57 protein-coding genes and 1 tRNA gene (1 of these 58 only partly in view) are annotated in these 55191 nt (G+C 65.1%); 31 read left to right on the top strand and 27 right to left on the bottom strand.

Annotated elements, in window-relative coordinates:
- Window positions 1–78: 78 nt before the first annotated feature.
- The 5 genes from JKL45_RS14290 to JKL45_RS14310 form a co-directional block, all read right to left on the bottom strand.
- Window positions 79–957 carry a sigma-70 family RNA polymerase sigma factor gene (locus tag JKL45_RS14290; protein ID WP_312896964.1) on the bottom strand — a complete coding sequence of 293 codons (879 nt, stop codon included), beginning with the start codon at window positions 955–957 and terminating at the stop codon, window positions 79–81.
- A complete protein-coding gene (locus tag JKL45_RS14295; RefSeq protein WP_201861935.1) occupies window positions 944–1405 on the bottom strand; it encodes a carboxymuconolactone decarboxylase family protein in 462 nt (153 codons plus the stop codon). Before JKL45_RS14295 ends, JKL45_RS14290 begins: the two co-directional genes overlap by 14 nt.
- 125 nt (window positions 1406–1530) lie before the next feature.
- Window positions 1531–1830 (bottom strand): CcdB family protein, encoded by a 300-nt coding sequence (locus tag JKL45_RS14300; RefSeq protein ID WP_201861936.1) that lies wholly within the window; start codon window positions 1828–1830, stop codon window positions 1531–1533.
- A complete protein-coding gene (locus JKL45_RS14305) occupies window positions 1830–2075 on the bottom strand; it encodes a type II toxin-antitoxin system CcdA family antitoxin (RefSeq protein WP_201861937.1) in 246 nt (81 codons plus the stop codon). Before JKL45_RS14305 ends, JKL45_RS14300 begins: the two co-directional genes overlap by 1 nt.
- A gap of 71 nt (window positions 2076–2146) precedes the next feature.
- Window positions 2147–2377: a DUF1674 domain-containing protein gene (locus JKL45_RS14310; protein ID WP_201861938.1), complete on the bottom strand. Its 231-nt coding sequence runs from the start codon at window positions 2375–2377 to the stop codon at window positions 2147–2149.
- Between the two features lie 104 nt (window positions 2378–2481).
- Here JKL45_RS14310 and htpX point away from each other — a divergent pair, with 104 nt between their 5' ends.
- The 3 genes from htpX (at window position 2482) to JKL45_RS14325 (ending at window position 6585) form a co-directional block, all read left to right on the top strand.
- Window positions 2482–3417, top strand: coding sequence for a zinc metalloprotease HtpX (gene htpX / locus JKL45_RS14315; protein ID WP_201861939.1), 936 nt, complete (start codon window positions 2482–2484; stop codon window positions 3415–3417).
- Between the two features lie 55 nt (window positions 3418–3472).
- Window positions 3473–4735 (top strand): RsmB/NOP family class I SAM-dependent RNA methyltransferase, encoded by a 1263-nt coding sequence (locus JKL45_RS14320; protein ID WP_201862180.1) that lies wholly within the window; start codon window positions 3473–3475, stop codon window positions 4733–4735.
- Window positions 4736–4830: 95 nt separating this feature from the next.
- A complete protein-coding gene (locus JKL45_RS14325) occupies window positions 4831–6585 on the top strand; it encodes a heparinase II/III family protein (protein WP_201861944.1) in 1755 nt (584 codons plus the stop codon).
- 236 nt (window positions 6586–6821) lie between these two features.
- On the opposite strand, the gene JKL45_RS14330 is transcribed toward JKL45_RS14325, so the two are convergent.
- Window positions 6822–7058, bottom strand: coding sequence for a hypothetical protein (locus JKL45_RS14330; RefSeq protein WP_201861945.1), 237 nt, complete (start codon window positions 7056–7058; stop codon window positions 6822–6824).
- A gap of 250 nt (window positions 7059–7308) precedes the next feature.
- Here JKL45_RS14330 and JKL45_RS14335 point away from each other — a divergent pair, with 250 nt between their 5' ends.
- The 3 genes from JKL45_RS14335 (at window position 7309) to JKL45_RS14345 (ending at window position 10159) form a co-directional block, all read left to right on the top strand.
- Window positions 7309–7842 carry an AAA family ATPase gene (locus JKL45_RS14335; protein ID WP_201861946.1) on the top strand — a complete coding sequence of 178 codons (534 nt, stop codon included), beginning with the start codon at window positions 7309–7311 and terminating at the stop codon, window positions 7840–7842.
- A 155-nt stretch (window positions 7843–7997) separates the two neighbouring features.
- Entirely contained in the window at window positions 7998–9590 is a 1593-nt protein-coding gene (gene purH / locus JKL45_RS14340; RefSeq protein ID WP_201861948.1) for a bifunctional phosphoribosylaminoimidazolecarboxamide formyltransferase/IMP cyclohydrolase, read from the top strand.
- Between the two features lie 248 nt (window positions 9591–9838).
- Complete coding sequence (locus JKL45_RS14345; protein WP_027316776.1) at window positions 9839–10159, top strand: heavy metal-binding domain-containing protein; 321 nt, start codon at window positions 9839–9841, stop codon at window positions 10157–10159.
- A 166-nt stretch (window positions 10160–10325) separates the two neighbouring features.
- Here JKL45_RS14345 and JKL45_RS14350 read toward each other — a convergent pair whose 3' ends face one another.
- From JKL45_RS14350 to JKL45_RS14360, 3 genes are all read right to left on the bottom strand, one after another.
- A complete protein-coding gene (locus JKL45_RS14350; protein WP_201861950.1) occupies window positions 10326–11705 on the bottom strand; it encodes an MFS transporter in 1380 nt (459 codons plus the stop codon).
- Window positions 11706–11746: 41 nt separating this feature from the next.
- Window positions 11747–16570, bottom strand: a complete 4824-nt coding sequence (locus tag JKL45_RS14355; protein WP_201861953.1) for an NAD-glutamate dehydrogenase — start codon at window positions 16568–16570, stop codon at window positions 11747–11749.
- 117 nt (window positions 16571–16687) lie between these two features.
- Window positions 16688–17038, bottom strand: coding sequence for a winged helix-turn-helix transcriptional regulator (locus tag JKL45_RS14360; protein ID WP_201861954.1), 351 nt, complete (start codon window positions 17036–17038; stop codon window positions 16688–16690).
- Between the two features lie 95 nt (window positions 17039–17133).
- Between JKL45_RS14360 and JKL45_RS14365 the strand changes: the two genes are divergently transcribed.
- Both JKL45_RS14365 and JKL45_RS14370 read left to right on the top strand, forming a co-directional pair.
- The gene (locus tag JKL45_RS14365; RefSeq protein WP_201861955.1) at window positions 17134–18150 is read left to right on the top strand and encodes a zinc-binding alcohol dehydrogenase family protein; all 1017 of its coding nucleotides are present in this window, start codon (window positions 17134–17136) and stop codon (window positions 18148–18150) included.
- Window positions 18151–18430: 280 nt separating this feature from the next.
- A complete protein-coding gene (locus JKL45_RS14370) occupies window positions 18431–18811 on the top strand; it encodes a DUF2794 domain-containing protein (RefSeq protein ID WP_201861956.1) in 381 nt (126 codons plus the stop codon).
- Window positions 18812–18859: 48 nt separating this feature from the next.
- On the opposite strand, the gene JKL45_RS14375 is transcribed toward JKL45_RS14370, so the two are convergent.
- Both JKL45_RS14375 and JKL45_RS14380 read right to left on the bottom strand, forming a co-directional pair.
- Window positions 18860–20119, bottom strand: a complete 1260-nt coding sequence (locus tag JKL45_RS14375; protein WP_201861957.1) for an MFS transporter — start codon at window positions 20117–20119, stop codon at window positions 18860–18862.
- Window positions 20120–20126: 7 nt separating this feature from the next.
- A complete protein-coding gene (locus JKL45_RS14380; RefSeq protein ID WP_201861958.1) occupies window positions 20127–20663 on the bottom strand; it encodes a GNAT family N-acetyltransferase in 537 nt (178 codons plus the stop codon).
- 111 nt (window positions 20664–20774) lie between these two features.
- On the opposite strand from JKL45_RS14380, the gene JKL45_RS14385 reads away from it, so the two are divergent.
- Window positions 20775–22271, top strand: coding sequence for an MFS transporter (locus tag JKL45_RS14385; RefSeq protein WP_312896965.1), 1497 nt, complete (start codon window positions 20775–20777; stop codon window positions 22269–22271).
- A 62-nt stretch (window positions 22272–22333) separates the two neighbouring features.
- Here JKL45_RS14385 and JKL45_RS14390 read toward each other — a convergent pair whose 3' ends face one another.
- The 3 genes from JKL45_RS14390 to JKL45_RS14400 form a co-directional block, all read right to left on the bottom strand.
- Window positions 22334–23116, bottom strand: a complete 783-nt coding sequence (locus JKL45_RS14390) for a Bax inhibitor-1/YccA family protein (RefSeq protein WP_201861961.1) — start codon at window positions 23114–23116, stop codon at window positions 22334–22336.
- A gap of 228 nt (window positions 23117–23344) precedes the next feature.
- Window positions 23345–25930 carry an ABC transporter permease gene (locus tag JKL45_RS14395; RefSeq protein ID WP_201861962.1) on the bottom strand — a complete coding sequence of 862 codons (2586 nt, stop codon included), beginning with the start codon at window positions 25928–25930 and terminating at the stop codon, window positions 23345–23347.
- Between the two features lie 10 nt (window positions 25931–25940).
- Window positions 25941–26633 carry an ABC transporter ATP-binding protein gene (locus tag JKL45_RS14400; protein ID WP_201861963.1) on the bottom strand — a complete coding sequence of 231 codons (693 nt, stop codon included), beginning with the start codon at window positions 26631–26633 and terminating at the stop codon, window positions 25941–25943.
- 72 nt (window positions 26634–26705) lie between these two features.
- On the opposite strand from JKL45_RS14400, the gene JKL45_RS14405 reads away from it, so the two are divergent.
- The 8 genes from JKL45_RS14405 (at window position 26706) to JKL45_RS14440 (ending at window position 32250) form a co-directional block, all read left to right on the top strand.
- A complete protein-coding gene (locus JKL45_RS14405; protein ID WP_201861966.1) occupies window positions 26706–27368 on the top strand; it encodes an arylesterase in 663 nt (220 codons plus the stop codon).
- 65 nt (window positions 27369–27433) lie between these two features.
- Window positions 27434–28477, top strand: a complete 1044-nt coding sequence (locus tag JKL45_RS14410; protein ID WP_201861969.1) for an aldo/keto reductase — start codon at window positions 27434–27436, stop codon at window positions 28475–28477.
- Between the two features lie 116 nt (window positions 28478–28593).
- Window positions 28594–29130, top strand: a complete 537-nt coding sequence (gene thpR, locus JKL45_RS14415; protein ID WP_201861971.1) for an RNA 2',3'-cyclic phosphodiesterase — start codon at window positions 28594–28596, stop codon at window positions 29128–29130.
- 39 nt (window positions 29131–29169) lie between these two features.
- A complete protein-coding gene (locus JKL45_RS14420; RefSeq protein WP_201861972.1) occupies window positions 29170–29760 on the top strand; it encodes a histidine phosphatase family protein in 591 nt (196 codons plus the stop codon).
- A gap of 227 nt (window positions 29761–29987) precedes the next feature.
- The gene (locus tag JKL45_RS14425) at window positions 29988–31007 is read left to right on the top strand and encodes a YeiH family protein (protein ID WP_201861973.1); all 1020 of its coding nucleotides are present in this window, start codon (window positions 29988–29990) and stop codon (window positions 31005–31007) included.
- 66 nt (window positions 31008–31073) lie between these two features.
- The gene (locus JKL45_RS14430) at window positions 31074–31376 is read left to right on the top strand and encodes a 4a-hydroxytetrahydrobiopterin dehydratase (protein WP_201861974.1); all 303 of its coding nucleotides are present in this window, start codon (window positions 31074–31076) and stop codon (window positions 31374–31376) included.
- Between the two features lie 3 nt (window positions 31377–31379).
- Window positions 31380–31775 carry a GFA family protein gene (locus JKL45_RS14435; RefSeq protein ID WP_201861975.1) on the top strand — a complete coding sequence of 132 codons (396 nt, stop codon included), beginning with the start codon at window positions 31380–31382 and terminating at the stop codon, window positions 31773–31775.
- A gap of 4 nt (window positions 31776–31779) precedes the next feature.
- On the top strand, window positions 31780–32250 hold the full coding sequence (locus JKL45_RS14440; RefSeq protein WP_201861976.1) for a GNAT family N-acetyltransferase: 471 nt from the start codon (window positions 31780–31782) through the stop codon (window positions 32248–32250).
- 20 nt (window positions 32251–32270) lie between these two features.
- Here the strand turns inward: JKL45_RS14440 and JKL45_RS14445 are convergent, their stop codons facing one another.
- On the bottom strand, window positions 32271–33056 hold the full coding sequence (locus tag JKL45_RS14445; RefSeq protein ID WP_201861977.1) for an SDR family NAD(P)-dependent oxidoreductase: 786 nt from the start codon (window positions 33054–33056) through the stop codon (window positions 32271–32273).
- An 80-nt stretch (window positions 33057–33136) separates the two neighbouring features.
- Here JKL45_RS14445 and JKL45_RS14450 point away from each other — a divergent pair, with 80 nt between their 5' ends.
- From JKL45_RS14450 to JKL45_RS14465, 4 genes are all read left to right on the top strand, one after another.
- Window positions 33137–33517, top strand: coding sequence for a YkvA family protein (locus JKL45_RS14450; RefSeq protein ID WP_201861982.1), 381 nt, complete (start codon window positions 33137–33139; stop codon window positions 33515–33517).
- Between the two features lie 309 nt (window positions 33518–33826).
- Window positions 33827–34519 (top strand): hypothetical protein, encoded by a 693-nt coding sequence (locus tag JKL45_RS14455; protein ID WP_201861983.1) that lies wholly within the window; start codon window positions 33827–33829, stop codon window positions 34517–34519.
- Between the two features lie 137 nt (window positions 34520–34656).
- Window positions 34657–35970, top strand: a complete 1314-nt coding sequence (rlmN, locus tag JKL45_RS14460) for a dual-specificity RNA methyltransferase RlmN (protein WP_210345773.1) — start codon at window positions 34657–34659, stop codon at window positions 35968–35970.
- An 89-nt stretch (window positions 35971–36059) separates the two neighbouring features.
- Window positions 36060–36554, top strand: coding sequence for a hypothetical protein (locus JKL45_RS14465; protein ID WP_201861984.1), 495 nt, complete (start codon window positions 36060–36062; stop codon window positions 36552–36554).
- Here JKL45_RS14465 and JKL45_RS14470 read toward each other — a convergent pair.
- Complete coding sequence (locus JKL45_RS14470; protein WP_201861986.1) at window positions 36529–37167, bottom strand: LysE family translocator; 639 nt, start codon at window positions 37165–37167, stop codon at window positions 36529–36531. The two genes, JKL45_RS14465 and JKL45_RS14470, sit on opposite strands and share 26 nt — an antisense overlap.
- 145 nt (window positions 37168–37312) lie before the next feature.
- Here JKL45_RS14470 and JKL45_RS14475 point away from each other — a divergent pair, with 145 nt between their 5' ends.
- The 3 genes from JKL45_RS14475 to JKL45_RS14485 are packed head-to-tail and all read left to right on the top strand — an operon-like array spanning window position 37313 to window position 39332.
- Window positions 37313–37918 (top strand): LemA family protein, encoded by a 606-nt coding sequence (locus JKL45_RS14475; protein ID WP_201861988.1) that lies wholly within the window; start codon window positions 37313–37315, stop codon window positions 37916–37918.
- A gap of 13 nt (window positions 37919–37931) precedes the next feature.
- Window positions 37932–38720 carry a TPM domain-containing protein gene (locus JKL45_RS14480; RefSeq protein WP_201861990.1) on the top strand — a complete coding sequence of 263 codons (789 nt, stop codon included), beginning with the start codon at window positions 37932–37934 and terminating at the stop codon, window positions 38718–38720.
- Window positions 38721–39332, top strand: coding sequence for a TPM domain-containing protein (locus JKL45_RS14485; RefSeq protein ID WP_201861994.1), 612 nt, complete (start codon window positions 38721–38723; stop codon window positions 39330–39332). It abuts the gene before it with no gap.
- Here the strand turns inward: JKL45_RS14485 and JKL45_RS14490 are convergent.
- The 3 genes from JKL45_RS14490 to JKL45_RS14500 all read right to left on the bottom strand — a co-directional run bounded on the left by JKL45_RS14490 (window position 39329) and on the right by JKL45_RS14500 (window position 42175).
- The gene (locus JKL45_RS14490) at window positions 39329–40054 is read right to left on the bottom strand and encodes a DUF1223 domain-containing protein (RefSeq protein ID WP_246498550.1); all 726 of its coding nucleotides are present in this window, start codon (window positions 40052–40054) and stop codon (window positions 39329–39331) included. The two genes, JKL45_RS14485 and JKL45_RS14490, sit on opposite strands and share 4 nt — an antisense overlap.
- Window positions 40055–40095: 41 nt before the next feature.
- A complete protein-coding gene (locus JKL45_RS14495) occupies window positions 40096–41043 on the bottom strand; it encodes a lipid A biosynthesis lauroyl acyltransferase (protein ID WP_312896966.1) in 948 nt (315 codons plus the stop codon).
- A gap of 109 nt (window positions 41044–41152) precedes the next feature.
- Window positions 41153–42175 (bottom strand): zinc-binding dehydrogenase, encoded by a 1023-nt coding sequence (locus JKL45_RS14500; RefSeq protein WP_201861998.1) that lies wholly within the window; start codon window positions 42173–42175, stop codon window positions 41153–41155.
- A gap of 201 nt (window positions 42176–42376) precedes the next feature.
- Between JKL45_RS14500 and JKL45_RS14505 the strand changes: the two genes are divergently transcribed.
- The gene (locus JKL45_RS14505) at window positions 42377–42880 is read left to right on the top strand and encodes a DUF6622 family protein (protein WP_201861999.1); all 504 of its coding nucleotides are present in this window, start codon (window positions 42377–42379) and stop codon (window positions 42878–42880) included.
- Between the two features lie 60 nt (window positions 42881–42940).
- On the opposite strand, the gene JKL45_RS14510 is transcribed toward JKL45_RS14505, so the two are convergent.
- From JKL45_RS14510 to JKL45_RS14530, 5 genes are all read right to left on the bottom strand, one after another.
- Entirely contained in the window at window positions 42941–43687 is a 747-nt protein-coding gene (locus tag JKL45_RS14510; protein ID WP_201862000.1) for an SDR family NAD(P)-dependent oxidoreductase, read from the bottom strand.
- 4 nt (window positions 43688–43691) lie between these two features.
- The gene (locus JKL45_RS14515; protein ID WP_201862001.1) at window positions 43692–44972 is read right to left on the bottom strand and encodes a beta-ketoacyl-ACP synthase; all 1281 of its coding nucleotides are present in this window, start codon (window positions 44970–44972) and stop codon (window positions 43692–43694) included.
- 10 nt (window positions 44973–44982) lie between these two features.
- Window positions 44983–46104 (bottom strand): beta-ketoacyl-ACP synthase, encoded by a 1122-nt coding sequence (locus JKL45_RS14520; RefSeq protein ID WP_201862004.1) that lies wholly within the window; start codon window positions 46102–46104, stop codon window positions 44983–44985.
- Window positions 46104–46565: a 3-hydroxyacyl-ACP dehydratase FabZ family protein gene (locus JKL45_RS14525; protein WP_201862007.1), complete on the bottom strand. Its 462-nt coding sequence runs from the start codon at window positions 46563–46565 to the stop codon at window positions 46104–46106. The genes JKL45_RS14520 and JKL45_RS14525 overlap by 1 nt, the downstream gene beginning before the upstream one ends.
- A 121-nt stretch (window positions 46566–46686) precedes the next feature.
- On the bottom strand, window positions 46687–46968 hold the full coding sequence (locus tag JKL45_RS14530) for an acyl carrier protein (protein ID WP_201862010.1): 282 nt from the start codon (window positions 46966–46968) through the stop codon (window positions 46687–46689).
- 309 nt (window positions 46969–47277) lie between these two features.
- Between JKL45_RS14530 and JKL45_RS14535 the strand changes: the two genes are divergently transcribed.
- Window positions 47278–48000, top strand: a complete 723-nt coding sequence (locus JKL45_RS14535) for a fused DSP-PTPase phosphatase/NAD kinase-like protein (protein WP_201862012.1) — start codon at window positions 47278–47280, stop codon at window positions 47998–48000.
- Between the two features lie 15 nt (window positions 48001–48015).
- Here JKL45_RS14535 and JKL45_RS14540 read toward each other — a convergent pair whose 3' ends face one another.
- From JKL45_RS14540 to JKL45_RS14550, 3 genes are all read right to left on the bottom strand, one after another.
- A complete protein-coding gene (locus JKL45_RS14540; protein ID WP_201862013.1) occupies window positions 48016–49797 on the bottom strand; it encodes an ABC transporter ATP-binding protein in 1782 nt (593 codons plus the stop codon).
- Between the two features lie 146 nt (window positions 49798–49943).
- Window positions 49944–52337, bottom strand: a complete 2394-nt coding sequence (locus tag JKL45_RS14545) for a thiamine pyrophosphate-binding protein (protein WP_201862015.1) — start codon at window positions 52335–52337, stop codon at window positions 49944–49946.
- Between the two features lie 144 nt (window positions 52338–52481).
- Window positions 52482–52556: transfer RNA gene (locus tag JKL45_RS14550), tRNA-Gly, on the bottom strand.
- 149 nt (window positions 52557–52705) lie between these two features.
- Here JKL45_RS14550 and JKL45_RS14555 point away from each other — a divergent pair.
- The 5 genes from JKL45_RS14555 to JKL45_RS14575 form a co-directional block, all read left to right on the top strand.
- A complete protein-coding gene (locus tag JKL45_RS14555; protein ID WP_201862018.1) occupies window positions 52706–53233 on the top strand; it encodes a prolyl-tRNA synthetase associated domain-containing protein in 528 nt (175 codons plus the stop codon).
- A 52-nt stretch (window positions 53234–53285) separates the two neighbouring features.
- Window positions 53286–54182 (top strand): thioredoxin, encoded by an 897-nt coding sequence (gene trxA, locus JKL45_RS14560; RefSeq protein ID WP_201862026.1) that lies wholly within the window; start codon window positions 53286–53288, stop codon window positions 54180–54182.
- Window positions 54183–54209: 27 nt separating this feature from the next.
- Window positions 54210–54881 (top strand): LON peptidase substrate-binding domain-containing protein, encoded by a 672-nt coding sequence (locus tag JKL45_RS14565; RefSeq protein WP_201862028.1) that lies wholly within the window; start codon window positions 54210–54212, stop codon window positions 54879–54881.
- A gap of 11 nt (window positions 54882–54892) precedes the next feature.
- Entirely contained in the window at window positions 54893–55108 is a 216-nt protein-coding gene (locus JKL45_RS14570) for a Trm112 family protein (RefSeq protein ID WP_201862029.1), read from the top strand.
- 73 nt (window positions 55109–55181) lie between these two features.
- Window positions 55182–55191 carry the start of a 5-carboxymethyl-2-hydroxymuconate Delta-isomerase gene (locus JKL45_RS14575; RefSeq protein ID WP_201862031.1) on the top strand. It continues 356 nt past the right edge of the window, so only the first 10 of its 366 coding nucleotides appear in the window; its start codon is at window positions 55182–55184; the stop codon falls past the right edge of the window.

Consider the following 55191-nt stretch of genomic DNA (forward strand, 5'->3'; position numbering starts at 1 on the left):
AAAGCCGCCCGATCCAAACGCTTTGCCGCAAGCCCTCCAGGTCGTCGCTCATGCAAAGGAGGTCTCGCATCCAGACAGCTAGTCCGCCAGATCCGCCAGGTGCCGGAGCTTTTCGGGATTGCGGACGATATAGACCCCGACGATGCGGCCATCCTCGATGTCGAGCGCGGTGGTCTGCACCATGCCGTCCTGCTCGAGGGTGACGAAGCCCGGCAGCCCGTTGATCGGGCCCTTGTAGAGGATCGTGGGCAATTGGCCTGCGCTCTTGCGCGCCACGCCCAGGAACAAGCCGGCGACCCTGCGGAAACCGAACAGCGGGTTGAGCGCCGCGTTCCGGATGCCGCCGCCATCGGTGTAGGACACGACGTTCTCGGCGAGGAGATTGCGTAAGCCAGACAGATCGCCGCTGCGCGAGGCGGCGAAGAAGGCATCGGTCATCCGCTCGCCTTCCTCACGGTCGATGGCATAGCGCGGTCTTTCCGCCCGCACGTTCTTGCGGGCCCGCGCCGCAAGCTGGCGGCAGGCGGCCGGATCCCGATCGAGGGTCGCGGCGACCTCGTCGAAGCCGAGACCGAACACGTCGTGCAGGAGAAAGGCCGCGCGCTCCAGGGGCGAGAGCCGCTCCAGCGCCATCATCAGCGTCAGGGACAGGTCCTCGGCCGTATCCTCCTCCCGGTCGGCTTCCAGAACCGGCTCGGGCAGCCAGGGCCCGATATAGGTCTCGCGCTTCACGCGTGCCGATTTCAGAATGTCGAGGCACAGGCGCGTGACGGTCTTGGACAGGAAGGCGCCTGGCTCGCGCACGGCCGAGCGGTCCGTCTGGTGCCAGCGGATATAGGCCTCCTGCACCACATCCTCGGCCTCCGCGATGGAGCCAAGCATGCGGTAGGCGAGGCGGACCAGCCCCGGCCTGAGGGGCTGGAACCGGTCCGCGGCGTCGCCATCAGGCGGCAGCACGGCCAGCCTCGACCGGGTGGATCGACCGGAAGCCGATGGCCAGGCGATTCCAGGCATTGATGGCGCCGATCATCAGGGTCAGGTTGACCTGCTCGGCGGGCGTGAAGTGGCGGCTCAGTTCCGCATAATCCTCATCGGGAGCGTGAGTTTCGGCCACCAGCGTCAGGGCCTCGGTCCAGGCGAGGGCAGCCCGCTCGCGGTCGCTGTAGAGTGGGGATTCCCGCCAGGCGCTCAGGAGGTAGAGCCGCTCTTCGGTCTCGCCGTTGGCGCGGGCATCCTTGGTGTGCATGTGGATGCAATAGGCGCAGCCGTTGATCTGCGAGGCGCGGGTTTTCACCAGCTCCAACAGGCTGTGCTCCAGACCGCTGTTCTTGAGGGTCTTTTCGAGCTCGATCATCGGCTTCAGGGAGCCGGGGGCGACTTCGAAGGGAATCAACCGGGCTTTCATCGTCTTGGTCCTCATTGTCGTGTTGCTGACGATGCTAAGACGAGACGGGACGGCCCGATGTGACATGCGACCCAAAATTTTTTCGGCTTTCCGGGTCGATGTCGAGCGAATGCCCGACCACACGGTCAAAAGCCAAGGAACAGAAGATCGAGCGCCCGCTTGATAGCATCCTGATCGGAGGCGAGCGAACCCACAGGACGCTGCAGTTCACGCGCTGGGATCGATCCCATGAGCGGAATCATGACCACGAGATCTCGTCCATCGATGCTCACCATCGGCGTCAACTCGGTGATGACCTTTGTCTCGCTTTTCAGGAAGAGCGGCGCAACCATGCGGGTGGCGATGGGCTCCAGGATGTTGGATTGCAGATCGACCACAAGGCTGCCGGAGCGGCCGACCCCGGTATAAACGTTGAACTGGCTCATCAGAATTGCCGGAATTCATCCAGGGGCAATCCATCCCGTTCGATCATGTCGTTGTACGCTTCTATGGCGTCTTTGTTATCTTCAAGCCAGCGGGCTCTCCGGGCCTCCACGACCGAGTGAGCCAAACCGCGTTCGCAGGCCTGGGAAACGTTGATGTTGAGGGCTTTCGCCTCAGCCACAAGCTCGACGAGAAGGGTGACGTTGGTGGGACGTCGATCCCTTATTGCTCCAACGGGCTTGGACATCGCGACACCTCCCGAATACGTATGCGCATAATATATGCGCATATAAGCCTGAGTAAACCCGTCGACGCTGTCTAAAAATCGCTTGCCAGGCCCTTCACCTCCCAATCGTCATAGCGGACGGGCTCGAGGCCGCCGCGGCCCTGGAGTTCCTTCTGCTTGGCGATCTCGGCCGCGCGGGCGTCGATGTCGAGGCGGCGCTGGGCCGCTTCCTCGAGCGCCCGCTGGGCCGCGGGTGACAGTGGCTTGCCGGGGGCCGCGCCTTCGACGGGGCGATCCGCGGGGATGTTGTCGTTCGTGCTCATGAGAGGCCTTATACCGATTCCCGCTCCTCTTGGGAGAGAGCTGGACCATTCCCACATAGGGGCTGGAGGATGAATGTCGTGCTGACCACGAGGTGGAGACCCCGATGAACACCGTCAAGACCGGAATGCTGCTGGCCGGCCTCATGGCCCTGTTCGGCGTCGTCGGCTATTTTCTCGGCGGCGGCACCGGCATGATGATTGCGCTCGGCTTTGGCCTGGCCACCAACCTCTTCGCCTACTGGAACTCGGACCGGCTGGCGCTCGCCGCCCATCACGCCGTCGAGGTGGACGAGCGCACCGCGCCGGAACTGGTGCAGATGGTGCGCGATCTCAGCCAGCGCGCAGGCCTGCCCATGCCGCGGGTCTATCTCATCGACAACCCGCAGCCCAATGCGTTCGCCACAGGGCGCAACCCGGAAAATGCGGCGGTCGCCGCCACCACGGGCCTGCTCAACATGCTCTCCCGCGACGAGATCGCCGGCGTGATGGCGCACGAGCTCGCCCACATCAAGAACCGCGACACGCTGATCATGACGGTGAGCGCAACGGTGGCCGGCGCCATCGCGACGCTCGCCCAGTTCGGCTTCCTCTTCGGCGGACGCGGCGACGAGCGGCCGAACCCCATCGTGATGCTGGCCACCGCGCTGCTGGCACCCCTTGCCGCCATGATCATCCAGATGGCGATCAGCCGCTCGCGGGAATACGACGCCGACCGGATGGGCGCGGCGATCTCCGGCCAGCCCCTGGCGCTGGCCTCGGCGCTCGCCCGCATCGCCGGCGGCGTGGCGCATATCCCGAACCCGGATGCGGAGCGGCGGCCTGCCACCGCCTCCCTCTTCATCATCAACCCGCTGTCGGGACAGGGGGTGGACAACCTGTTCTCGACCCATCCCGCGACCGAAAACCGGATTGCGGCGCTCCACGCTTTGGCGCAGGAGATGGGCTCGACGCCGCAAAGCGGCTTCTTCACGCAGAGTTCGGCGGGCCCCTGGGGCTCGGCTGGGGGCTCCAGCGGCACCCGCCGCGGGCCTTGGGGATAAGCTTTTGAGTCAATCGGACGAACAAACGGGCCTCGGCCCCCGCCGCCTCGCCTGGATGGCCGTGACGGAGACCCTCAAGCGGCGCGTGCCGCTCGACGACGTGATGGAGGAACTCGCCCGCGCGGAGAACCTCTCCTCCCGCGACGAGGCGCTGGCCAGGGCCATCGCCATCGTGACCTTCCGGCGCCTCGGCACCCTCGGGCATGCCCTGCGTGAGCGGCTCAACAAGCCGCCGAAGGACGAGCGCCTGATGCATCTCCTCGCCACCGGGGCGGCGCAGATCCTGTACCTCGACGTGCCCGACCACGCAGTCGTCGACAGCGCGGTGCAGCTCGCGCAGAACGATCCCAAGCTCCATCACGCGGGCGGCTTCATCAATGCCGTCCTGCGCCGGGTCGCCCGCGAGCGCGAGGCGATTCTGGCCGAGAACGACCCATGGCTCGACACGCCCACATGGCTGGAGGAGCGCTGGATCGCGCAATACGGCGAGGAGCTCGCCACCAGAATTGCCGAGGCGCACCGTTCGCTTGCCTCCGTCGACCTGACGGTGAAGAGCGATCCGGAATCCTGGGCCGAGCGTCTGGGCGGCGTTCTCCTGCCCACGGGCAGCATCCGCCTGAAGGAACGCACCGCCATCCGCGAGTTGCCCGGTTTCGAGGCCGGTGAATGGTGGGTGCAGGATGCCGCCGCAGCCCTGCCGGCCCGCCTGCTCAACCCGAAGCCCGGCGAGCGCATCGCGGATCTCTGCGCCGCCCCTGGCGGCAAGACCGCCCAATTGGCCGCCGCCGGCGCCGAGGTGCTTGCGGTCGACCGCTCGGCCAAGCGTCTGATTCGGCTGGAGGAAAACCTCGCCCGCCTGAACCTGAAGGCCGAGACCCGCGCGATCGATGCGGAAAAGCTCGACGCCGCGCCCTTCGACGCCATCCTGCTCGATGCCCCGTGCTCCGCCACCGGCACCATTCGCCGCCATCCGGACGCGGCCTGGACCAAGGGCGAGGAGGACATCCGCAAGCTCGCCGGGCTCCAGAGCCGCCTCCTCGACAAGGCGGCCGGCCTGCTCAAACCCGGCGGGCGGCTCGTCTACTGCACCTGTTCCCTGGAAGCCGAGGAAGGCGAGCGGCAGGCGGAAAGCTTCCTGTCGCGTCATCCTGATTTCGCCCGCGTGCCCGTCACCCCTGACGAGATCGGCGGCTTCGACGAGTGCATCACGCGGGACGGGGATCTGCGGACCCTGCCGAGCCAATTGGCGCTGGCGGAGCATGACCGCTCCGGCCTCGACGGCTTCTTTGTCGCACGGTTTGTGCACAAAGGTTCGTAAAGATAGTGAATCGTCTCTTACCGGGTGTTAACCGGTCAGCAGGAACTCCTCACTTAAGTTGGCTTGGATTCAAGCGAACAAGAGGAGCGCCACGGGTGGATTTCGGGCCGGATCGCTGGCGTTTGTACAGGCTTGCCCTTCGCGAGGCAGGCCGCGCCACGCGTGAAAGCATGGTCTGGAGCTTGTCCCGGCTCTCCAGCGCTCCCGTGCCCACGCGGCTGCTCTTCGCCCCGCAGGATCTGCGCACGGCCGATCCCACCATCGCGACCGACATCTATTCCGGCTTCTTCGCCTTTTCGGGCCGCGCCGTCACCACGGGCGGGCGCTCGCCCTTTGCGTTCAATCCCCCGAGCCGCGCCTGGGGCGAGGCGCTCTACGGCTTCGGCTGGCTGCGCCACCTGCGTGCCGCCGGCACCGCGCTGGCCCAGGCCAATGCCCGCTCGCTGGTCGACGAGTTCGTCACCTCCAAGCTCGGCGACAGGCGCATCGCCTGTAGCACCGAGATCACCGCGCGCCGGCTCATGTCCTTCATCAGCCAGTCGCCGCTGATCCTGGAAGGGGCCGACCACGCCTTCTACCAGCGATTCCTGAAGATCATCGGGCAGCATGTGCGGATTCTGGAACGCCAGATCCGCGCCGGCGCCCTGCCCTATCAGCAGCTCATGGCCGGGATCGCGCTCTGCTATGCGGGCCTGTGCTGCGAGGGGCTCGACCGCTCCTTACGCCGCGCGACCCGCCTGCTCGCCCGCGAGCTCGACCGGCAGATCCTGGCCGATGGCGGCCATGCGAGCCGCAATCCGCGCATTGTCGTCGAGCTGCTGTTCGATCTTCTCCCCTTGCGCCAGATGTTCGCCAGCCGCGAGGTCGACACGCCCGAGGCGCTGCTGCACTCTATCGACCGCATGCTGCCGATGGTTCGGCTGTTCCGGCACGGGGACGGCACGCTCTCGCATTTCAACGGCATGGGCGTCACGGCGGCCGATCATCTCGCAACGCTGCTCACTTATGACGACATGCGCAGCCAGCCGATCCACCACGCGCCCCATTCGGGCTATGAGCGGCTGGAGGCCGGGCGCACCCTGGTGGTGGCCGATGTGGGCGCGCCGCCGCCGCGGCCCCTGTCGCAGGAAGCGTCCGCCGGCTGCCTGTCCTTCGAGTTCTCGAGCGCCGCGCAGCGCATCGTGGTCAACTGCGGCATGCCGCAGATCGCCGCCGAGGCAATCATCCAGGCCTCGCGCTCGACCGCCGCGCATTCCACCGCCTCCATCAACGACATCTCCTCCTGCCAGATCGTCGACAAGAAGGGGAGCTGGTTGCAGCGCCGGATGTCCGCCTGGCTTCTGCGCCGGGTCGGTCCGGTCATCCTCAGCGGCCCGGAGCGGGTGACGGCGGAGCGCAGCGAGCGCGAGCACGCGCAGCTTCTCTCCGCCAGCCACGACGGCTACAAGGCGCGCTTCGGGATCACCCACGAGCGGCGCTGGCAGCTCGCCCCCAAGGGCAACGTGCTTGAAGGCGAGGACAATTTCTGGAGCGAAGGCGGCAACGCTGGAACGGCCCAGGCCATCATCCGATTTCATCTCGCGCCCGGCATCAAGGCGAGCCTTGCCCAGGGCGGCCGCGTGGTGATGCTGGTGCTGCCCAACCGCGAGGCCTGGCAGTTCTCGGCGGTCCCCATCGAGGCCGAGATCGACGACAGCGTGTTTCTGGCCACCGCCGACGGCCTGCGCCGCACCGAACAGATCGTGCTGACGGTCCGCCCGAGCGAGACGCCTTCCGTGCGCTGGCGCTTCGAGCGCCTGGCGCGCACGTTCAGCGCCGAGCAGCCTGCGGAGCAGGCGGAGCTGATTTGAGGGCACCTCTACCGAGCTCCACGGAATTCCCATGAGTGCTGATTCATCAGTGCGATGCACCCATCTCCCCTCCCCCTTGTGGGGAGGGGTGGCTGCGAAAGCAGCCGGGGTGGGGGTGTTGGCGCCTGACCTTCATAGGCTATCGCTCACACCCCCACCTCCCACTCCTCCCCACAAGGGGGAGGAGGGTTGCCAGCACTTTGTGAACCACCGTCTGACGGCTCAGAAACCTCGCTTCAGGGCGGCGGATTCATCTTCCACCATTCGTCGACGCGGGGTTCAGGCTCGCGCCACACGCCGATATCGCGCAACGCATGGTCGTTGAGATGCTCCAACCTCTGCAACGCCCGCCGCTCGGTGAAGCGATTCCACGACGCAGCAATACCCGTCACCCAGGACACAACAATCCTGATGGCGCGAATGACCGGGTAGAAGCGGGGCTTGCGTTTTGGCGTATGGAAAAGGGTGTTCATGCTTGCTCCTCACAATCGACATGAGGAGAGCAGAGAACGTCAGGACCCTACCCGCCTCGGGAGGGTCCTCGGGAATGATCACGCACGCATCAGCGCAATACCCATCCCGCGCACCCTTTGAGGTACGTGAATTTATGGGTAAGCCAGGATGCGCGGTTAATCATGACAGGAGTCCTAGCAGAGGTTATATCATCCGCCAAGCTATTTGAACGTTTGAGATCGTCACGGCTCCATAAGCAAAGGAGGGTCAATGAAGCGATTTGTTGTCATTTCCGGCTGTTCGGGCGGTGGCAAATCCACTTTGCTCGCTGAGCTTGGCAGGCGTGGACACCCCATCGTGGAGGAGCCTGGCCGACGGATCGTCAGACAGGAACTGCAAAAAGGAGGGGTGGCGCTTCCCTGGAAGGACGAAAAGGCCTTTTCTCATCGTGCAATCGTTATGGCCCTGGAAGATCGAGCGGCGGCAGCCGCTTGGAATGGGTGGGTATTTTTTGACAGGAGCCTAGTGGACGCTGCGGCTTTCCTACAGCACCTGACACATGAGCCGGTTCTCACCTCACTCGCTCAGTTGCATCGCTACCACCAAACTGTGTTCTTCACGCCGCCGTGGCCGGAAATCTACGCAAATGATCCAGAGCGGCGTCACGATATGGCAGCAGCGGAAGCTGAATACTCTCGCCTGCTGGAGGCTTACCCTATGCTTGGGTACAAGGTTTCTATTCTGCCCAAGATTAGTGTGTCGGAGCGTGCCGATATCATCGAGAAGGCTCTAGCAGATGAATGACGTCGTTCGATTCCATGGAATGCCAATGAACAGCAACAACGGATTTGCCAGCTATTGCGCAAGTGTGCGGCCCGAAACTCGGCCCCTCCCCGGTTCCCATCCTTAGCCTCCCGTGCTATCGCGCCCGCATCTTCTTCCTTGATGGAGCGGCCGTCATGCCTAGCGATCTGAAGCGCGTGTCCTGTGCTCTGCTTTCCGTATCCGACAAGACGGGTCTCGTGGACTTTGCCCGCGCGCTCCATGAGCGCGGCATCGAGCTGGTCTCCACCGGCGGCACGCATAAAAGCTTGAGCGAAGCGGGCCTGCCCGTGAAGGACGTGAGCGAGCTCACGGGATTCCCTGAGATGATGGACGGGCGCGTGAAGACGCTGCACCCGGCGGTTCATGGCGGCCTCCTGGCGATCCGCGCCAACCCGGAGCATCAGGCGGCGATGCTCGCCCACGGGATCCAGGCCATCGACCTGCTGGTGGTAAACCTCTACCCGTTCGAGGCGACGGTCGCGGCCGGCCGCTCTTACGACGACTGCATCGAGAACATCGATATCGGCGGTCCCGCCATGATCCGCGCGGCGGCCAAGAACCACGGCGATGTGGCCGTGGTGGTGGACGGCGCCGATTACGCGGCGGTTCTCGACGATCTCGCGCAATACGACGGCTCGGTCACGCTGACCCTGCGCCGGCGCTTGGCGCAGAAGGCCTATTCGCGCACGGCCGCCTACGATGCCGCGATCTCCAACTGGTTCGCGAACGAGCTTGGCGAGGCCACCCCGCCGTTCCGCGCGCTCGGCGGCTCGATTGCCGAGGTGATGCGCTACGGCGAGAACCCGCACCAGTCTGCCGCCTTCTACCGCACACCGGAAAACCGCCCCGGCGTCGCCACGGCCCGGCAAGTGCAGGGCAAGCAGCTCTCCTACAACAACATCAACGACACGGATGCGGCCTATGAGGCCGTGGCTGAGTTCGATCCAGGCCGTTCGGCCGCCATCGTGATCGTCAAGCACGCCAATCCGTGCGGCGTGGCGGAGGGTACGAGCCTGCGCGAGGCTTACGAGAAGGCCCTGCGCTGCGATCCGGTCTCGGCCTTCGGCGGCATCGTCGCCATGAACCGCATGCTCGATGCGGAGGCCGCCAAGGCCATCACCGAGATCTTCACCGAGGTGATCATCGCGCCCGACGCGAGCGAGGAGGCCATTGCCATCGTGGCCGCCAAGAAGAACCTGCGCCTGCTGCTCGCCAGCTCCCTGCCCGATCCGCGCGCGCCGGGGCTGACGCTGCGCACGGTGGCCGGCGGCTTCCTGGCGCAGAACCGCGACAACGCGGTGGTCGACGCCATGGACCTGAAGGTCGTGACGAAGCGCGCGCCCACGGAGCAGGAGCTCGCGGATCTGCGGTTCGCCTTCCGGGTCGCCAAGCACGTGAAGTCGAACGCCATCGTGTACGCGAAGGACCTCGCCACGGTGGGCATCGGCGCCGGCCAGATGAGCCGCGTCGATTCCTCCCGCATCGCCGCCTGGAAGGCTGCGGAAGCCGCGAAAGCCGCAAACCTGCCTGAGACCCTCGCCAAGGGCTCGGTGGTCGCCTCAGACGCCTTCTTCCCCTTCGCGGACGGCCTGCTTGCCGCGGCAGAAGCCGGAGCCACCGCGGTGATCCAACCCGGCGGCTCCATGCGCGACGACGAAGTCATCAAAGCCGCCGACGAGGCAGGGCTCGCCATGGTGTTCACGGGACACCGGCATTTCAGGCATTGACCATAGCGTCATTCCGGGGCTGCGCAGCAGAACCTGGGATCGCTTCCAAATACTCCTCGTCATGGCCGGGCTCGTCCCGGCCATCCACGTCTTTGAGCGGGTTTGAAACGTGCATGCCCCGAACAAGTCCGGGCATGATGGAAAGAAGCGTCACACCCTGCACCCGATCCCGGATCGTCGCTGCGCTCCGTCCGGGATGACATTTCTCCTCACCCTCCCCATCTGAAGCGGAGCAGAAGGAGACCCTGATGATCATCACCACGACACCCACCATCGAAGGCCGCCGCATCGGTTCCTATCGCGGCATCGTCTCGGGCGAGGCGATTCTCGGCGCCAACGTGTTCCGCGATTTCTTCGCCTCCATCCGCGACGTGGTGGGCGGACGTGCGGGCTCCTACGAGCGGGTTTTGCGCGACGGACGAGACACGGCCCTGCAGGAGATGATCGAGGAGGCGCAGCGCCTCGGCGCGCATGCCATCGTGGGCGTTCACCTGGATTACGGAGCGCTGGGCAAGAACGAAGGCATGATGATGGTGTCAGTCAGCGGCACGGCGGTGACGCTGGAGTGATCCGCTTCGCTGTCATTCCTGCGAAGGCGTGGAGACAGCGTGGTTCAACCTCGGTGTCATTCCCGGCCGTAGCGCAGCGAAGGGGAAGGGAATCCACTCACAGGCGCGGCACTATGGATCCCCTTCCCGGCCTCACGGCCGCCGGGGATGACAAGGGGGTGCGATCTCACACCCGCTTCACACCGCTCAACAGCCAGAAGCCCACGAGCAGGAACAGGATCAGCACAGCCGGTCCGGCTGCTTGCGTCTGAAAGATCGCGGTTGCCACAGCGACTGCGAGTGGCGCGAGGAAGGACGTCACCTTGCCTGAAAGCGCGAGCAGCCCGAAATAGCGCCCGGCTGCCTCGGCCGGCACGAGCCGCGCCAGCAGGCTGCGCGAGGATGCCTGCAACGGACCCGCCACGGCGCCGATGACGAGGCCGAGCAGTACGAACACCTTTTCCGGCGCGGAGCCGTAGAGGCCGTCATCGGGTGCAGGTGGCGCGGTCGGCACCACGAAGAAGATGGAGTCGCGCCCCAGCGACAGAATGCCGACGCAGACGAGCGCCAGGAGGACGATGGCGCCGAGGATTACGGGCTTGGCCCCGATGCGGTCGTCGAGCCGCCCGCCGATCAGCGCCCCGATGGTACCGGTGATGGTGAGCATGATGCCGAAGAGCCCGAGCTCGATGGCCTGCCAGCCGAATACGCCGGCCCCGTAAATGCCCCCGAACGCGAAGAGCGCCACCAGCGCATCCTGATAGACCATGTTGGCCAGGAGGAAGCGCCCGACGCTCGGGTGGCGCCGTGCATCGGCAAGGGTGTTCCTCACCTGCTCCAAGCCCTGTCGCGCGGCCGCGTTCAGGCTTATGCCCGAGCGTCGGATATCCGGGGTGAGCAGAAACAACGGCAGCACGAAGACGAGAAACCACAGGGCCGAGAACGGACCTGTGATGCGGTCGCCCTCGCGTGTTGCCGGATCGAGCCCGAAGAGCGGATCCAGGCCGAACACGGTCTTCATCGAAGTGGGGTCGGCGGCGAGAAAGCCCAGGACGATCACGAGCGACACGAGCCCGCCGAGATAGCCCATCGCCCATCCGGTGCCTGAGAGGCGTCCATAGCGCTCCGGCGGCACGAGATGCGGGATCATGGCGTTGTTGAACACGGCGGCCACTTCCACGGCTACCGTTCCGAAGGCAAAGCCAATTAATGCAATGGGAATGGCATAGGATTGCCCGGGCGCGGCATACCAGAGCGCGAAGGACGCGATGACCAGCACGAGGCCGCAGGCTGCGATCCAGGGCTTCTTCGGCCCCGTGGCATCGGCGATGGAGCCGAGCACCGGCGAGAGAACGGCGAGCACGAGCCCAGCCGCCGCCGTCGCGTAGCCCCAGAGGCTCTGACCGCTTACAGGGTCGGAGGCCAGCACCGATGCGAAATAAGGCGCGAACACGAAGGTGGTGACCAGCGTGAAGAAGGGCTGGCACGCCCAGTCGAACAGGAGCCAGCCCAGGATGGCCGGACGTGAGGCGCTTCGTGAAGGCGCGAGGGGATTGATGTCTCTCACCGATGTCCCTCGCTGTCTTCGTTCAGGTTTGTATCAGCGTCTCACGTCGTCCGCGCCAGATCGCCCAAAAGGCTTGCCGCGACGGTGATCTTCGACAGGGTCAGGCCCGACGACACGATGCCGTCGACCGCGCTCCGTATGCGGTTGACGTCGGCACCGCGCTTCTCGCTCCAGGCGCGCACGGCTTCTGCTCCGGAAGCTTCATGAGCGGACACCTCGGCGGTCAGGCCGCGATGGGCATAGGCGATGCTGTCGATGGCTCGGTCCAGCGCCAGACGGTCGTAGTAATCGCTGACGCTGATGTCCTGCGCGGCCCCGATCAGCGCACCGAGACGGAATGAGGCCTCGAGCGCGAAGTGGGTGCAGGCGATCTCAGCCACCGGTTTGCCGGTCTTCTGCGCCGTCTGCACGATGTCGGGCGCTGCAACGAGGTCGGACAGCGACGCGATGCGCCGCGCCAGGTCCTCGGGAACACCCTCATCAACCAGCGACCGCGTGCGCACGTCCCACACCGTCTTGGCCTCGGGAGAGAGCGCGTCGCCAAGGCTCTTCTCGACTTCCGCGATGCCGGCCTGGTAGGTGCCGATGATCTGGTCGAGGGAGTGATTGACGAAGTCCACGTTGCGGATGAACCAGACGATCCGGTTCATGAGCAGATCCTGCAACTCGCCGTAGAGGCGCAGCTGCACCTGGCCCGGCACGATGCCGTCGAGGGCATCGATGGCAATGTTCATCTCGGTGAGATTGAAGGAATCGCGTGTGGCCGCATAGGCCGCCGCGATGGTCGGCGCATCGGCGCCGGTCTGGTCCACCAGGCGGGCCACCATGGTCGGACCGCCCCGGTTGATGATCGCGTTCGCAAGCTGCGTCGCGATGATCTCGCGCCGCAGGCGATGGCCTGCGATCGCGTCGGGGAAGCGCTCGCGCATCTCGGCCGGGAAGTAGCGGTCGAGCTCCTTGCCGAGATAGGGATCGTCCGGCACCGGGCTCTCCAGCAGCGCGTCGTGCAAGGAGAGCTTGGCATAGGCCAGGAGCACCGCGAGCTCCGGCCGCGTCAGCGCCTCGCCGCGCCGAGCGCGCTCGGCGAGCGTCGAGTCGTCAGGCAGGTATTCCACCGCGCGGTTGAGGCGGCCATCCGCCTCCAGCATGTGCATGAGCCGGCGCGCGAAGCCAAGATCGGCGAAACCGCGCTGCTCGGAGAGCGACAGCGCCAGACTCTGCAGGTAGTTGTTGCGCAGCACCAGCGCGGCAACGTCCTCGGTCATGTCCGCAAGCAGAGCGTTGCGCTGCTCGTCCGAGAGGCGTCCGTCGCGTTCCGGCGTGGTCAGCGCGATCTTGATGTTCACCTCCACGTCGGAGGTGTTCACGCCCGCCGAGTTGTCGATGGCATCCGTGTTGAGGCGCACGCCCTTCTGGGCCGCCTCGATGCGCCCGCGCTGGGTCATGCCCAGATTGGCGCCCTCGCCGATCACCTTGGCGCGCACATCAGGGCCGGCGATGCGGATCGCATCGTTGGCGCGGTCGCCCACCTGTTCGTCCGTCTCGGTCGAGGCGCGGACATAGGTGCCGATGCCGCCGAACCAGAGCAGGTCGACGCGGGCTTTCAGGATTGCGTTCATCACCTCGGCGGGTGTGGCTTCCGGCTTGTCGAGGTCGAGCAACGCACGCACTTCGGCCGAAAGCGGAATCGATTTCGCATTGCGCGGGAAGATACCGCCACCGGCCGAGATCAGCGCCTTGTCGTAATCCTGCCAGCTGGAGCGGGGCAGGTTGAACAGGCGCTCGCGCTCCAGATAAGTCGCCTCCGGATCCGGGTTCGGATCGAGGAAGATGTCGCGATGGTCGAAGGCGGCCACGAGCTTCAGCGCCCGCGACAGCAGCATGCCGTTGCCGAACACGTCACCCGACATATCGCCCACGCCCGCCACCGTGACCGGAGTGGTCTGGATGTCGATGTCGATCTCGCGGAAGTGGCGCTTCACCGCCTCCCAGGCACCACGGGCCGTGATGCCCATCTTCTTGTGGTCGTAGCCCTGGCTGCCGCCGGACGCGAAGGCATCGCCGAGCCAGTGGCCCTTCTCGATGGACAGCGCATTTGCCGTATCGGAGAAGGTGGCCGTGCCCTTGTCGGCCGCGACCACGAGGTAGGGATCGTCGCCATCGTGGCGCACCGTATCCGGCGGCGGGACGATGCTGTCGCCGACGATGTTGTCGGTGATCTGCAGCATCGTGCGCACGAAGATGCGGTAACTCTCGGTGCCCTCGGCGAGCCAGGCCTGCCGGTCGCTCGCGGGCGGCAGGTGCTTGGGCACGAAGCCGCCCTTGGCGCCCACCGGCACGATGACGGCGTTCTTCACCTGCTGCGCCTTCACGAGGCCCAAGACCTCCGTGCGGAAATCCTGCGGCCGGTCGGACCAGCGCAGACCCCCGCGCGCTACCTTGCCGAAGCGCAGGTGCACGCCTTCGACACGAGGCGAGTAGACGAAGATTTCGTAGAGAGGCCGGGGCAGCGGCAGACCTTCCACCTTGGCGCATTCGAACTTGAACGCGATGGTCTGGCGCGGCAGGCCGTTGTCTTCGAGCTGGAAGAAGTTGGTGCGGGTCGCCGCATCGATCAGGTTGATGAAGCGGCGCAGGATCCGGTCGTCGTCCAGGCTCGTGACCTGCTTCAGCTGCCCCTCGATCCGCTCGCGGATCACGGCCTCGGCGCCCTCGCGGCCCTTCTCGTAGCGCGGGTCGAAGCGGGCGTAGAAGAGCTTCACGAGATCGGCCACGATGGCGCCGTGACGCGCCAGCGTTTCGGCGATGTAATCCTGCGCGTAGGTGACCTGGATCTGGCGCAGGTAGCGGCCGAACGCGCGGATCATGGCCACATCGCGCCAGCCGAGACCGGCTTCGAGCACGAGGCGGTTGAAGCCGTCGGATTCCGCAAGGCCCCGGAAGAGCGCAAGCAGCGCCGCCTCAATGAGCGCCTGGATCTCGTCGATCTCGATTGTGCCGCCTGCGGCGCGCTCCAGGGTCATGTCGTGGAGCCACACCCGGTCCGAGCCTGCAAAGGCCACACGATAGGTTCGCTCGTTCACCACCCGGAAGCCGAGATTTTCCAGGAGCGGCACGCGGTCCGACAGGGGCATCGACTGGTTGAGCGAGAACACCTTCAGGTTCACGCGGGTGTCGGGATCGCCTTCGCGGCGATAGAGGTCGACGGCGCGAGGGCGCGCCTCCGAGAGCTGCTCCAGCAGGCTGATGTCCTGGATCACCTGCTCGGCCCCGAAGGCCTCGCGATAGGCGGCGCTGAACGCCTCGCCGTAGCGGGATGCGAGCGCGCGCGCCTTCGCGCCGCCGACGGAAGCGTCGAGCGCATCGCGCAGCGCATCGCTCCAGGTGCGCACGATGGCGGAGATCCCCTTCTCGAGGGTCTCGCGGGCGACCTGCGGAGTCTGCCCCTCGTCACGGCCGATGATGTAGTGGGTGCGCGCGAGCGGACCTTCCGGATAGGACGGATAGGAGGCGGAGACGCGCCCCTCGTAGATGCCGGCGAGGAACTGGCCGATGCGCAGGCGCGCCTGCGTGTCGTATCGATCCTTCGGCACGAACACGAGCACCGACACGAAACGGTCGAACTCGTCGGCCCGTGCCAGCGCCCGCACCCGCGGACGCTCCGACAGATTCATGATGTCGATGGCGAAGTGGTAGAGCGTGTCCTCGTCGATCTGGAACAGCTCGTCGCGCGGATAATTCTCGAGCACGTTGAGAAGCGCGCGGCCGGCATAACTCGCCGGGTCGAAGCCCGCGCGGGCCGTGACCTTCGCCACCTTGAGGCGCAGATATGGCACCTCGCCGGTGGTGTTGGTGTAGGCGCTTGCAGTGAACAGGCCGACGACGCGCAGTTCCCCCTGCAGGTGGCCGTTCCCGTCGAAGAGCTTGATCCCGATATAGTCGAGATGCGCCCGGCGATGGACGCGGGACTTCACGTTCGCCTTGGTGATGATGAGCGCCTGGGGACGCGCAAGGAAGGCGCGGATTTCCGGCGACATGGAAACCAGATCGCGGCCGCGGCGCAGCACGCGCACGTTCGGGTCGCGCAGGAGGCCTAAGCCCGAACCCTCCACCGGATCGGCCGCGGTGTCGCCGGACGGCAGGCGGTATTCCCGCAATCCAAGGAAGGTGAAATTGTCCCGGGCGATCCAGTCGAGGAAGGCGATCGCCTCCTTCACCTCGTCATCCGGCAGCGGCGGAGGGTTGAGGCGGTAATTGTGCACGATCTCGGTCACGCGGGCACGCATGCCCGGCCAGTCGTGCACCGCCAGCGACACATCGCTGTGGACTCGCCGCATGGCCTCAATGATTCCGGCACGGGTCTCAGGATCGTCGATTCGGGGCAGGTGAATATGGATGAAGCTTTCGCGCTTCACGCCGAGCCGCAGGGCGGCGGTCGCCTCACCCACGAGGCGAACCAGCGCGCCGCTGGCGTCGCGCTCCACGGCCAGGATCGGATGGGCCACGAGAAGCGGGTCGTAGCCCTGGTCGACGATCTCAGCGAGGGTCGAGTCGAGCAGGAAGGGCATGTTGTCGTTGACGATCTCGAGCACCGTCACGTCCTGGCGCCGACCGTCGCGCTCGACTTCCACATCGAGGAGGCGGACATCCGCGCCATCAGCGGTGCGGGACGTCTTGAGATGCTCGAAAGCTTCCGCTGCGAGATCCGCCAGGGATTGAGGCGAGTAGAACGCGAGATCCTCGGACGGCACCCGCCCGTACAGATCGCGCACGAAGGTCGGAGGGGTGTCCTTGTGTCCGGCTTCCAGCACGGCGACGGCTTCCGCCGTCAACTCGCCTCCGCTGGTGGGTGTATCCAGCTTCATGCGCGCATCCTCTTATCGTCGTTGTTGCGGGAGCGTTGCCACAGAGCGGCAGGCGGCGCAAGGACAGCCTGCGGAAGCACGCTGTGCAGAGTTAAGTTATGGCTGCGCACGAACACTTTATGCTGCCTGAGCCTCATCAGACGCAAGATTCGTATCACCCCATTCCTTCATGGCCATGAGCACCGGCTCGAGACTCCGCCCGCGAACCGACAGGGCATATTCGACTCGGGGCGGCACCTGGGCATAGACCGTGCGGACGATGAGCCCGTCGGCCTCCAGTTCGCGCAGCTGATGCGTGAGCATGCGCTGCGTGACGTTGGGGATGAGCCGGCGCAGCTCGTTGAAGCGGAGCGTCCCGCGCAGGAGCTTGTAGAGCACGACGATCTTCCACTTGCCGTCGATGAGGCTGAGCGTGCGCTCGACGGCGCAGCCCTGAACTCCCGGAATTTTCGAAGACACCCTCGGCATCACGGTATCCTTTTTGACACTATGGGCTGTTTTTGTGCGTTCTTGCGGCATCCTACGCTATGCTCAACTATGTTTCCATCAACAGGAGACAAGTCATGCGCGCCGTCGGCTACCAGCAATCTCTTCCCATCGACCAGGATGCCTCCCTCATCGACGTCGACCTGCCCCAGCCCGAGCCAGGGCCGCGAGACCTTCTGGTCGAGATCAAGGCAGTATCCCTGAACCCGGTCGACACCAAGGTCCGCATGCGGGCCCAACCCGAGGCGGGCGGCGTGAAGGTGCTGGGGTTTGACGCCGCCGGCATCGTGCGTGGGGTCGGCTCGGAGGTCTCGCTCTTCAAGGAAGGCGACGAGGTGTTCTATGCCGGCGCCATCACCCGGCAGGGCACCAATGCGGAATCCCATGTGGTCGACGAGCGGCTGGTGGGAAGAAAGCCCCAATCCCTCAGCATCGAGGAGGCGGCCGCCCTGCCGCTCACCACGCTGACCGCCTGGGAGACCCTGTTCGACCGGCTGGACGTGAAACGACCGGTCAAGGGTGCGGCCAATGCGATCCTGATCGTCGGCGCCGGCGGCGGCGTGGGCTCGGTGGCCCTTCAGCTGGCGCGCCACCTCACGGACCTCACCGTGATCGCCACCGCTTCACGCCCCGAAACGCGGGCCTGGGTGAAGGAGCTCGGCGCCCATCATGTGATCGATCACAGCAAACCCCTCGCCGCTCAGGTCGAAGCCCTCCGAATCGGCGCACCGGCCTTCGTGTTCTCGATCACCCAAACGGAGACGCATTTTCCAGAGATCGCCAAAGCCATCGCGCCTCAGGGCCGCTTCGCGCTCATCGACGACCCGAAGGCGCCCCTCGACATCAGCCTGCTGAAGGGCAAGAGCGTGTCGATCCACTGGGAATCCATGTTCACCCGCTCGACCTTCCAGACCGCCGACATGGAGCGCCAGCACGAGATCCTGACCGAGGCCTCGCGCCTGGTGGATGCGGGAACGATCAGGACAACGCTGTCCGACGTGATCGGGCCAATCAACGCAGCCAATCTCAAGCGCGCGCATGCGCTCATCGAGAGCGGCCGCACGCGCGGCAAGATCGTGCTATCGGGGTTCTGAAAAAGAAAAAGGCTGCCCCGTAAGGCAGCCTTGTGTCTCGACGTGGCCCGGCTCTCCAAACGACCCGGAGGGCTGGGGGGCTGACGTGTCCAAGCCATTCGATGAGCCGGGCCGTCGAGGCAACTTAAGCATTTACGGGGTTCAGTGCGGCTCCATTTCGGCACGAATGAGGCAGGAATAAGATTTGCAAAGGAAGCGGTGATTCATTGTGTCCTGACGGGTTGATCCGATAGCCACCTAAGCCCATCATCAGACCATGTTAACAGCCATGGGAGGCGTCATGAGCGAAGGTGACATCGCAGAGCCGCTGCGCGGCGGCTCGAGCCAGGGCTCGGCCCATATCGTGCCCTTCCCCGCCGCGCCGAAGCAGGTGTCCTTCGACCGCTCCGAGTTGCAGGCCATTCTCAACCTCTACGGCCGCATGGTGGCTGCCGGCGAATGGCGCGATTACGCCATCGATTTCATGCCGGACAAGGCCGTGTTCTCCATCTTCCGCCGCACATCGGAAATGCCCCTCTACCGCATCGAGAAAGACCCGAAGCTTGCCAAGAAGCAGGGCGCGTATGCCGTGATCGTCTCGACCGGCCTGATCCTCAAGCGCGGACACGAGCTTGATCGTGTGCTGCGCGTGCTCGACAAGCCAAAGGTAGTGTCGAATTAAAGCATCGGATCTAAAAGCGGACATGCGCTTTTGGGATTGATCTGTTGCTCAATCCCCTGAGTAACGCTGATCCACATTTCGCGGCAGAGCCAGAAGCCACAGGCTCGACGCGAAGACCCCTAAGGCTCCCGCCCAGAGCACGATCCGGATGCCGATCCGATCCGCCACGAATCCGGCCGTGAGAGCCGCGATGAGTCCGAGGCCGCCGGTCAGGAGATGCACCATGCCGGCTTCGCGCCCGCGTAAGGAATCCGGCGTCACCGTCTGACGCAGGACGGTCGCGTTGGTGGAGAACGCCACCCAGAGCCCGTCTCCGAACAGCTGGCTGATGCAGAGCGCTCCGGCCGCCACCCACAAGGGACCCTGTGCCAGGGGAATGAAGCAGATCACAACGCCGTAGGCCAGCAGCGCGCCGATGAGAATCCTGCGGACGGAGAAGCGCCGTCCGGCCCAGGCGGCGAGACGCGCGCCGACGAGGCCGCTGATGCCGCCGAGCGCCACGATGAACCCGAGAAGCCCCGGCTGGATGCCGAGATCACGGACCGCATACAGCACGTAAAGCGGCGCGAAAAAGCTCAGGAAGAAGGCGAGCGTCGCAAGGCATAAGGTGAGCGGCCTGAGCACCGGATGCCCGAAGACGAAGCGCAGGCCCTCCCGTGTCTCCCGCCACAGGTCCGGCGTATGCTCGCCCGTGACGAGCGGCGGCTCCGGCCGCTTGATGGAGGCGAGCAGCACGGCGGACCAGAGATAGGACAGGGCATCGAACAGGATGGCAAACGGCGCCGTCAGGGTCTGGATCGCAACACCGGCGAGAGCAGGACCGGCGATCTCCGCCAGCGCGTCGGTGGTGGCGAGCTTCGCGTTGCCCTCCAGGAGCTCATCCTTCTCCACCACGGTGGGCAGATAGGCGTTGTCGGCGGTCTGGAAGACCATGGAGAACAGGGCCACCACCGTGGCGACACCGATCACCTGGCCGATAGTGATGGCGTCGAGCCACGCCATGACCGGCAGGGTCAGCAGCACCGCGGCTCGCAGCAGATCGGCCATGATGAGCACGCGCCGCCGCCGTGTCCGGTCGATCCACGCGCCCACGAAGGGGCTCAGAAGCACGCCCGGCAGCATGCTCAACGCTACGAGAATCCCGAGATCCGTCGCCGATGCATCGAGGGTGAGCGCCGCGATGATCGGCAGCCCTTCGCGCGTGAAGCGCGTGCCGATAGCCGAGAGGGTCTGGGCGCCCCACAGGCGCATGAAATCCGGGTTCTGCCACAGACCGTCCTTCGGTCTGCGGGTCATACTGGTGAGCATCAGGGTCTCAGGTGACAGGTCGCGTCGGCGGCTCGTCCGTGCCGCGTCCGAGGGGGCGCTGCATCAGCACGGTGGAAAGCCAGCGCCCGTGCTTGTAGCCGATGCCCTTGAGAATGCCGGCAGGCTCGAAGCCGAGGCTTCTGTGCAGGGCGATGGAGCCATGCGAATCCTCATCGCCGATGACCGCCACCATGAGCCGGAAGTCCAGCGCCTCGCATTGTTCGATCAGCGCCACCAGAAGCGCGCGCCCGACGCCCTGTCCCTGGGCGGATGGCGCAACGTAGATCGAATCTTCCACTGTCGAGCGATAGGCAGGGCGTGGGCGATAGGCGCCCGCATAGGCGTAACCGAGCACTTCCCCACTGCGCTCCGCCACAAGATAGGGATAGCCGCCCTCCATAATGGCATTGCGGCGGCGCGCGATCTCGCTTTCCGACGGCGGCTCGAGTTCGAACGAGGCGGTGCCATGCGTCACCGCATGGGCATAGATCACCGCGATGGCGGAAATGTCTGTTTCGAGTGAAGGGCGAATGACGAAGCTCATGCACATTCTCTAGACCATTCTCAGGCCCATGAGGAAGTAGCGTCGGCTCGGCGGGACTGTCTTTATTCCTGCTAGGGCCTTAGCATGGGATGTCATGAGAGGGGGTTACGGGTGAACCAGCTCAGCCCGGGCGAAACGCCGCCGGCTATCACATCCCGTGTGCAGAACGCGGTCGTCTGGAGCGCGATCCTGGGCTCCAGCATGGTGTTTGCCGATGGCGCCATCGTGACCGTCGCGATCCCGCAGATGCGCGAGAGTCTGCAAGCATCCTTGTCCGAGATGCAGTGGGTTACCAATGCCTACGCGCTGACATTGTCCGCCTTCCTGCTTGTCGGCGGCGCGGCTGGCGACGCCTATGGTCTGCGACGAATCTTCATGATCGGCATTGCCTGTTTCGGCCTGACCTCCCTGTGGTGCGGCCTGTCCCAATCAGCCGGGATGCTGATCGTGGCACGGGCCTTTCAGGGTATCAGCGGCGCCCTGCTGGTGCCGGGATCCCTGGCCCTCATCAGTGCGCATTTCCCACCGGATGCCCGGGGCAAGGCCATCGGCACCTGGGCAGCCGCCTCCGCCATCGCGGCAGCTTTCGGGCCGATCCTCGGGGGATGGCTCATCGATGTTGGACCGTGGCAGGCGATCTTCTGGATCAACCTCCCGGTTGCCGCGCTGGCGCTCTGGCTGTGCGGACGACATGTGCCGGACAGTCCCGTTCGGGAAGACACCGCCATGGACTGGCTCGGAGCCGTCCTCGCCGTCCTGGGCTTGGGCCTCCTCGCCTATGGACTGACGGCGCTGGGTGACCGGGAGAGTCAGCGGAGCATCGCCATCCTGCTGACATTGGCCGGTGCCGTGATCCTCATCCTCTTCGTGTTGCACGAGCGGCGCAGCACCGCCCCGATGATGCCCCTCGACCTGTTTCGTGTCTCGGCCTTCGCCAACGTCAATGCGCTGACGCTATTGCTTTATTTCGCGCTGAGTGGGGCTCTCTTCTTCTTGCCCCAGGCGCTGATCGAAGCCCATGGCTATTCGGCCGCCAGAGCAGGGTCCGTGTTCCTGCCGTTCACTCTTGTCATGGCCGTGCTCTCCCGCCTCGGCGGTGTTCTGGCCGACCGGTTCGGCACGCGCATGCTCCTCACCGTTGGTCCGCTCATCACGGCTTTGAGTTTCGCGCTTCTGGCCCCTGCCGTCTTTCACGGAAGCTATTGGCTGGCGGTCGTGCCGATCATGGCCGTGATGGGATTAGGCATGGGCATTACCGTCGCGCCCTTGTCGACGACGGTGATGAATGCCGCTCCCGCCGACCGGATCGGCGTGGCGTCGGGCATCAACAACGCGATCTCCCGCGTGGCGGGTCTCATCGCTGTCGCCGGTCTCGGCGTCATTGCCACCTTGGGCTTCCAGTACGCCGCCTCATGGGTGAGCCCAGAAGCCGCGGATCTCTTCGGGCAGGCGACGTTCGGCACTCCCCTGCCGTCCGAGGCTAGAACCGACGCCATGCACAACACTTACACCGCCGCCATGGCCGGCGGTTTCGGGCTCGTGGCCCTGATCTGTGCTGCGGCGGCTGTTGCGAGCGCCTGGTTCGGCCACCGCTCGGCGCAGACCTGATCCCAAAACAAAAGCCCCGGCTTTTCAGCCGGGGCTTCGCGATCAAGCGATCCGCTCGATCCTTACTGGTTGCGGTTGCCCACAAGAGCCAGGAGGAACTGGAACATGTTGATGAAGTCCAGGTACAGCGTCAGGGCGCCGAACACGGAGACCTTGGCGGCGGCTTCAGAGTCGAAGTTGCCGTACAGGTACATCTCCTTCAGCTTCTGCGTGTCGTAGGCGGTGAGGCCTGCGAAGATCAGCACGCCGATCACCGAGATGCCGAACTGCAGCATGCTCGACGCGACGAAGATGTTCACGATCGAAGCCAGGATCAGGCCGACGAGACCCATGATCAGGAACGAGCCCATGCCGGACAGGCTGCGGTTCGTGGTGTAGCCCCAGAGCGACAGCGAGCCGAAGGCCGCGGCCGTGATGAAGAACACCTGCACCACGCTCGCACCGGTGTAGCGGATCAGAAGCGTCGAGAGCGAAGCACCCATCACCGCCGCAAAAGCGAAGAAGGTGGTGCGGGCCGTCGCCGCGGACATCCGGTCCATGCGGAACGAGAAGAAAAAGATGAAGGCCAGAGGCGCCAGCGCCACAACCCACATCAGGGGCGAGCCATACAGCGTCGCGCCGAACTGGGTCAGACCGACACCACCCATCCGGGCAACCGCTTGCGACGGATCGCTCGTGGTGGCCAGCATGTTGATGCCGAGCGCGACCAGGGCCGAGATGGCAAGGCCCAGGACCATGTTGTTGTAGACGCCGAGCATGAAGGCGCGCAGGCCCTGATCGACCTGAGCCGCCGTCCGGGCAAAGCCGGTGCCATAGGCGTTTTGGTTTTGCTCATACGGTTGCATCGGAGTCCTTTCTCGCGGTGTCCCGTTGTTCCCTCGAAAGGCTGGGTTCAGCCCTCGGCCGCCGCGTGGGGCGACGACAGCTAAAATATGAGAGGTCGGGCCTTTTTCTGCAAGAGGCAAGGTCAAGCTTCAATTCTTCGTGAAGCAAGAAAAATGAAGAGCAGAGTTGATGCTGCTCCTCACAAAGCTTTTCACGCTCCTTTATAACGCGCTCGCGCTCGCCAGCGCTCAAAGGTTTCTTAAATACTGGGCCGGCTTTTGACTGAGAATTCGCCAGGTTCCGACCAGGCCTAATCCGACACTCACCAGAACGGCCAAGGCTGAAGCCAGGATGGCGCCCGACAAATCTAAGGTAAAGCTTAGGTTCATGACCCGGTCGACGATGAAATAGGCCGCGAGCGAGCCGGCGAGGAGACCGAATACGGCTGCGGCAAGCCCGAGCAGCCCATATTCGAGCGCATAGGCCGAGAGCAGCCGGGCCCGGGTCGCGCCCAGCGTCTTCAGCACCACCGCATCGTAGAGCCGCGCCCGGTGGCCGGCTGCCAGGGCACCGGCCAGCACCAGAAGGCTCGCGATCAGCGCGATGGAACTCGCGCCGCGAATCGCCATGACGAGCTGCGAGACCACATCGTTGACCGCCTCCAGGGCGTCCTTCACCCGCACGCTCGTGACCATGGGATAGGCCTGGGCGGAGCTGCGCAGGATGCGGGCATCGAGGGCCTCATCGGAGCCGTTCGGGAAGGTGACGGTGGCCAGATGCGTATGCGGCGCGCCGGCAAAGGTGTTGGGCGAGAACACCATGACGAAGTTGATGCCCATGCTTCGCCACTCCACCTCGCGCAGGTTCGAAATGGTGGCGGAGATGTCGCGCCCGAGCACGTTGACGGTGATCTCATCACCGATCTTCAGCCCCAGGCCCTCGGCGATCTTCCGGTCGAAGGAAACCAGCGGCTTGCCGCGATAATCCTCGGGCCACCAATCGCCCTGGACGATCTTCGAGCCCTCCGGCGGTACCTTGGCATAGGTGATGCCGCGATCGCCCGAGAGTACCCAGGCGATGTCCTCCTCGGCCTTGATCTCGGCCACGGGCCGGCCGCCCAGCGTCACGAGACGGCCGCGCATCATGGGCACGCGCTCGATCTGCGCATCGGACGCCTGTTGCTTCAGGAAGCCCTCGAAGGCATCCGCCTGCTGGTTCGGGATGTCGAGGAAGAAGAAGCTTGGTGCCCGCTGCGGCAGGCTCTGGGTGAGCTGGCGCGTCAGGTTGGTGTCGATGAGCGCGAGCGTAACCAGGAGCGTGATGCCGAGGCCCAGCGACAGCACGAGCGAGGGCGTGAGCGCGCCGGGCCGGTGGATGTTGGCGAGCGCAAGACGCGGCGCCGTCCTGCGCGGACGCGGCAACCGGCGGGCCAGCGCCATGATGCCCATGGCGACAATGCGCAGGAGCAGGAAGGAGCCAGCGGCGGCGGCTACGAACATCAGGGCCACCCGCCGGTCATAGGCCGCCAGCACCGATAGTCCGACGAGCGCCACGACGGAGAACGCCAGGGCCGTCACATAGCGTTTGCGCGGCCAGCGCCGCTCCGGGTCGATCTGGTCGCGGAACAGGCCTGAGACCGGCACGTCGTGAGCTCTTCCCAAAGGCGCGATGGCGAAAACCAGGGCGGTGAGCGCCCCATAGAGCAGCGCGATGCCGAGCTCGCTCCAGGCCAGGGTCGGCTGAATCGGGATCGGCAGGAGATGGCCGAACAACCCGGTGATCACGAACGGCAGGGCCGCCCCGAAAGCGAGCCCGATGCCGATGCCCACGATGGCGATCAGCATCACCTGGGTGAGGTAGAGCATCACCACCTGCCCGCCCGGCGCGCCGAGGCTCTTGAGGGTGGCGATGGAGGCGCGCTTGCGGTCGACGAAGCCGCGCACCGCATTGGCGACGCCGACGCCGCCCACGAGCAGGGCCGTGAGGCCGACGAGTGTGAGGAACTGGGTGAAGCGCTCGATGTTGCGGGCAAAGCGCGGATCGGCATTCAGCCGCGTGCGGATGTTCCAGCCCGCCTCCGGCAGGACGCGGTCGGCCTCCGCCTCGATCCGGGTCAGCCCTTCTTCCGTCGATTGCTCGGGTAGCACCGTGAGTCTGTAGGTCCAGCGCACGAGGCTGCCGGGCTGCACGAGGCCGGTTGCATTCAACGCTTCCTGCGAGAGCAGGAGCCGCGGCCCGAAGCCGATGCCGTCGGCGATCTTGTCGGGCTCCGACACGAGCCGCGCCCGCAGTTCCACATTGGCGGCGCCCACCGTCACCCGGTCACCGACTTTGAGATCAAGGCGCGCCAGCAGCGCCGGATCGACCGCCGCGCCGAAAGCACCGTTGCGCTCGGCAAAGAGCTCGGCGGGGGCAAGCTGCGGATCGGTCTCGAGCGCGCCGACCGTGGGATAGCCGCCATCGACCGCCTTCATCTCGACCAGACCGGAACCCTTGTCGCCGGCCACCGCCATGGCCCGCATGGAGGCGATCACGTTGACCCGGCCCTTCGATTCCAGGAATGCCCGCTCCGGCGCCGCCGCCTCGCGCTGGATCAGGGAGAAGGCCATGTCGCCGCCGAGAATGCGGCGTCCCTCACGGGAAATGCCCTCGGTGAGCGACCGGGACAGGGACGAGACGCTGGCAATCGCCGCAACGCCCAGCGCAATGCAGGCAAGGAAGATCCCGAAGCCTTTGAGCCCCGCGCGCAGCTCGCGGAAAGCGAGGCGCAGCAGGAGCGGCAGGCGGGACGAGGAAGAGCGCTTCTGCGGCGTGGCCGGAAGGGTGCCGTGCATGGGATTTTCCTTAGGCGACAATGGAGGCGGCGTCGGCCTCCAGCTGGCCGGAGCGCAGGCGCACCATGCGGTCGCAGAGGCGCGCGAGGTTGAGGTCGTGGGTCACGAGCACCAGGGTCGCGCCCCGGTCGCGCTTCAAGGCGAAGAGCAGGTCGATGATGGACCCGCCCGTGTTCTCGTCGAGGTTGCCGGTGGGCTCGTCGGCCACGAGGATCGCCGGATTGGGCACGATGGCGCGGGCAATCGCCACGCGCTGCTGCTCGCCGCCGGAGAGCTGCGCCGGATAATGGTGCAGGCGAGACCCAAGGCCCACGGCCTGCAGCTCGGCCTCAGCCCGCTCGAAGGCCTCATCCTCGCCCGCAAGCTCCAGGGGCAGCGCCACGTTTTCCAAGGCCGTCATGGTGGGCACGAGGTGGAAGGACTGGAACACGATGCCGATGCGGCGGCCGCGAAAGCGCGCCAACGCATCCTCGTCGAGGCCCGACAGGTCGGTTCCGTCGACGATGACTTTGCCTGAATCGGGGCGCTCCAATCCTGCCATGGTCATGAGCAGGGTCGACTTGCCGGAGCCCGAGGGGCCGACGAGCCCCACCGCTTCGCCCTTGGGGATGTCCAGGGAAATTCCCTTGAGGATATGCACCCGCGCGGCCCCGCGCCCGAGGCTCAAATCGACATCGTGCAGCGCGATGGCCTTGTCCTGCATGCCTGTTCACCCGATCTGTTGGAAACTTGGAATTCACCCGGTTCTAGTCCGGCATAGATGGGAAGCCTATCGATGAAGCGCCAATCCGGCCCATTCATGACGATCATATTTGCGTGTGCGGCGGTCCTCGCCGCCATGATCGTCCCTCCCTCGGAGACTCACGCGCAAGGCCAGCCGATCCGCCTCGTGGCGCTCGGCGACAGCCTGAGCGCAGGCTACGGCCTGCCGCAGGAGGCGGCTTTCCCAACGGTGCTGGAGCGGGCGCTCAAAGCGAAGGGTTACAAGGTGGAGATCACCAATGCGGGCGTCTCCGGCGACACCTCCTCCAGCGGCCTCGACCGGCTCGACTGGTCCGTGCCCGACGGCACCGACGGGGTGATCTTGGAGCTCGGCGCCAACGACATGCTGCGCGGGCTCGACCCGGCGCTCACCCGCAAGAACCTCGAAACCATCGTCGAGCGGCTGAAAGCCCGCAACATCCCGGTGATGCTCGCCGGCATCTATGCCTCGCGCAATCTCGGCCCGGATTACATTGCGAAGTTCGATCCAATTCATCAGGACATTGCGAAGAAGCACGACCTTGTGCTCTATCCCTTCTTCCTGGACGGAGTCGCCGGCGATCGCTCCCTCAACCTGCCCGACGGCCTGCACCCGACGGCCAAGGGCGTGGAGATCATCGTCGAGCGCATCCTGCCCACCGTCGAGAGCTTTCTCGCCCGCATCGCCCAGCGCTGATCGTCGTCAGCGCCCCCTACTTGCCTGAACGCGGCGGATCGCACCGTCGCGAGGAGCCAAAGCCTATGGAATATCGCCGCCTCGGCCGCACGGACCTCAATGTCAGCCTCATCTGCCTCGGCACCATGACCTGGGGCCAGCAGAACACGGAGGCCGAGGGCCACGCGCAGATGGATTACGCCCTCGACCAGGGCGTCAACTTCTTCGACACGGCCGAGCTCTACTCGATCCCGCCTCGTGCGGAGACGCAAGGCTCCACGGAGCGAATCATCGGTTCGTGGTTCAAGGCGCGGGGCAGCCGCGACAAGGTGATTCTCGCGTCAAAAGTGGTCGGCCGCTCCGACAACACCTGGTTCCGGGACGACGGCTCGAAGGCAGAGCTTTCGCGCGTCCAGATCGAGGAGGCGGTGAACAAGAGCCTCAAGCGGCTCCAGACCGACTACATCGACCTTTACCAGATCCACTGGCCCGACCGCCCCATGCCATGGGGCTCGAACCCGACGATCTTCCGCCATCAGGAAGGAAAGTCCCACCCCATCGCCGAGACGGTCGAGATCATGACCGACTTGGTGAAGGCCGGAAAGATTCGCCATTTCGGCCTCTCCAATGAGAGCGCCTGGGGCACCATGACCTTCCTCAAGCATGCGGATTCCAAGGGTCAGGCGCGGGTGCAGTCGGTGCAGAACGCCTACAACCTCCTCAACCGCACCTACGAGGTGGCACTGGCTGAGGTGACCATGCAGGAGAATGTGAGCCTGTTGGCCTATTCGCCGCTGGCTCAAGGCTATCTCACCGGCAAGTATCTCGACGGCGCACGCCCGCCGGGAACCCGCACGACCCTGTTCGGCCGCGGCCAGCGCTACGAGAATGCCACCGCCGAGGCGGCGATCCGCAAGTACATCGCGCTCGCGAAGGAGTTCGGCCTCGATCCGGCCCAGATGGCGCTGGCCTTCGTCAACTCACGCCCCTTCGTGACGTCCAACATCATCGGCGCCACCTCCATGGAGCAGCTGAAGACGGACATTGCCTCGATCGGCGTGACGATCACGCCGGAGCTGGAGAAGCGCATCGACGCGATCCACGTCGAGCACTGCAATCCTTGTCCGTAACAATGCCAGCGTCATCCCGGATCGGCTTAGGCCGTCCGGGATGACGCTTCATGATCCGGAACAAACCCGGCCACCAATCGTCTGAGTTGGCATCAGCAAATCTCGAGAGGTGCCGCATGCCACGTCTGTTCACCGGCATCGAAATCCCGCCCGAGATCGCCCTGGCCCTGTCGGGCTTTCGCGGTGGGATTCCCGGTGCGCGCTGGGTCGAGCCCGAGAACTACCACATCACCCTGCGCTTCATCGGCGACATCGACGAGCGCATGGCCGACGATGTCACGTCGATTCTCGGCGAAAGGCGCCAGCGCGCGCCGCTCAGCATTACAATAGACGGGCTCGACAGCTTCGGGGGCTCGAAGCCTCGCGCAGTGTTCGCCCGTACTGCAGTCAATGGCGAGTTGAGCGAGCTGCAGGGGGAGCAGGAGCGCCTCCTGCGCCAGGCGGGTCTGCCGCCAGAGACTCGCAAGTTCACGCCGCACATCACATTGGCGCGCCTGAAGCAGGTCTCCCCGGTCGACGTCGCGCATTACATTGCGACTCACGGCCACTTCCCCAAGCTCACCTTCACGGCAGATCGGTTCGTGCTCTACTCGTCACGCGCCTCCATGGGCGGCGGTCCCTACATTGTCGAGGCAGCCTATCCCCTGAGCTAGGGCTCGACGTTTCGACGCAAGAGCGTTACAGCCACGGTCATGGCGTCTCTCATCTTCATCACCCATCCCGAAGTGGTCATCGACCCGAACCAGACCATCACCGAATGGCCCCTGAACCCCGTCGGGCACGCCCGCATGGAGCGGTTCGTGGATCTGCTCGCAGACCGTAACGTCACGTCCGTTTATGCGAGCACCGAAAGGAAGGCGACGGACGGCGCTGCCATCGTGGCGGAGCGGCTCGGCCTCTCCTATGCGACGCATGAGGATCTCGGGGAGAACGACCGCTCGTCGACCGGTTTCATCGCGCCGCCGGAGTTCTGGGACGTGGTGCGCGAATTCTTCGGCCGCCCCCACGAGAGCATCCGCGGCTGGGAGCGCGCCATCGACGCGCAGACGCGCATCGTGAATGCCGTCAGCCGGCTCCTGCGCGAGGACCAGACCTCCGGCGACACGGTCGTCGTGTCCCACGGTGCCGTTGGCTGCCTGCTCACCGCACACCTCCAGCAGGTGGAGATCGGGCAGGAAAGCCGCCCGCAGCATCCCGGCGGCGGCTGCTTCATCGTCATTGATCGCGAGACGTTCACGCTGACGCAGGACTGGCGCGCCATCGAGGATGGGTTCGGGGACTAGCGTTTACTTAGCCACTGTCATTCCGGGGCCGCGCAGCGGAGCCCGGAATCCATAAACATGACGTTCAAAATAGAGGCGATCAGCGTCACGCCTTTTCTGCACTGTTAGCGGTTATGGATTCCGGGCTCGCCTGCGGCGCCCCGGAATGACAGTCACCGTTTTGCACTTGCTTCCATCAACCCTTCAGACTAGCCCCTCCTCACGACAGACAGAACTGAACCGATCCCATGATCCGCATTCCTCTTGCGCAAGCAGCGCCGGGCATCGCCCTCTGCGCAGGCATCGCGCTCGCCGCCATGGGACTTCAGCGGCTCGAGGAGCACTGGACCGGCCGCGCTTGGCTCGAAGCCCTCGTCATCGCAATCCTGCTCGGCACCCTCATCCGAACCCTCTGGACGCCCGACCGGCGCTGGGCGCCCGGCATTGGGTTTTCCGCCAAGACCCTGCTTGAGTTCGCCGTGATGCTGCTCGGCGCCTCGATCAGCTTCCAGGCCGTGCTCGATGCCGGCCTCGGGCTCATCCTTGGCATTGCCGTGGTGGTAGCCTTGGCGCTTGGCACAAGCTACGCCCTCGGGCGGATACTCGGTCTGCCGAAGCGCATGGCCGTGCTGGTGGCCTGCGGCAACGCAATCTGCGGCAACTCAGCGATCGCGGCGGTGGCGCCGGTGATCGGAGCCAAGCCTGCGGACGTCGCTTCCTCCATTGCCTTCACGGCCATTCTCGGCGTGATCGTGGTGCTCGCCCTGCCCCTGCTGGTGCCGCTCATCGGCCTCTCAGTGACGCAATACGGCGTGCTGGCCGGTTTGACCGTCTATGCGGTGCCGCAGGTGCTGGCTGCCACGGCTCCGGTCGGCCTCGTGAGCACGCAGCTCGGCACGCTGGTGAAGCTTGTGCGCGTGCTCATGCTCGGTCCGGTGGTGATCGCGCTCTCGGTCTTGGCAGGCCGGCAGGGGGTTGAAGGAGCGAAACCAAGCCTCGCCTTTGGTCGGCTCGTGCCCTGGTTCATCATCGGCTTCTTGAGCCTCGCGCTGCTGCGCTCCCTCGGCGCCATTCCCGAAGCGCTCCTGCAGGTGGTAATGCCGATCACGACATTTCTCACCGTGATCGCGATGGCGGCGCTGGGGCTCGGCGTCGATCTGAAGGTGCTGGCCAAGGTCGGAGGACGGGTGACGCTTGCCGTGACACTCTCGCTTCTCGTGCTGATTGCGATCAGCCTGGGGCTCATTCGGCTGCTCGCCATTCCTTGAGCCCTTGAAACTGCACGCTGCCGCTTCATCACTAGAGAACATCACTTCTCAAGGTGAAGGCCGCTCATGCCCCGCTTGTCCGATACCGAACGCCAGGAACTTCTGCCCGCCCTCGACGGCTGGGCAATGGTCGAAGGCCGCGATGCGATCACCAAGCGCTTCGTCTTCGACGACTTCAGCCAGGCCTTCGGCTGGATGACCCGCGTGGCGCTCGCAGCCGAGGCCATGAACCATCACCCCGAATGGTCGAACACCTACAACAGGGTCGAGGTCACCCTTGCATCCCACGACGCCAAGGGACTCACGCGCCGCGACGTCGAACTGGCGCAGCGCATGGACCAGATGGCCGCCGGGCTGGTGAAGAGATAGACCATGGCGGAACCCCGCATCCGGACCGGTGGCTGCGCCTGCGGCCAGCTGACGTTCAAGACCACGGGCGAACCGAAGCGCGTGGGCCTGTGCCATTGCATGACCTGCCGCAAGATCAGTGGCGCCCCTTTCAGCGCCTTCGTGATCTACCCCGTCGATCAGGTGACGATCACGGGCGAAACGAGGACCTGGTCCGCCACGCCGGAATCCGAGCGCTGCTTCTGCGCGACTTGCGGCTCGCAGGTGTTCGACCGGGATGCAGGCGACGAGATCGAGATCAAGCTCGGCGCGTTCGAAGAGCCCAATCTGTTTACGCCCACCTACGAGGCCTGGACCAAGCGCCGCGAAGCTTGGCTGTGCACTCCGGATCTCAAAAGCTTTTCTGAGAACCGGGAATAAACGCATGAGATCGGAGCTTCTAATCCGCCCAGCCGTCCGCCATGATGCTGAAGCCATCAGCCGAGTGATTGTCAGGGCTCTTCGGGAAACCAATGCCCAGGATTACCCGCCCGAGATCATCGCTTCCGTTGCTACCAACTTCTCCCCTGAGCGGGTGAGCGAGCTGATGGGAGCACGTGAAGTTCTGGTTGCTGTTTTGACAGACGAAGTCGTGGGAACGGCAAGCTTGCAAGGTGCCGTCATTCGGACAGTCTTCATTGCTCCAGATCATCAAGCTCGTGGCATCGGAACGGCCTTGATGCAGGAACTCGAACGAAGGGCTCGCCAGGGTGGGATTGCACACCTGATGGTTCCCTCTTCCATCACGGCTGAGCGCTTTTACGCAAAGCTCGGATTCTCAGCTATCCGCGATGAATACCATGGTGCTGAGAGAACCATCATCATGCAGAAGGTCTTAGGGGAAGCTGCTCCTTAGAGCAGCTTCCAGCTTGATCTTTACTTCGGCTGCATGCGCAACGCACCGTCGAGGCGGATGCCTTCGCCGTTGAGCATGTCGTTCTCGATGATGGCCTTGACGAGGTTGGCGTATTCCTCAGGGCGGCCCAGACGGGACGGGAATGGCACATTGGCTTCCAGCGCCTTGCGGTAATCCTCCGCAATACCCTCGAACAGCGGCGTGTGGAACAGACCCGGCATGATGGTCATCACGCGGATGCCGAAGCCCGAAAGATCGCGCGCGACGGGAAGCGTCAGGCCAAGCACGCCGCCCTTGGAGGCAGCATAGGCCGCCTGCCCGATCTGCCCATCTTGGGCTGCCACCGACGAGGTGTTGACGATGACGCCGCGCCCGCCGTCGGGCGTCACGGGATCCAGGCCAGCCATGGCGGCGGCGCATTTCGAAATCATCGCATAAGTGCCGATGAGGTTGATCTCCACAGCGCGGCGGAAGCTCGCGAGATCGTGCGGGATCAGCTCGCCGGTCTCGCGCTTCTTCGCCACCGTGCGCTTGCCCGGCGCGATGCCGGCGCAGTTGACGAGAACGCGCTCGATGCCGTTCGCCGCCCGCGCCTCAGAGAGCGCCGAATCGATGGAGGCCTCGTCGGTCACGTCGGCCCGGCAGAAGACGCCGCCGATGTCGCGGGCAACCTCGCCGCCGCGTTCCGCGTTCATATCGAGAATGGCCACCTTCGCGCCGTTGGCCGCGAGCATGCGGGCTGTGGCCTCGCCGAGGCCCGAAGCGCCTCCGGTGACGATGGCTGCCATCAATTTGTCGAGCTTCATCGCTTTTCTCCCTGGGTCGAAGCCCGTCTTACGGTATCTTCGACGCAACGGGAACGCAGACCATGGAAGGAACGGACCGGATGAGCGACCCCTTCGTGAAGCCTTTTACCAAGGCCGAGATGGAGGCCATGCGCGAGGCGACCCGCGACGAGGAGGGCCTCAAGCGCCGCTTCTGGGAGAAGTTCAAGCGCGTGGCCGGCAAGATCCCCTTCGCGGAAGATCTCGTTGCGGCCTATTTCTGCGCCACCGACCCATCGACTCCGAGCCGCGTGAAGCTGATTCTCATCGGGGCCATCGCGTATTTCGTGTTCCCGACCGATGCGATCACCGATCTTCTGCCCTTGATCGGCTTTGCCGACGATGCAGCCGTGCTCGCCGCAGCCATCACCCAGGTGGCCGGCTCGATCACGGAAGAGCACAAAAAAAAAGCCAGGAAAACGCTGGCGGACGCCCTCACTTAAGCTTGGCTACAGTTGCGGCAAGTTCGTGCAAATTAAGAATATGTACTTATTGCAATGTTATTTCTTGTCACTATAAGTGATTCCGTTAGCATCAAAGTGATTTCAACTCCTCCAGCGAATTTCAAAAACGACAAGCTTTGAAGGATACTACAAGGGGTCGCGCAAGCGGCCCTTTTTATTGTGTTCTGGTTCAGCCTGAACCGGCATCCTTGAAGCAACCGCCACGTTTGGACGCATCGCCAATCGCCCGCTAGCGTCTTAACGGGGTCGGTGAAAAGTTCTTAACCATCCGGCTTTATGGTCCGCCCCATGACTCCTGCATCTTTCCAGCGCGGCATCGCCGCGGGCATCCTTTCCGCCCTCGTCGTAATCGGAACCGGACCTGCAGCCCTGGCTCAGGCCCAGCGTTCGACCCGTTCGACCCCGGCCAAGCCAGCGGCCAAGCCGGCTCCGGCTAAGCCCTCCGCCACGAAGACCACGCCGGCCAAGCCCGCTGCTGCGGCAGCCGCAGCCGGGGCGGCGGCTGCCGTTGCGGCCAAGCCTGCCCGCGCCACGAGTCCGGGCGGTTCGCTCGTGACGTCCTACGGCGACTGGGAGGTCTACATGGCCCAGAGCGGCCGCTCGAAGATCTGCTATGCGCTGAGCCGCCCGAAGGACTGGTCGCCCAAGAATGTCACCCGCGATCCGGCCTATCTGTTCGTCTCCTTCCGCCCGGCGGAGAACGTGAAGAACGAGGTGGCGTTCGAGTTCGGCTTCACAGCCAAGGAGAATGGCCCGGCCGAGGTCTCCGTCGGCAACACGTCCTATGCCCTCCTGGCCAAGGCCACCAATGCCTGGCTGAAGAATCCAGCCGAGGAAGGCCAGGCCATCGCCACCATGGCGAAGAGCGGCACCATGACAGTGAAGTCGCAATCCGCCCGTGGCTCGAACCTGACCGACCGCTATTCCCTCAACGGCTTCAGCAAGGCCCTGGAGCACGCCCGCAAGGAATGCGCGTCGTAAAACGCGCACGGTTGAAAAACAACATACCGATAAGCATCTTCCGGGCCTCAGGCCCGGATTTTGCGTTTACGCTCACTTTTCCGGCGCAATCGTGTTATATGACCGCCGAACTCCCAACAACGAAGGCATGATCTCCCATGGCGACGGTGCTCGACATCGCCAAGCGCAACCCCAATGCGGCTCCTGTTGCCGTCAGCGATGCCGCGCGCGCGGCCGGGTTCATCGAAAAGACCGCGGAGCTGAACGTGGTGGCCGGGGCTGCTCCAGGCGGCGCCTCGCTCGTGGGCCTCACCCGCGATCAGCTCAAGGACTCGTTGGCCGCCATCGGCGTGCCCGAGCGCGAGCACAAGATGCGCGTGGCCCAGCTTTGGCACTGGATCTATTTCCGGGGCGCAAAAGACTTCGCCGAAATGACCAACATGGGCAAGGAGCTGCGCGCCAGGCTGGCAGCCGCCTATACGCTCGCCCGACCGCAGGTGGTCTCCGAGCAGGTGTCGAAGGACGGCACCCGCAAGTGGCTGATCCGCATGGCCTCCACCGGCCCCCTCGACAAGGGCGCGGAGATCGAATGCGTCTATATCCCCGAGACCGACCGCGGCACGCTGTGCGTGTCGAGCCAGGTCGGCTGCACGCTCACCTGCTCCTTCTGCCACACGGGCACCCAGCGCCTCGTGCGCAACCTGACCTCGGCCGAGATCGTCGCGCAGCTGATCGTGGCCCGCGATGCCATCGGCGACTGGCCCGGCGCCACCCCGCCGGAAGGCGCCTTCGTGCCGAACGATGGCGGACGCTTCGTGTCCAACATCGTGTTCATGGGCATGGGCGAGCCGCTCTACAACACCGACAACGTGGTCGCTGCCATCGAGGTGATGTCAGACGGCGAGGGCCTGACTCTGTCGCGTCGCCGCATCACGGTCTCGACCTCGGGGGTCGTGCCGCAGATGGAGCGCCTTGGCGCCGAGGCCAATACGATGCTGGCGATCTCGCTTCATGCCGTGCGCGATGAACTCCGCGACGAATTGGTGCCGATCAACCGCAAATACGACATCGCGCAACTGCTCGATGCCTGCCGGGCCTATCCCGGCCTGTCGAATGCCCGCCGCATCACGTTCGAGTATGTGATGCTCAAGGGGGTGAACGATTCGGACGCCGATGCGCGCAAGCTCGTCCAGCTGCTGAAGGGCATCCCGGCGAAGATCAACCTGATCCCGTTCAATCCCTGGCCCGGCTCGAAATATGAGTGCTCGGACTGGGAGCGGATCGAGCGCTTCTCCGAGATCGTCTACCGGGCCGGCTATGCCTCGCCCGTGCGCACCCCGCGCGGCCGCGATATCCTGGCCGCCTGCGGCCAGCTCAAGAGCGAGACCGAAAAGCTGCGCGCCCGTGCCCGCATGATGGCCGAACAGGGCATCGGGGCTGAGGGGGTGTATGTGGTGGGGAACGGGGAATAAAACCTGAAAGGCATCGCGCTGCCCTTAAGCGCGGTGCTTTCTCCACAGCCTGACTGGCGGATGCTCTGAGGCTCCTTTACTTATGAGCCATGATCCGCTGGCTCATCCTTATCCCCTTCGCGCTTCTCATCGCCGTCGGCGCGAGCGGGACGTTCTTCCTCATCGCTTCCATAGTCGACCCGGTGATGGCGCTGCTGACCGGCGATACGCTGTTCGTCGGCTTCTGGTCGCTGATCGATGCGGTGTTTGCCGCCGAGGACCCAGGCCCGATTGTCGAGGACGCGTTCCTGGCGGTCGGCCGGATCATGTTCACGCTGCTGATCTTCCCGCCGCTGCTGGTCGCCATCGTCAGCGAGGTGCTGGGGATGCGAAGCCTCCTCTGGCACGTGCTCGCCACGGGCGTGCTGACCGCAGCCGTGCCGTGGATCCTGCGCGGGCAGGCCCGCATTGCGAGCCCCGAGGAGCTGCATGTGAGCTTCGTGCTGGGACTGACCGGCGCCGTGGCCGGCCTCGTCTACTGGGCCATCATCGGCGGGCGCGAGCCCAGGCGAAGGGAACCTACCGCGCCGTTGTCAGGATCTTGACGGCGAAGACCGAGAACAGGCCGGCGAAGGAATAGTCGATCCCCCGCATGAGCTTCGGACGGCCGCGCAGGAGAGAAATCAGCTTGTCGGCGCCCAGGATCATGAGCACGCCCATCGGCGTGTTGAGCGCGACGAAGTAGAAGCCAAGGAACAACAGCTTGTCGGCCGCATGCGGATCGCTGGCATCCACGAATTGCGGCAGGAAGGTCACGAAGAACAAAACCACCTTGGGGTTCGTGAGATTGATACCCACACCCATGAAGAAGGTCTTCCAGAACGAGACTTCCGCCCGGCCCTCCTCCTTCACGCTCAGGGCCGAGCCGTGCCGCACGGCATCGAACGCCATCCAGAGCAGGTAGAGCGCGCCAACAATCTTCAGCACCGTGAAGGCGGTGACGGAGGCCGCCAGGAGCGCCGAGAGCCCCAGCGCTGCGAGCAGCGTATGGACGCAGCATCCCGCCGTCGCACCCAGCATGGAGGCCATGCCGGCCTTGCGCCCCCCTGACATGGTTTTGGCCAGGAACAGGCTCATGTCAGGACCCGGCGTGATGAACAGCAGGATCGCGGCCAGAGTGTAGGTGAGCAGGGTACCGATGTCAGGCAGGAAGGTCATGGATACGTTTCCATCAAAGCGGCGGGATCATGCCTCAATCCCGTGTGCACGGCCACCCCAAAGCCGCTTGTTGAAACGCCGCCGCTGCTCCATGTGTTGATCCGGGCGGGGTAAGAAGAACCAAAAACCGCGAAAAAGGACAGACATGACCGCATTGCTCTCAGCCGCCCGGATCCGCTTAGGCCTGATGGGCCTGCTCCTGGCGTTCGGATTGTCCGCCTGCGGCATCAACAATGTCCCGACCCTCGAAGAGCAGGCCAAGGCCGCCTGGAGCGAGGTGCAGAACCAGTATCAGCGCCGGGCCGACCTCATTCCGAACCTCGTCGAGACCGTGAAGGGCTTCGCCCAGCAGGAGCGCGAGGTGCTGACCCAGGTGACGGAGGCCCGCGCCCGCGCCACGCAGGTTCAGGTCGACGCTTCCACGATCACCGACCCGGAAAAGTTCAGGCAGTTCCAGGAGGCACAGAACCAGCTCTCCGGCGCGCTGGGCCGCCTGCTCGCCACCGTAGAGCGCTATCCGGAGCTGAAATCCAACGCCAACTTCCTGGCCCTGCAATCGCAGCTGGAGGGCACGGAGAACCGCATCGCCGTTGCCCGGCGCGATTACATCTCCACCGTTCAGGCCTACAACACGGAGCTGCGCACGATTCCGGGCCGCTGGATCGCCGGCATTCTCTATCCGGAAGCCAAGCCCATGGAGACGTTCACCGCAACGGCCGGATCGGACCGCCCGCCGCCGGTAAAGTTCTGAACGGATGATAGGCATGCTGTCTTTCCCCTCCCCCATGAAGGGGAAGAGGGTTTTGGCGCTCCTTATCGCGGCCGTTCTCACGCTCCTCCTCTTCTCCTTCCCCGCCCTGGCCCAGACCTTCCCGCCCCTGACCGGCCGCGTGGTTGATTCAGCGAACCTTCTGAAGCCCGAAGAGCGGGCAGCCCTGGAGGCGAAGCTCAAAGCCCATGAGGACAAGACCACGGACCAGGTGGTGGTCGCGACCCTGCGTTCGCTGGAAGGCTATGAGATCGAGGATTACGCCAACCGCCTGTTCCGGCACTGGCAGCTCGGCCAGAAGGACAAGGACAACGGAGCGCTGCTCCTCGTGGCGCCGCAGGAGCGCAAGGTTCGCATCGAGGTGGGCTATGGGCTGGAGGGCGCCCTCACCGATGCCCTGTCGAAGATCATCATCACCACGGCCATCGCGCCCCAGTTTCAGAAGGGCAACTTCGCCGGCGGCATCGATGCGGGTGCGGACGCCATGCTGTCGATCCTCACGGGCGATGCGGAGGAATGGCAGCGGAGAGCGCAGGTGCGGGAGGACAGCACTACCGCCATCGATCCCGTCATGGCCTTCGTGATCCTGCTGATCCTGTTCTTCCTGATTTCGCGCATGATGGGCGCAGGCCGCCGGCAGGGCATGCGGCGGGGCCGCCATGGCCCGTGGATCGTCACCACCGGAGGATGGGGAGGCGGCGGAGGGGGATGGTCCGGCGGCAGCGGCGGCTTCTCGGGAGGAGGCGGCTCGTCGGGCGGCGGCGGCGCTTCGGGGAGCTGGTAGATGATCTCAAACGACGAACAGGCCCGTCTGGCGAGCGTGATCGGTGACGTGGAGGACGAGACCTCCGGCGAAATCGTTCTCGTGATTGCCGAGCAGGCCGGGCATTATCGTGCCGTTCCGCTGCTCTGGGGGCTGCTCGCGGCGCTCGTCACGCCTTGGCCCCTGATCTGGCTGACCAGCATCAGCACCTCGCGCATCTTCCTGATCCAGCTCGCGGTGGCGCTTGTTTCAAGCCTTGTCCTCTCCTGGCCGAAGTTGCGCTTCGCCATGGTGCCGCGTTCCATCAAGCACGCTCAGGCGCACGAGGCAGCCTCGCGCGAGTTCCTGCGGCGCGGGATGACCCGCACACGGGAGAAGACCGGGGTGCTGATCTATCTGGCGCTCGCCGAGCACCATGCCGAGATTCTGGCCGACACAGGCATTGCCGACCGGGTCGATCCAGGCGTGTGGGCCGGCATCGTGGCAGACCTGACGACGGCAATCCGCAACGACCGAATGATCGAAGGCCTGGAGGATGCCATCCGACGCACAGGCGCGATCCTGGCCCAGCACGCCCCTCCCCGCCTCGACGACGTGGACGAGTTGCCCAACAAAGTCATTCTTCTTGATTAAAGCCCCGGGCCTTTGGCAGCACCGAGGATGAGGCCCGGCCGGGTCGCGTCCGTGCCCTGCAGGAGCACCACATAGGCATCGCCGCCTTTGCGGGCCATGTCGAGCGGCACCTCGAAGCGGGCGGAGCCGCCGCGCCATTCGCCCACCCGGTTCAGGCCGCGCACCACATTGGCGTAGGTGATGGCCTTGCCCTTGTTCTCGCCGCGCTCGATCGGCACCGTCTGCGATCTCAGGACGGGCAGGATCCAGATTTCGGCCTCCCGCTGGGTGGTGTCGGGGGTCTCCTCGACGGTGATGGTGACCGTGTCGTTCTGCTCGTCGATGACGACATTCACCGGTAGGGCCTTGCGCCCCTTGGTGGTGTACTGGATCGCCTTCTCGACCTGAGCCCGGTCCGACCCGATGGAGGACTTCTTGCCGTTGACGATCATCTGCGGCGTGAAGACCTGCCGATCGCTGCGGGAATGGGCATAGGCCTTCTGCCGCTCGGTGAAGGCCACGTGGGCGAGCGTGTCCTTCCAGCCGAGATAATCCCAGTAATTGACCGGCAGCGACAGGGCGACGATGTCGGGCTGGCGGGAGAATTCGACCAAGAGCTCGTCGGCCGGCGGGCAGGAGGAGCAGCCCTGGCTCGTAAAGAGCTCGACCACCGCGCGGGGCGGTTCCGCCAGGGCGGGCTGCAGAAAGGCGGCAAATGCAAGGGCCGCCAGGGTCGCTTTCAATCGAGATACCATGATGCAAGCCATGGAACATGAATTCCGCATCAAGGTGAACTCACGTTACCTTGAGCGGTTTCAGGAACCCGCCAGCGGCGGTGCATCCACAGCCACTGCTCGGGATATTCCCGCACCCATTCCTCCACCACGGAGGTCATGGCCTGCATGGCGCCCTGCACGTTGATCTGCCCGTCCGGGTCGCGCGGCAGATCGAGAGGCGGCGTGAGCTGGAGGCGGAAGCGGTGGTTGGGCAGGCGGATCACCCGCACCCCGTGGACCGGGCAATCGAAGCGGCGGGCGAATTTTCCCAGGATCGGGTTCACCAGGGCCGGGCGGCCCATGAAGTTCACGATCACCCCGCGGGTGAAATGCTGGTCGATGAGCATGCCGAGATGCCCGTCCTTCTCCAGCGCGCCCTGCATGGCGAAGGCCGCGCCCTGGCGGGCCGCTTCGAGATTACCCATGGTCTCGCTACGGATCTCGTGCAGCACGCGGGCGATGGCCGGATCGTTGGGCGCACGGAACACCGCCGTGGTGTCGAGCCCGAAACGGGCCGCGCAGATCGCAGGCAATTCCCAGTTGGCCAGATGAGCCGAGAAGATGAGGCCGGGCTTGCCGTCGTCGCGTAAGCTGAGGAAGTGGTCGATGCCGTCGACCTCGGTGCGGCCGGGAACATCGCTCTCGGGATCGAAGTCGAACAAGCGCCCGAGATGCGGATATTCGCCAGCTGTGCGGCCGAGATTGTCCCAGGCTGCCATGGCAAGGGCTTTAACCTCGGCCTCCGACTTCTCCGGGTAGACCGCGCGGATGTTATTCAGAGCGGTCTTATGAGCGCGCAACAGAGGTCCGAAGGTGCGGGTCAGCGCCGCGCCCACCGCGCCGGAGCGCTCGGGGCCGAGCGCCCGCGCCAAGCCGAAGACGCCGCGCACGACGCCGACCATGACCGTCTCGGTGAGGCGCGAGACGAGGCTGCGGGGGCGATGGGGCTGCTGCACGTTTTTCTGAATCCCGGCCTGAGAAGAAGCTCCCCTGGTCTTTTCGAAGGCGAGCGGTTTCGTCAAGGTCTGCGGTCGCGGCGAATTGTTCGAGCGGCCGGCTTTCAGCTCAGAATGTCACGAGCACCTTGCCGAAGACCTTGCGGCCCTCGAGCCGCTCAAGCCCCTGCTGGAACTCATCGAGCGGGAAGACCGCGTCGATCACGGGGGTCATGCCTTGAGCCATCTTGTCCAGGGACTGGGAGATGTTCTCGATCCGGCACCCGAAGGACCCGAAAATCCGGTATTGCTGCTGGAAGAGCTGCATCAGGTTCATGGTGGTGGAGACGCCTGAGGTGGAGCCGCAGGTGACGAGGCGCCCGCCGCGCTTGAGGCACAGCAAGCTTCCGTTCCAGGTCTCGGCGCCCACGTGCTCGAACACCACATCGACACCTTTTCGCTTGGTCAGCCGGCGCACCTCGCCCTCGAAGCGCTCGGTGCGGTAGTTGACCACGTAGTCGGCGCCCAAGGCTTTGGCCTTCTCGCCCTTCTCGTCGTCACCCACCGTCGTATAGACCGTGCAGCCGATGGCCTTGGCCATCTTGATCGCCGCCGTGCCGATGCCGGAACCGCCCGCATGGACGAGAATGGACTCGCCGGGCTCGAGCTTCGCGTTGTCGAACAGCATGTGCTGCACGGTGCCGAAGCCGATGGGCGCGCAAGCCGCCTGCTCGAAGGAGACGCCCTTGGGCACCGGGATCACCAGGCGCTCGGGACGGTTGATCAGCTCGCGGGCGAAGCCGTCGATGTGGAAGCCCATGATGCCGGCGACGTTCTCGCAGAGATTATCCCACCCCTTCCGGCAGGCCGCGCAGTGCCCGCAGGTCTCGGCCCCGTACATGGTGACCGGGTCGCCCGCCTTGAACCGCGTGACGCCCTCGCCGACGGCCGCGATCTCGCCAGATGCCTCGACGCCCACCGCCTGGGGCATCTTGCGCTTGGCAAACGCCATGCCGCGAAAGCCCCAGACATCGAGGAAGTTCAGCGCCAGCGCCTTCACCCGCACCTGCACCTCGCCGGGCGCGGGCGGCGGCGGAGCGTCGATCTCGGTGATGCGAAGGTCACGGTCGCCGAAGAGCTGGAGGGAGCGCATGAAATGAAATCCTTGTCGTCGTCATGCCCGGCCTTGCTCCGGGGTGCCCCTTGCAGAGGAAAGACGTGGATGGCCATGACGGGAGAAACTGGTTGCGGGGGCTTAAAGGGCCAATGGAGGAATGGCAAGCCGTAGGCGGCTTCCCTCTCATTCAGTTCCATATAACAGTACAGAATTGTCTTCAGGTTAAGGGGCCCGGTCGTGAGCACCATTTCGGCAATCGTTACAGGTGCTCCTGCATGGGTCTGGGCCGTTCTTGCCTTGATCATCTATTTGGGCATGAGGGCCCTGAAACCCGGGAGCGGAAGCCCTGCGCGCTTCTCTGTCGTTCCAGGGATTTTTCTGACGACGGCACTCGGCACGCTTCTTCTTTCGTCCCGTCTCTCGGACATCCTTCCATTCTGGCTTGCCAGCTGTCTTTTAGGGATCGGAATCGGAGTTTTTTGGACCCAGCTTCTCCGAATCGACATCGACCGGACAGAAGGAATCATCCGGTTGCCGGGCACCGCGTTCTGGCTCGTGACGGGCCTTATGGTGTTCGGGATGCGATACGCCATCGAAGTCTACCTGGCCTTCAACCGAAACTTGGCCCAGGAGCCCTTCTGGTTTGCGCTGCCTTATGCCGTTATGGGCCTAGGCACGGGAATGAGTGCCGGGTGGTGGGCTACGCTGATGACCCGCTATCTGCGCGCCGCCGAGGCATGAGAGATGTGGCGCTGGTCACACGATCCCGGATCGGTTTCGCCGTCCGGGATGACCGTGCACTTACCGATGCACGCCCAGCATCGAGGTGAGGCCGCCGTCGATGGGCAGAACCGTGCCGGTGATGTAGGCGGCGGGCTCGGACAGGAGGAAGGCAGCGAGGCCGGCGATTTCCTCAGGCTTGGCGAAACGTCCGGCCGGGATCTGCTTTTCCATGTTGTCGCGATAGGCGGCGTAAGGCGCCATCATGTCCGTGTCAATGAAGCCCGGGGCGATCACGTTGACCGTGACGCCGCGCTTGGCGGTCTCGACGCTAAGCGTGCGGCAATAGGAGATCAGCGCACCCTTGGAGGCGGCATAGGCCGCGTTGCCGGGGTTGCCCTGGAGCGCCGCCACGGACCCGATGGCCACGATGCGGCCCTGCTTGGCGCGGATCATGCCGCGCATGAGCGCCTTGGCGATGCGGGTGAACGACCAGAAGTTCACCTGCATGGCGGCTTCGGCCTTGTCCTGCTGCATCATGGCGGCGAGCGCATCATAGGGCTGGCCGGCATTGTGGATGAGCCCGAAGAAGCTCTCGCCTTCCATGCTCTCGCAGAAGGCCTCCAACGCCGCCTTGTCGGAGAGATCGACCTCATGGGCCTTGATGGTGCGGCCGGCATTCGCCTGCATCAGCTCCTCGGCGAGTGCCTTCGCGGCATCGCCTGAGGAACGATAGGTGAAGTCGACATCGTGGCCGGCGGCCACGAGCGCCCGCACGATGGCGGCCCCGACGCCTTTGCCGCCGCCCGTCACCAGAACCCGTGTCATGATCTCAAGCCCCTTTCGGCTCGGCCCCGAAGACGAGGCAGGTGTTCTGGCCGCCGAAGCCGAAGGAGTTCGAGAGCACGTAGTTCACGCTTGCGTCGCGGGCGACGTTCGGCACCACGTCGAGCGGGATCGCAGGATCGGGCACCTGGTAGTTGATGGTCGGCGCGATGCGGCCGGTGCCGATAGTCATGAGCGACATCACCGCCTCCACCGCACCGGCGGCCGTGAGCGTGTGGCCGATCATCGACTTGTTGGATGAGATCGGAAGGTTCGCCATGCGCTCGCCGAACACGGCGGTGCAGCTCATGGCCTCCATCTTGTCGTTCTCCGGCGTTGAGGTGCCGTGGGCATTGATGTAATCGATATCCTCAGGCGAAACGCCCGCATCCTCCAGCGCCTGGCGGATCGCCGTGATGGCCGGCATGCCGTTCGGGGACGAGCGGGTGCGGTGGAAGCCGTCACCCTTCTCGCCGCAGCCGAGCACGTAGCCGAGGATTTTTGCGCCCCGCGCCTTCGCGCTTTCCGCATTCTCCAGCACGAGCGCCGCGCCGCCCTCGCCCATGACGAAGCCGTCGCGGTTCTTGGAGAAGGGTTTGGACGCCGCTTCCGGGTTCTCGTTCTGGGTCGAGAGCGCCGAGAGCAGGGAGAAGCGGATCAGCGATTCCGGGTTCACGGAGCCGTCGGTGCCTATGCAGAGCGCGGCATCCGTTTCGCCCCGGCGGATCGCCTCGACGCCGAGCTGGATCGCGGTGGCACCCGACGAACAGGCGGTCGACAGCGAGATCGGCGAGCCTCTGGTGCCGAAGCGGTCGGCCACCCGGTCGGCCACCGTGCCGAAAATGAAGAGGTCATGCCACGGCTTGAAGCGGCCAGTAGCCGCGGCCTTGAGAAGATCCTTGTAAGTCACCTCATCGCCTTGGCCCGAAGCCTCAGCCAAGGCCTCGCGCTGCGGCCATTCCATCTCGACCGGCGGCACGGCGATGAACAGCGCGCCCGGGAAACCACTGGGTGCCAATCCCGACTGCCCCACTGCTTCCTCCGCCGCCAGCATGGCGAGCCGCTCGGACAGCATGGGGGCGCAGAAGGGCTCCACATCGACCGAGTCGATGGTGCCGGCAATGGTGGTGCGCAAGCCCTCGGTGGGAAAGCGCTCGATGCGGTGGATGCCCGACCGGCCGGCCGTCAATGCGGCCCAGGTGTCGTCCTTGCCCTGGCCGAGGGACGTGACCACGCCCATGCCGGTGACGGCAACGAGCGGGCGGCCCTGTTTGTCGCGAAGCGCCATAGCCTTCTCCTCAAGCCTTGGTGAGCCGGATGGCGCCTTCGCCGCGCCAATGTCCGATGGAGGTGACGAGCGCCTCGCTCAGGCCGCCTCCGGCGATCAGGCCGGCGGCCAGCGCGACGCCGATGGGCGCCTGGGCTTCCATGGTGTGGCCCACGAGATCGCCGGTCGCATGGATGGCCGCGCCGGGCGCGATGTCCTTGAGCGCGGCCCGCTCCTCGTCCGTGATCCCCTTGATGCCTGTGGCGCCGGAGAGCACGACATCAGGCTTGCCCCCGAGCTGCCGCGACAGGCCGTGAAGCGCACCTTCGACGCTGCCCGGCTGACGGCGGCTGCGGTCGGAGGCAACACCTGCGATAGCGGCAAGCGGCTTCGCGCCGCGCGCGGCGGCGTGTTCGCGGGATTCGAGCACCAGGAAGCAACCGCCTGATCCGAGGATCATGCCGCCACCTTCCGCGGGGCGCTCCCAGACTGAAGTATACGGCTTCTTCCAGAGGAAGCCGCCCATCTCGTAGATGAGGAGCACGTCGGGCCGCTCGGCATTGTACGAACCGCCGACGAGAAAGATGTCGTCCTGGCCCGAGGCGATGCGCTCGCGGGCGATGCGGATGGCATCGATGCCGCTCGATTCCTCGCCCATGAAGGTGCGGGACGCGCCGGTGACGCCGTGGACGATGGAGATGTTGCCGGCGAGCAGGTTGGAGAGCTGCGCCAGGAACAAGGTCGGGCGCAGGTCGCCCATCAGGCGCTCGTTGAGGAACACGCCAGGATTGTCGGCTTTGCGCAGCCCGGTGAGGATCTGACCGTCGACGGCATAATCCCGCTCGCCGCCGCCGGCCGAGACGATGAGCTGCATGCGGCCCTTGAGGTCCGCATCCTCTTTGGCGCCCGCTGCATCGAGGGCGAGGCCTGCCGCATAGCAGCCGAGCTTCTGCCACGGCTCCATCTGCCGCTGGTCGGATTTCTTCGGGATCTGCCGGTCCCATTCGAGGGTCACCGCCGGGTGGACCGGGAAGGGCTCGAAACTGGCCGCATCCGTGTTCGGGCTGCCGCCGGCAAGCGCCGTCAGGTGCGCCTCAAGGCCTTCTCCCGCCGAGGAGACGAGGCCCACTCCGGTAATGACGACGTCGCGCATCACACATTTTCCTCCAGGAGGCCGATGCGCTTGGCTTGCGCGCGCATCAGACCGTCCATGCCTTCCGGGAAGGGCATGATCCGGAAGCGCAGCTCCGCATCGCAGATCGGCTTGCCCTCGGCCGTGATCCTGGCCTTGGTCACCGCATAGCCCGAGCCTTCATGCTCCAGCGAAGCCGTGACGGTGAGCACCGTACCCGGTCCGACGAAGGTGCGAAAGCGCGCCTTGTCGACGCCCATCAGGAACGGCATGTGGGTGAAGCCCATCAGGCCCAGCACGAGATAGCCGGAGGCCTGGGCCATGGTCTCGGTGAGGAGAACGCCGGGCACGAGGGGGTGGCCGGGGAAATGCCCTTCGAAGACCGGGCTTTCCTGGGGGACGACGGACGACACCTCGATCCGCTTGGTCTCGCGGTCGAGGCTCGTCACCTGGTCGATCATTTCAAAATATTCGAGGCGCATCCGGATCCCCTACCCTATCGCCCCCGGCGAATTCAATGGGAAGAGAATCCATGAGGCGGGGCCGCTTGATGGATCGCCTCTTCGGACCGGCTCGATCAGCCGGCCCGCCGGGATTGTTTGATCAGGCCTGCTTGGCGGCCACCAGCGCGTCGATGCGCGCCACGAGGTTCTTCAGGACGAAGTATTCCTCGGCCGGAGCCTTGCCCTCGTTCACTTCCTGGGTCCACTGCTCCAGGGGCAGCTTGATGCCGAAGGCCTTGTCGATCGCGAATGCGATATCGAGGAAGGCGAGCGAGTCGATGCCCAGATCCTCGATGGCGTGGCTCTCGGGGGTGATCTGCTCACGCGGAATATCGGCGGTCTCTGAAATGATGCCGGCGACGGTCTCGAAGGTGGACGCCATGACGCCGCTCTCCTGATGTGCATGTTGGTCTCAACGAGGCGGCGCCGGCAAGCTCGGGGATGCCCCGGTGTCCAGACGCTCATTTCGTCGAGGAGGGTTGTTTCGAAGCGCACCCCTTACACGACAGGCGCCGGACCGGCAACCGATTGGTTGTATCGGGTCGAATCGTCCTTGCCGGGAGAGCGGGAACTTTCCCCGCGGCACCGGCATAGGCATCAGCCGATTGATTATTCGGCCCCCATCGTCGATAAGGGCCGCCTTCGGGCTTCAACCGAATGATCTTACATCAAAAGAGATTGCTGGATCGACGTGCTCAACAGGTTCCTCAAGCCTGAAGTCCGCTATGCCCGCCGCATGGCCCGGATCGCCCGATGGGACAGACCCGTCGAGGGGCTGTGGGGACGTATGTCCGCCTGGGCCCACATGCTCATCGCCGATCACGGCGTGTTCCGCCTCTTCTACCTGAACAAGCACCCGGTCACCGACCGGCTCTGGCGCTCGGCCCAGCCGGCACCGCACCAGATCGCAGCCCTCAAGGCCGAGGGCATCAAGACCATCATCAACCTGCGGGGCGGCCGGGAGCACGGCTCGTGGCAGCTCCAGAAGGAGGCCTGCGACCGGCTCGGCATCCACCTGGAAGAATTCGTGGTGCGCTCCCGCGGGGCGCCGGACCGGGAGACCCTGCTCTCCGCCAAGAAATTCTTCGACACCATCGAGTACCCGGCGGTTCTGCACTGCAAATCCGGGGCGGACCGGGCCGGCTTCGTGGCGGCCCTCTACCTCATCGTTTACGAGGGCAAGTCCATTGACGAGGCCCAGCAGCAGCTATCCATGCGCTATGGGCACTTCCGGTTCTCGAAGACCGGCATCCTGGACGAGTTCTTCGATCTCTACCGCCGCGAGGGCGAAGCTGAGGGCATTCCGTTCCTCACCTGGATCGAAACCCGGTACGACGCGGACGATCTGGAGCGGAATTTCCGATACGGCTTCTGGTCCCATCTTCTCGTCGACAGGATCATGCGGCGCGAATAGGCCGCAGGCCCCGTGTCAGGAGACCGCTAGGCTGGGCTCGCTGTCGTCGGAGAGCTGCAGGCGGTGCAGGCGGGCATAGGCCCCCGCCTTGGCGATGAGAGCCTCGTGCGAGCCTGTTTCCGCAACCCGCCCCTTTTCCATCACGACGATCTTTTCCGCATTGCGGACCGTCGACAGGCGATGGGCGATCACCAGGGTGGTGCGGCCCTTCATGAGCTTGCGGATGGCATCCTGCACCAGACGCTCCGATTCGGAATCGAGGGCGCTGGTCGCCTCGTCGAGGAGCAGGATCGGCGCGTCCTTCAGGAAGGCTCTGGCGAGCGAAATGCGCTGGCGTTCGCCGCCCGACATGCGGCCGCCGCCCGGCCCGACCACCGTGTCGTAGCCCTCGGGCATTCTGACGATGAAGTCGTGGGCTGCTGCCGCCTTGGCGGCGTTCACGATCTCCTCGTCCGAGGCGCCGGACCGCCCGAAGGCGATGTTGGCCCGGATCGTGTCGTCGAAGAGGATCACGTCCTGGCTCACCACCGCAACAGCCTGCCTCAGGGTCGCCAGGGAGACGTCGCGCACGTCCTGTCCGTCGATCACGACGGCGCCCCGGGTCGCATCATAGAGGCGCGGCACGAGGGACAGGAGCGTCGACTTGCCTGAGCCGGAGCGGCCGACCAGGGCCGTGGTCTGCCCGGCCTCGGCCACGAGATCGACATGGTCCAGGGCCGCCGCCTCTCCATCATAGGAGAAGGACGCATCCACAAACCGGATCTCGCCGCCATTCAGCCGCAAGGGATCGGCACCCGGCCGGTCCTGGATCTTGGGTGCCTGATCCATCACGTCGAAGGTGCGGTGCAGGGCGGCGGCTGCCTCCTGGACGATGGCGTTGAGGTTTCCGAGCGCCCGGACCGGGTGCGCTGCCATGACGAGGGCGCTGACGAAGCCGGTGAAATCGCCCACGGTGCTGTCACCGGCGAGAATGCGCTGGCCGATCAGCATCAGGACGATGGCCACGGCGAGGCCGCCGCCCGTCTCGAGCACCGGATCCATGCGCCCGCGGGCATTGGCCGCCTTCATCTTGAGGTCGCGGACGTCGTCGAACGTCTTGGCGGCCTTGGCCTTCAGGTAGCGTTCGAGCCCATAGGTCTTGGCGATGCGCGTGCCGGCAAGGCTCTCGGTGATGAGGCTTGCCATCACGCCGGTCTGCTCCTGGGTGGAGGCGGCAACCCGGCGCAGCTTCCGGCCGATCTTGTTCACCGGGTAGGCGAAGAAGGGCGCGATCACGGCCGCCACGATGGTCAGCACCGGGTCGATCCAGAGCATGGCGGCGATCAGCGCCATGAGGGTCGTCGACTCGCGCAGGAACACCGTGGAGAGGCGGGTCAGCGCCTCCCGGATGAAGGAGAAGTCCGTCGTGAAGCGCTGAGTGAGGGCCGCCGGGCTCTCGCGGTCGATCTGGGAGAGATCGGCCTCGATCATGTGACCGTAGAGGGCCGTCTGCATGTCGGCCTCGATTCGGGTCACCACCTTGTTGGTGAGCACGGTGAGCGCGAGCAGCGAGAAGCCCTTCACGGAGGTCACGACGATCACGAAGAGCGGGGCCAGCATGATGGCCCGCGCATCCTTGATGTCGAAGGCATCGAAAGCGGCCTTGATCAGGACCGGATAGAGCCCCGTCGCGCCCGACACCAGGGCGACCAGCACGACCACCACGGCCAGGGTCTTGCGGTGCGGACGCATCCAGTCCCGCCACAGACGGCTGATCAAGGGAAGGGTATCCCCCCGAAGGATGCTCTTGGACGCCATGGATTCTTTGAAATTCCCGATTGAAGGCCTGCGGTTAGCATGTGAACCATCAGGCCGCAAATCTTTCGGAACGCCAACAGGGGTCCAGCGCTGCTTTGCCGCTCGCAGAGCAGCGCCGGCCTTGTCACAGTGACTCCGAATGCCCGTCAGACCGCCTTCAGGTGCCGGATCGGGCGGCCTGGGGCGATCATCTCGGCGGCCGCGATGATGCCCTGGGCGTCGATGCCGAAATGGCGGTAGAGATCCTTGACCGTGCCGGTCTGGCCGAAATGCTCCACGCCGAGCGAGCGGGTGCGGTGGCCCATGACCGAGCCCATCCAGGCGAGCGTCGCCGGATGGCCATCGATTACCGTCACCAGCCCGCAATGGGGCGGCACGTCGGCGAGCAGGCGCTCCACATGGGATCGTGCATGGACCAAACCGCGCTCGCGGGCGCGCTGCGCTGCCGTCCAGCCGGCGTTGAGCCGGTCGGCCGAGGTGATGGCCAAGAGCCCGACGTCGCGCCGGTCCTCGGCCATGAGGCCCACCGCTTCGATCGCCTCTGGGGCCACCGCGCCCGTATAGGCAACGACAACTTGAGCGTTCGGCCCGGGCTTTCTGAGCCAGTAGGCGCCCGCCATGATCTCGTCGGCCAGATCGGGCGTCATGTCGCGCTGCGGCTGCTCCAGGGTGCGGGTGGACAGGCGCAGGTAGACCGAGCCGCCGGTCTCGTCGCGCAGCCAGGTTTTCTCATTGGGCTCGCCGCCCTCGCGCTGCATGTAGTCGAAGGCCCAGCGCATGATGACCGCGAGTTCGTCCACGAAGGCCGGCTCGAAGGAGGCGAGACCGTCCTGCGCCATACCGACCAGCGGCGTGCCGATGGACTGATGCGCCCCGCCCTCAGGCGCCAGCGTCACACCGGACGGCGTCGCGACGATCATGAAGCGGGCATCTTGGTAGCAGGCATAGTTGAGCGCATCGGCGCCGCGATAGATGAACGGATCGTAGAGGGTACCGATGGGCAGGATCCGCTCGCCGAAGAGCGAGTGCGACAGGCCCAAAGCCGAGAGCACGATGAACAGGTTCATTTCGGCGATACCGAGCTCGATATGCTGGCCGGAGGGCGAGAATTCCCAGTTATAGGTCGAGGGAATCCGCTCTTTCTTGAAGGTGTCGACGAGGCTCTCGCGGGCATAGAGCCCGCGCCGGTTCACCCAGGCGCCGAGATTGGTCGAGACCGTCACGTCCGGCGCCGTGGTGACGATTCGCGCGGCGAGCGCATCGTCCGAGCGCGCCAGCTCGTTGAGGATGAAGCCGAAGCCCTGCTGAGTCGACATGGCCGGATTGGCCGGGAAGGCGAGCTTTTCCGGCACCGGCACGGCCGGCGCGGCGTAGCGGCGGGTGCCCTTCTGGATGAACGGCACCTCGGCGAGGAAGCGCTCGATCTCGGCCTGCGGAGCCTTCATGCCCTCGAACTTGTCCCATTCATGACCCGGGCGCACCCCTTGGGTCTTCTGCCAGGCCCCCATCTGGGTTGGCGTCAGCATGCCGGAATGGTTGTCCTTGTGGCCGGCGAGCGGCAGCCCGAAGCCCTTGATCGTGTAGGCCAGGAAGCAGACCGGGCGGTCGTGCTGGCGCGCCTTCTCGAAGGCGTCGAGCAGGCTCGGCAGGTCGTGGCCGCCGAGATTGGCCATGAGTTCGGCGAGTTCCTCGTCCGAGCGCTTCTCGATGAGGCGGGTGACCGGCCCCTGGTCGCCGAGATCGTCGAGCAGGCGCTTGCGCCACGCAGCACCGCCTTGATACGTCAGAGCCGAGTAGAGCTGGTTCGGGCAGGAATCGATCCAGTCGCGTAAGCGCTCGCCGCCGGGCTCCTGAAAGGCCGCCTGCATGAGCGAGCCGTGCTTGAGCACCACCACGTCCCAGCCGAAATTGCGGAACAGCGCCTCGAAGCGCTGCCACAGGCCCTCGCGAATCACCGCATCCAGGCTCTGGCGGTTGTAGTCGATGATCCACCATGTGTTGCGGATGCCGTGCTTCCAGCCTTCCAGCAAGGCCTCGAAGATGTTGCCCTCGTCCATCTCCGCATCGCCCACGAGTGAGATCATGCGGCCTTCCGGCTTGTCCTTCATCCAGCCATGGGCCTTCACGTAGTCCTGCACGAGGCTGGCAAACAGCGTCTGGGCGACGCCCAGTCCCACCGAGCCGGTGGAGAAATCGACGTCGTCGATGTCCTTGGTGCGGGAGGGATAGGACTGCGCGCCCTTGTAGCCGCGGAAATTCTCCAGCTTCTCACGGGTCTGGCGGCCGAAGAGATATTGGATGGCATGATAGATCGGGCTGGCATGGGGCTTCACCGCCACCCGGTCCTCAGGGCGCAGCACCGAGAAATAGAGCGCCGCCAGGATGGTGGAGAGGGAGGCCGAGGACGCCTGGTGCCCGCCGATCTTCATCCCGTCCTCGTTGGGACGCAGGTGATTGGCATTATGGATCGTCCAGGTGGACAGCCAGAGCACCTTGCGCTCGAGTTCCTTCAAGATGCTCAGGTGCCGTGCGTCAGCCATGTCGTCCCTCCCGGTTTTTCCGAGATATAGGCCGGAAGCTTTTCGGACGCGAGGCCTAAGGCTCGGGAGCAGCTGGCAGGACGTAAAAAACGAAAAGCCCGCCGAGTGGCGGGCCTTCGTAGATCTCTCGTATCTGAGAGAAATTGGAGCGGGCGAAGGGATTCGAACCCTCGACCCCAACCTTGGCAAGGTTGTGCTCTACCCCTGAGCTACACCCGCGCTCCGCGATGCCGAGGCATCGTTGCGAGGCCCGTGATGTGCCTCAAAACGGCTCGCATTGCAAGAGGGTTCGGGCGATCTTTTCGACGGAAGCCTTGAGCCTGCTTCATCCGGTCGCTAGAAGGCGAACCGACACGGAGGTTGCAAGCTTGGCCCATCTCTCCCCGCAGGAACTCCTGGAACGCCTGTCCTCGCTCGGCATCCCGACCGAGACTGTGGAGCACGAGCCCGTCTTCACGGTGGCCGAGTCGGCCTCCGTTAAGGAACGCATTCCAGGCGCCCATTCCAAGAACCTGTTCGTGAAGGACAAGAAGGGCCGCTTCTTCCTGATCTCCGCCAAGCATGACACCGCCATCGACCTCAAGCGCATGCACGAGGTTCTCGGGGCCTCCGGCCGCCTGTCCTTCGGCTCCGCCGAGCAGCTGCGCGCGCTTTTGGGAGTGGAGCCCGGTTCCGTCACGGCCTTTGCCGTGGTGAACGACACGGACGGCAAGGTCACCATGGTGCTCGATGCCAACCTCATGGAGCACGAACGGCTGAACTTTCATCCGCTCGTCAATTCTATGACCACCGGCGTGTCGCGGGAGGATCTGGTCGCGTTCCTGCGTGCCACGGGGCACGATCCACTGATCCTGCGTCTGCCGGAGCCGCCGGCGGAATTGTCAGACAACGCTTAAGCTCCCATTTAAGGCCATCTAAGGGAAGTTCTTCTCTCGATTCGAGGATCGCATGCTCTCCGACAACCCCGCCCCTTCCGACGATCTGGTGAAGGACACCACCACGGCGGCATTCCGCCAGGACGTGCTGGCCGAGTCCATGCAGCAGCCGGTGCTCGTAGATTTCTGGGCGCCCTGGTGCGGCCCCTGCAAGCAGCTGACGCCGATCCTGGAAAAGGCCGTGCGCGCCGCCGGCGGCAAGGTGAAGCTCGTCAAGATGAACATCGACGAGCATCCGCAGATCGCCGGCCAGCTCGGTGTGCAGTCGATTCCCGCCGTGTTCGCCTTCCAGCGCGGTCAGCCGGTGGACGGCTTCATGGGCGCCCTGCCGGAAAGCCAGATCAAGAGCTTCATCGAGCGCCTTGTGGGCCCGCTCGGCCCCAGCGCCGTTGAGGAGATCCTGGCCGAGGCCGACCAGCTGGCAGCTGCCGGCGACATGGGCGGAGCGGCCGAACTCTACGCTGCCGTCCTCTCGCAGGATCCCGAGAACGTCGCGGCGCTCGCCGCCCTCGTGAAGCTCCATGTGGAGGTGGGCGATCTTGAGGGCGCCAAGCGCTTCCTCGCCATGGCGCCGCAGGCGAAGGCGGGTGACCCGGCCATCGCCGGCGCCCGCGCGGCCATCGAACTCGCCGAGCAGGCAGGTTCGCTCGGCGATCTCGCGGATCTCCAGCGTCAGGTCGAGACGGATCCGAGCGACCATCAGGCGCGGTTCGATCTCGCCATCGGGTTGAACGGCCGCGGACGGCGCGGAGAAGCTGTCGATCACCTCCTTGAAATCGTCCGGCGCGACCGCAATTGGAACGAAGACGGCGCGCGCAAGCAGCTCGTTCAGTTCTTCGAGGCCTGGGGCCCGATGGACGAGATGACGCTGGCAGGGCGGCGGAGGCTCTCCTCGCTCCTGTTCTCCTGACGCGTCTTAACGGTTGAGGAGATCGGAATGGGAATGAACGCGGCGTACCGAGGGCCGGAGGATTGCCCGTCGGTCATACCGGTCTTTCCCCTTCCCGGCGCGCTTCTTTTCCCGCGTGGGCAGATGCCGCTCAACATTTTCGAGCCGCGCTACCTCGCGATGATCGATGAGGCGCTCAAGACCGACCGCATCATCGGCATGGTGCAACCCGATGCGGACAACGATCCCAACGCGACGGCGCCGAAGCTCTACCGGGTCGGCTGCGCCGGCCGCATTACCCAGTTCGCCGAGACCGGCGACGGGCGCTATCTGATCACGCTCATCGGCGTCGGGCGCTTCCGCATCGAGGAGGAGCTGCCGCCCATCGATCTCTTCCGCCGCTGCCGCGTGAGTTTCGAGCCCTTCGCGTCCGACTTCACGGCCCGCGCCGGCGAGACCGAGGTCGACCGGGCCGGCGTGGTGAAGGCCCTGCGCGACTTCGTCGACGCGGTGCACGTGAAGGTGGACTGGCGCGGCATCGAGGAGGCGCCCAACGAGGCCCTCGTGAATGCCTTGTGCATGATGAGCCCGTTCGGCGTACGCGAGAAGCAGGCGCTCCTGGAAGCGCCCAATCTCAAGTCGCGGGCGGAGGTTCTTATCGCGCTCACCGAGATCGAACTCGCCCGCAGCGGCGTCGGCTCCGATTCGACCATGCAATAGGAATTCCAACGATGGTTCCCGACACACCCGAGACGCCCCAGGCCGTGGAGGCAACACGGATCGATCCCAAGCTCCTGGAGTTGCTCGTCTGCCCGCTCACCAAGGAAACGCTCGAATACGACGCGTCCCGGCAGGAGCTGATCAGCCGCCGCGCCAAGCTCGCCTACCCGATCCGCGACGGCATCCCGATCATGCTGCCGGAAGAGGCGCGGCCGCTGGGGGATTGAGGCTTCCTGCCTTGTTCATCAAACAAGGCGGCGCTAAGGCTGCGAGAGCAATCAATCCTAGCCGGATCGCGCAATGCCTCATT

Origin of the sequence: Microvirga soli (genome assembly GCF_016734765.1) — a bacterium.
In the GTDB taxonomy this organism is placed as follows: domain Bacteria; phylum Pseudomonadota; class Alphaproteobacteria; order Rhizobiales; family Beijerinckiaceae; genus Microvirga; species Microvirga soli.

Coding starts and splice junctions, on each gene's coding strand:
- JKL45_RS14295 (WP_201861935.1), bottom strand. CDS start 1,405: ATGAAAGCCCGGTTGATTCCCTTCGAAGTCGCCCCCGGCTCCCTGAAG.
- JKL45_RS14300 (WP_201861936.1), bottom strand. CDS start 1,830: ATGAGCCAGTTCAACGTTTATACCGGGGTCGGCCGCTCCGGCAGCCTT.
- JKL45_RS14305 (WP_201861937.1), bottom strand. CDS start 2,075: ATGTCCAAGCCCGTTGGAGCAATAAGGGATCGACGTCCCACCAACGTC.
- JKL45_RS14310 (WP_201861938.1), bottom strand. CDS start 2,377: ATGAGCACGAACGACAACATCCCCGCGGATCGCCCCGTCGAAGGCGCG.
- htpX (WP_201861939.1), top strand. CDS start 2,482: ATGAACACCGTCAAGACCGGAATGCTGCTGGCCGGCCTCATGGCCCTG.
- JKL45_RS14320 (WP_201862180.1), top strand. CDS start 3,473: ATGGCCGTGACGGAGACCCTCAAGCGGCGCGTGCCGCTCGACGACGTG.
- JKL45_RS14330 (WP_201861945.1), bottom strand. CDS start 7,058: ATGAACACCCTTTTCCATACGCCAAAACGCAAGCCCCGCTTCTACCCG.
- JKL45_RS14335 (WP_201861946.1), top strand. CDS start 7,309: ATGAAGCGATTTGTTGTCATTTCCGGCTGTTCGGGCGGTGGCAAATCC.
- purH (WP_201861948.1), top strand. CDS start 7,998: ATGCCTAGCGATCTGAAGCGCGTGTCCTGTGCTCTGCTTTCCGTATCC.
- JKL45_RS14345 (WP_027316776.1), top strand. CDS start 9,839: ATGATCATCACCACGACACCCACCATCGAAGGCCGCCGCATCGGTTCC.
- JKL45_RS14355 (WP_201861953.1), bottom strand. CDS start 16,570: ATGAAGCTGGATACACCCACCAGCGGAGGCGAGTTGACGGCGGAAGCC.
- JKL45_RS14360 (WP_201861954.1), bottom strand. CDS start 17,038: ATGCCGAGGGTGTCTTCGAAAATTCCGGGAGTTCAGGGCTGCGCCGTC.
- JKL45_RS14365 (WP_201861955.1), top strand. CDS start 17,134: ATGCGCGCCGTCGGCTACCAGCAATCTCTTCCCATCGACCAGGATGCC.
- JKL45_RS14370 (WP_201861956.1), top strand. CDS start 18,431: ATGAGCGAAGGTGACATCGCAGAGCCGCTGCGCGGCGGCTCGAGCCAG.
- JKL45_RS14375 (WP_201861957.1), bottom strand. CDS start 20,119: ATGCTCACCAGTATGACCCGCAGACCGAAGGACGGTCTGTGGCAGAAC.
- JKL45_RS14380 (WP_201861958.1), bottom strand. CDS start 20,663: ATGAGCTTCGTCATTCGCCCTTCACTCGAAACAGACATTTCCGCCATC.
- JKL45_RS14390 (WP_201861961.1), bottom strand. CDS start 23,116: ATGCAACCGTATGAGCAAAACCAAAACGCCTATGGCACCGGCTTTGCC.
- JKL45_RS14395 (WP_201861962.1), bottom strand. CDS start 25,930: ATGCACGGCACCCTTCCGGCCACGCCGCAGAAGCGCTCTTCCTCGTCC.
- JKL45_RS14400 (WP_201861963.1), bottom strand. CDS start 26,633: ATGCAGGACAAGGCCATCGCGCTGCACGATGTCGATTTGAGCCTCGGG.
- JKL45_RS14405 (WP_201861966.1), top strand. CDS start 26,706: ATGAAGCGCCAATCCGGCCCATTCATGACGATCATATTTGCGTGTGCG.
- JKL45_RS14410 (WP_201861969.1), top strand. CDS start 27,434: ATGGAATATCGCCGCCTCGGCCGCACGGACCTCAATGTCAGCCTCATC.
- thpR (WP_201861971.1), top strand. CDS start 28,594: ATGCCACGTCTGTTCACCGGCATCGAAATCCCGCCCGAGATCGCCCTG.
- JKL45_RS14420 (WP_201861972.1), top strand. CDS start 29,170: ATGGCGTCTCTCATCTTCATCACCCATCCCGAAGTGGTCATCGACCCG.
- JKL45_RS14425 (WP_201861973.1), top strand. CDS start 29,988: ATGATCCGCATTCCTCTTGCGCAAGCAGCGCCGGGCATCGCCCTCTGC.
- JKL45_RS14430 (WP_201861974.1), top strand. CDS start 31,074: ATGCCCCGCTTGTCCGATACCGAACGCCAGGAACTTCTGCCCGCCCTC.
- JKL45_RS14435 (WP_201861975.1), top strand. CDS start 31,380: ATGGCGGAACCCCGCATCCGGACCGGTGGCTGCGCCTGCGGCCAGCTG.
- JKL45_RS14440 (WP_201861976.1), top strand. CDS start 31,780: ATGAGATCGGAGCTTCTAATCCGCCCAGCCGTCCGCCATGATGCTGAA.
- JKL45_RS14445 (WP_201861977.1), bottom strand. CDS start 33,056: ATGAAGCTCGACAAATTGATGGCAGCCATCGTCACCGGAGGCGCTTCG.
- JKL45_RS14450 (WP_201861982.1), top strand. CDS start 33,137: ATGAGCGACCCCTTCGTGAAGCCTTTTACCAAGGCCGAGATGGAGGCC.
- JKL45_RS14455 (WP_201861983.1), top strand. CDS start 33,827: ATGACTCCTGCATCTTTCCAGCGCGGCATCGCCGCGGGCATCCTTTCC.
- rlmN (WP_210345773.1), top strand. CDS start 34,657: ATGGCGACGGTGCTCGACATCGCCAAGCGCAACCCCAATGCGGCTCCT.
- JKL45_RS14465 (WP_201861984.1), top strand. CDS start 36,060: ATGATCCGCTGGCTCATCCTTATCCCCTTCGCGCTTCTCATCGCCGTC.
- JKL45_RS14470 (WP_201861986.1), bottom strand. CDS start 37,167: ATGACCTTCCTGCCTGACATCGGTACCCTGCTCACCTACACTCTGGCC.
- JKL45_RS14475 (WP_201861988.1), top strand. CDS start 37,313: ATGACCGCATTGCTCTCAGCCGCCCGGATCCGCTTAGGCCTGATGGGC.
- JKL45_RS14480 (WP_201861990.1), top strand. CDS start 37,932: ATGCTGTCTTTCCCCTCCCCCATGAAGGGGAAGAGGGTTTTGGCGCTC.
- JKL45_RS14485 (WP_201861994.1), top strand. CDS start 38,721: ATGATCTCAAACGACGAACAGGCCCGTCTGGCGAGCGTGATCGGTGAC.
- JKL45_RS14500 (WP_201861998.1), bottom strand. CDS start 42,175: ATGCGCTCCCTCCAGCTCTTCGGCGACCGTGACCTTCGCATCACCGAG.
- JKL45_RS14510 (WP_201862000.1), bottom strand. CDS start 43,687: ATGACACGGGTTCTGGTGACGGGCGGCGGCAAAGGCGTCGGGGCCGCC.
- JKL45_RS14515 (WP_201862001.1), bottom strand. CDS start 44,972: ATGGCGCTTCGCGACAAACAGGGCCGCCCGCTCGTTGCCGTCACCGGC.
- JKL45_RS14520 (WP_201862004.1), bottom strand. CDS start 46,104: ATGCGCGACGTCGTCATTACCGGAGTGGGCCTCGTCTCCTCGGCGGGA.
- JKL45_RS14525 (WP_201862007.1), bottom strand. CDS start 46,565: ATGCGCCTCGAATATTTTGAAATGATCGACCAGGTGACGAGCCTCGAC.
- JKL45_RS14530 (WP_201862010.1), bottom strand. CDS start 46,968: ATGGCGTCCACCTTCGAGACCGTCGCCGGCATCATTTCAGAGACCGCC.
- JKL45_RS14540 (WP_201862013.1), bottom strand. CDS start 49,797: ATGGCGTCCAAGAGCATCCTTCGGGGGGATACCCTTCCCTTGATCAGC.
- JKL45_RS14545 (WP_201862015.1), bottom strand. CDS start 52,337: ATGGCTGACGCACGGCACCTGAGCATCTTGAAGGAACTCGAGCGCAAG.
- trxA (WP_201862026.1), top strand. CDS start 53,286: ATGCTCTCCGACAACCCCGCCCCTTCCGACGATCTGGTGAAGGACACC.
- JKL45_RS14565 (WP_201862028.1), top strand. CDS start 54,210: ATGGGAATGAACGCGGCGTACCGAGGGCCGGAGGATTGCCCGTCGGTC.
- JKL45_RS14570 (WP_201862029.1), top strand. CDS start 54,893: ATGGTTCCCGACACACCCGAGACGCCCCAGGCCGTGGAGGCAACACGG.